The organism is Rothia sp. LK2492, from assembly GCF_040946345.1.
Classification (GTDB): domain Bacteria; phylum Actinomycetota; class Actinomycetes; order Actinomycetales; family Micrococcaceae; genus Rothia; species Rothia endophytica.
This window is the reverse complement of sequence record NZ_JAYWLX010000012.1, coordinates 1-55519: the sequence shown is the minus strand read 5'-3', so window position 1 is coordinate 55519 and position 55519 is coordinate 1. Positions and strand designations below refer to the sequence as shown.

Genomic DNA, 55519 nt, shown 5'->3' with positions numbered 1-55519 from the left:
GCTCTTATAGGCTGCTTAAAAGCGAGAGGTTCTAGAGTGAAAACTCTAGAACCTCTCGCTTTTTTTGTATCCATTTAAGTGTTCTTGGACTAGAAACCGGGAAGGTAAGCTGAAATCATGGACCTCTTCTCACATCAACCTAAGGCAGAGACGGCGCCGCTACCTGCTACAGAACACCAAACCCATGCTGTGTTTGCCGAACTATCCTTACCTTTTGAAGAGATTTGGCAGGGCTTTACTGCTTACACTCACCTGTGGTGGCCTCAGCAGCTGCGTCAAGAATCTACTAGCCACATAGAAATAAGCTCAGAGTATCTGCTGGAACAGAATGAGGATGGCGAGAGTACCCTATTAGGGCAGACAGTGCACTATGTACCGGGTGATGTAGTATCCTTGCGATTCCACGAAGAGACTGCACCTGATCTCCATGCTGCTTTCCCTAATGGGCTCAGTTTCACCTTCGATATTGGTGACGCTACACTACCCTCCATCGTTGAGGTAAGTACGGGCATCCTTGCTCCCAGAGAGATATCAGCAGATGCTGAACTTGGTCTTGCGGGAGAACCTGCAAGAGGTCTTGCTGAGCATATACTTTCTGCTTTCGCCCGTTTTATGGGAAAAACGCAAGCAGTGAAGGTAGAGGAGCTTTGAGGTTAGAGAAGCGCCGGGTTTAAGGTGAGTTTTAGCATAAACTTGGTGGCATTGAAGCGATACTGGGGGAGCAGCTCGGGGCCACAGCTATTGGAGCCGATACCGTTCTGCTGGTAGTCCAGGGATAGCACGGTTGCCTCAGCTGGGCACAGATCCACGTTACGCACTGCACGAGTTAGCTCTTCAGCGCTAAAAGGGGAGGCGTTAAAAGAAAAACCCTCGCTCTGCCCGACCCGCTCACCGGTCACGGTCAGAGCAAGCCCACCACCGCTGATCTCCAAGAAACGGGTATCGGAGTGAGCCCCGTTTTCCTGTGGCATGACGTAGTCCTCGTGCAAACCCTCCACAGTGTTCTCGAACAGCCCGTGCCAGGTGCTCTGACGCTTATCAATGTAGTTTTCGTGTGGCCCTAGCCCAAAGTAACGCACTGCCTCCATAGTTTGGGGCAAAAAGAGCCTTAAGCCAAAACGGGGGAGTGATGGGAACTCTGGGTCCTTGACTACTGCTAGCTCTACCTCAACCTGCCCATCTGTACTTACCTTCCAGATGGCGTCCACAGTCAGAATACGCTGAACGGTGCAGGCGACTAGACCCAGGTGAGCAGTAATGAGTACCCCACCTTCTTCTACCTGCTGCCAGCTTGACGAATAGGTACGAGTATAGGCCTGATCCAGATGGGCCCGCTGCCACTCAGCACGGATGTACATATCATTGTCTGTGGGGGCGCGCCAGATCTGTAAGTCCATAGGCTTCTTTAACAAGTTTAGCCCTCCAAAGACCATGGAGCTAAAGGTACCGGTAAAACGGTCGAACACGTAGGTAAAGCTACTTCCGCTCAGGGTTAGAGCGGTTTCTGTCTCAGCTACCGTAATTCCCCTGCCACCGGTGGGATTGGTCGCTGGCAGGGTGAAAGTGCCGGTACCCCAGTTGCCCTCATCAAAGCCCAGTAAATACCCGGCGGGTAAAAGCACCTCACCGGCTGGGGCGAAGTCAGCGGTGAGCTCGGTGCTTACCCGTACATAGACAGCCCCGGACTCAACTTGTACCGCCGGCGTGAAGGGCAGGATTGCACTCTGCCCGGGTGCTAGGGGCGGCAAGGGTAGGGTGCCTGTTTCTGTTTCGCTGCCGTTGACCTCCACGGTGTAGCGCAAAGTAAACCGATCGGAGGCATCGCTAAAGTTCAGATTATTGAGTACGGTGATTTCGCCGCGTTCGGGGCTGTGGGTAATCCGCAGAGGACGGAATACTTGCTTAGCTTCCAGCAAGCCTGTGTGGGGTGTGCGGTCAGGGTAGACCAGACCATCCATACAGAAATTCCCGTCGTGGATACCCTCACTGTGGTCCCCGCCGTAGAAGAAAATTTTGCGTCCAGCGGCGTCTGCACCCTTATAGATAGCGTGGTCAGCCCACTCCCAGATGAAACCGCCCATCATGCGCGGGTTCTCGTCAATGATCTGCTGGTAGTCCGCGAGATCTCCTGGGCCGTTGCCCATAGCGTGGCAGTACTCCATGAGCAGGTAGGGCTTGCCCAAAAGCCCTGCGCCTTCCTGACCGCCGGTGGCTGTAGTTGCCGCTAACTCTCCTGCAAGATAGCCGCGGATATGCTCAAGGGAGGGGTACATGCGCCCGTAGATATCGAGGGGGGAGAAGTCATAGATGCGGCAGCTACCGGCATTAAATGCACCTTCGTAGTGGGTCAGACGAGTTGGGTCAAAGCTCTTGACCCAGTGCAGAGCCGTCTCAAAAGTAACCCCGTAGCTCCCCTCATTACCTGCTGACCAGAAGAGGATGGAGGGGCGGTTCTTCTCGCGCTGAACGCATAGCTGCATACGGTCCAAAGTAGCGGTAACAAAAGCGGGGTTGTCCGAGACCAACTCATTCCAGTGTTCAACCTTGTGAGTGTAGGCCTCATCGCGTAGGTATTTAAGTTCGTGCCCGTGGCTTTCGTTATCAGCCTCAGCCATGACCATCAGGCCCATCTCGTCTGCCAGCTGGTAGAGGTAAGGGGAACCGGGGTAGTGGCTGGTACGCACAGCATTGACGTTGTGCGCCAGCATCATCTCAAAATCACGTTTGACCTGCTGAATGTTAACAGCAGGGCCTGTATAGGGGTCTGAATCGTGGCGATTTACCCCACGGATCTTAAAGGGAAGATCATTGAGTTTAACCACCGAGTCCTCCAGGCTCACCTGGCGCAGACCAACTCGATCGGCAATTCTTTCGTGCTCGGTGTCTAGCGTTAGCTCATAGAGATAGGGGGTTTCTGGTGTCCACAGGTGAGGTTCAGAAACCTCGAGTTCCACCGAGTGGGTGTAGCCCTCCCTCGCTGACCCAGCGGTTAGCTGACCGCTGGCAAGAACCTGCCCTGCGGCATCCTGTAGTCTCACGCTGGTGGACACTTCGCCGCTCAGTACGGCATCAATGTGCACGGTAGCACCCTCAGCCTGCCCCGCCTGAAGGCCGGTTAGTTCCGAGGTAATAAAGAAGTCCTGCAGTGCTTTCTCGGGGCAATGCAGAAGGTAGACGTCGCGGAAAATCCCGGAGGTGCGGAACTTATCCTGATCCTCTAGGTAGCTCCCATCGCACCATTTAAGCACCAGCACAGCCAAACGGTTGCTACCCTCTACCAGATGCTCGGTGATATCAAACTCAGCGGTTGCGTGTGAAACCTGACTGTAGCCCACATAGGTGCCGTTTACCCAGACATAAAAACAGGAGTCCACACCCTCAAAATTGAGGTGGGCCCGGGGTGCTTCTGCCACAGGGGTGTAGATAAAATCTCGGATGTAGGCACCGGCCGGGTTAGCATGCGGCACGAAGGGCGGGTCAATGGGGAAGGGATAACGAATATTAGTGTACTGGTGGCTATCAAACCCGTGATTCTGCCAGACGCTGGGTACCGGTAAGTCGGTAAAACCCTCCAAGAGGTAGTCCCCCGCGAAAAATCCCTCGGGAACCTCGTAAGGGCTATCAAAAAGCTGGAAAGCCCAGGTGCCGTTCAGGCAGGTAAACCTGTCTGAACGCTCGCGGTTGTACACCAGGTCGCGGGCACTGAGTTGAGCGTTCGCGGATGCTGGTATGTAGTAAGCGTGGGGTGCTAGGGTGCCCTCGTGGAGGACCTCCAGATTTTCAAAATGACGAGGGATGAACACGAGTTTGCCTTTCGGAGCCGAGGCGGTGTCTAGCGGTCCTGAGCTGCTGAGGCTGCGGGGCTTGCCAGCAGGAATTCGGGGTGGTTAAAGCCTGCGCGTTCGTAGGCGGATGCTACAGCTTCTGCGACGGTGGGTACCAGCTCTTGAGATACCAGGGCGATAGCTGACCCACCAAAGCCACCGCCTGTCATACGTGCCCCCAGGGCTCCAGCAGCTCGGGCGGCGTTGACAGCCAGGTCTAGCTCATCGCAGGAAACCCGGTAGTCATCGCGCAAAGAATCGTGCGAAGCATTGAGCAGATCTCCTAGCTGTGCCCAGGTCTGCTCGGTGGTTTCTGCTGTGCTAAAGAGCGCCAGACACTCCTCAACCCGGGCAATTTCGGTCAAGGCATGCCGTAGGGCAGCTCGGGCGGTCGGCAGATCGGTCTGGGGTGGTAGGTCAACCATGCCCGCTGTAACCTGTTCTTCCCAGCGAGCTACCAGCTGATGCGCTTCAGCCAAGGTAGGGGTGCTTTCAAAGTAGTCACGCAGGGTGGTAAGCCCCAGTGTATCTGCGGTGAAATCGCAGGCTGCTCGTCGTTTAGCATACTGGCCGTCTGACAGATTGTGGTGGGCGCGGGTGTCCATAACCAACAGGGCAAGACCGGCGCGGTCAACGTCTACCGTGAGCGGGCGTGTTGAAAAATCGCGGCAGTCAATGGCAAGAACTGACCCCTGATGAGCGCGCAGAGAGATGGACTGATCCATCCCACCGGTGTTAGCTCCGGCTATTTCGTTTTCCGCCCGAATGCAGGCGATAGCAAGCTGTGTCCTGCCTGTATCACTCGCAGACAGAGGTTCCCTGCCAGTATTAGCTGCCGCAAAAGCGTCAAAGGCTAGGGCGGTAGAGCACTCCAGTGCAGCAGACGAGGATAGCCCAGCCCCCAGCGGTACTGAGGAATCAATGGCAATATCGGCTCCAGGCAGCTCATCGCGGCTTACCAGCCCCTCTTGAGCCATTGCCCAAGGAACTCCTGCGACGTAGGCAAGCCAACCTTCAACTGCACCCGGAGCTATCGCACCCAGTTCTATTTCACGGGGGGAAGAGGATGCTGAAGCCCCAGCGTCGCCCTGTGCTGTTACAGCACGCAAGAGCCTATCCTGGCGGGGAGTAACAGCTAGATAGGTTCTCTGGGGTAAGGCAAAGGGCAACACAGTACCACCGGAATAGTCGATATGCTCGCCCAGTAGGTTCACACGTCCTGGCGCGGAATAGACCGCCGTCGGCTCGTAGCCAAATGCCAGCCTGAAAGCCTGGGTTACCCTGTCGATTAGCTCGGTGGGCTTAGGGGTTTTCTTCCAGACGGGGGTCATGCTCCCAGCTCCTTAAAACGTGCAGCAATACGTTCGGGGGTGGTGTCATTAATCCATGCACCCATAGCGGACTCGGCTCCGGCGAGGTACTTTAACTTTCCTGGCGCGCGGAGCAACGAGAAGACGTGGAGGAACATCCGCGAGATATTCTGACCATCAATCAGGGGCTTCTGCACCCAGGCAGCAATGTAGGGAGTCTTCTCGACTCCTTCAAAGAAACGGTCGAGGCGAGTAAGCATGTCGAGATACACTTCGGTCAAATCATTTTTCTCGGCGGAGGTAAGGGCCGCGAAATCGGCGGCTGCCCGGCGCGGCATCACCATAAACTCCACCGGCCACTTAGCCGCAAAGGGTACATAAACTACCCAGTGCTCGGTCTCGCGCACAATGCGCACGCCTGCCTCTAGCTCGGAGGCCAGTACTGACTCCAGCAGGTCAGTGCCCTGCTCTATTGCCCAATCATCCGCTCGTCGTACCAGGGCAGCGGTGTAAGGCGGCAGGTAGGAGAAAGCGTAAATCTGACCGTGGGGGTGGTGCAGGGTTACCCCAATTTCTTCACCCCTATTTTCAAAGGGTACTACCTGCTTTACACCGTCCAACTCTGAAAGCTCAGCGGTGCGGTGCGCCCATGCCTCCACTACAGTGCGGGCCCGTTTAAAGCCCAGAGTGCCGAAGGAACCCTCATGATCCTGAGTGAAGCTAACAACCTCACAGCGACCGGCAGGAGTGGTCTCAAAATTGAGAGGGTCACCGTTGACCAGGGCAAGAGGGCCCTGCAGGGAGGGGAAGCGGTTTTCAAAGACCACCACATCGTACTCGGTCTCGGGAATTTCACCGGGTACGCTGCCTACACCAGCTGGAGCAAGAGGATCTTCATCTGCCGGGGGCAGGAAGGTACGGTTCATGCGGTGAGCAGCCAGCGTCACAAAGTCCCCGGTTAGAGGATCGATGCGGATTGATGCTGACTCCTGAGGGGGCAGAGTGCGCTCATCCAGTGGACGCAGGTCTTTGGCGTCGCGCTGTTTAGCACCAGAGAGGTAGGGTTCAGAGTCGTCAAAAAAGATGATTTCACGACCGTCCGCTAGGGTGCTGCGAGAAATTTTTACTTGTACCTCGCCCATAACTAAGCGACCACCAGCCTTTCAACGGATTCGGTGAGAAGTGTGTGTGTCTCCGGTGAGATACCGGAGGAAGTAATGGCGATATCGATGTCGGACCAGTTGGCAAAGCGTGCTAGGCCGGGGGTGCCCCACTTACTGTGGTCAAAAACCGCGACCACGGTATCTGCGCTCTTCATGAAGGTCTCGTTGGTACGTGCCTCGTTAAGGTTGGGGGAGGTCAATCCCTTAGTGCTTCCGCCATGAGCGCCCATAAAGAGCAAGTCAAGACTGAGCTTTTCAAGGGTGGCATCGGCAACCGCGCCTACCAGTGCATCCGAGGGGGTATGCTCGCCTCCAGTAAGAACCACCCGGTGCCCGTGCGCTCCGGTATCTGCCGTGCGGTAGAACTCATGAGCTACAGACAGAGAATTGGTCACGATGGTGAGGTTTCGGAACGTGCCACTGGCGGCTATTTCTTGGGCTATGCGGGTACAGGTGGTCCCGGCAGTGAAGCCCAGGGATTGACCATCCTGCACAAACTGCAGGGCACTGAGTGCTATAGCAGTTTTTGCATCCGCATGTAGGGTCATTTTTTCTGCAAAGGTTGGCTCTAGGGAGGACGGAGTGGGTATAGCACCGCCGTGTGTTCGGGAGAGTAAACCCTGGTCTTCTAGTTCTGCTAGGTCACGGCGCACGGTCATGGATGAAACGCCGAGGGCTTCTGCCAGTTCCTGTACTTGGGCGCTACCTCGCTGCTGAACTTCGCGCAGTATGTGCTTCTTGCGTTGCTGGGGGAGCACCTGTCACCTCCGGTTTCTTATATCTTCTACCTCACCACCCATTATGCACAGAATATAACATTTATGAACAGTGGTTGAGATTTTTTGTTTGCTTTCCAGCCGGGTAGAGACGGTGTAGACATTTACGGCACCCATAATTCATTTGTATTCTTACTTGTCAAAACAATATAAAATAAAAAATAAGGAAGAGATAGTGACGTAGAACAAAAATCTCGGTAGACTTTCACAAAATAAATACAAATGAACATTAAACGGTTTTGCCGAAGTGTTTCAGTCCCAACTAGCAGGAGCATCCCATGACACCCACCCCCCTCCAGCTCGACCCCGCACACCTGAGTCAGCTCCACCTGCGAGCTGCTGGGGTATCCCTGCTACTCGATATCACCGAAGGCGAGCTACCTGCCGTTATCCACTGGGGTGCAGATTTGGGTCCCACCTCCGCAGATGAAGCCACTACTCTAGCGCTTGGCCACATCCAGCACATCGCAATTAACGACCAGGAGCGACCCACCCGAATGAACCTGCTCGCCACGCATGAGGCAGGCTGGCACGGCCGCCCCGCCATCGACGGTGGGCGCGTGAACGGAGCCGGATGGACCACCAAACTCAAAATTACCGGCATTACCGCCACCCTAGAGGGTGCCGAGCAGACCGAAAACCTACTCAGCGGCGGTGCTGGAACCCTAGAATTTACCACCGTGGACACCGATGCCGGGGTGAGCGTAACCATCATCTTGGAACTGTTCCCCAGCGGCCTCATCCGCTCCCGTGCCACTCTCACTAACATTGGCCAGGGCGCCTACGAGGTGCGCGAACTGGGCATTGTTTACCCTCTTCCCTCGAACGCTCGTGAACTCTTTGATCTTGCCGGTCACTGGGGCAAGGAACGCGTTCCCCAGCGCATGCCCTTGACCGTGGGCGCTCACCTGCGTGAATCTCGCAAGGGGCGCACCGGTGCGGATGCCGCTACCCTGCTTACTGCTGGCGTTCCTGGTTTTGGTTTTGAGAGCGGAGAAGTTTGGGGCGTTCACACCGCTTTCTCTGGCAATCACCGTTCCTGGGCAGAACGCGCCTACACCGGAGTTGCTGTGATCGGTGGATCTGAGGTTCTTCTCCCCGGCGAAGCGGTGCTAGAGGAAGGTGAAAGTTATACCGGTGTCTGGGTTTATGCCGCCTACGGTGACGGGCAGGATGCCCAAGCCGCGCGTATCCACCGCTGGTTGCGCTCGCGTGAGATCCACCCCCAGCGTCAGCGCCCCGTGACCCTCAATGTCTGGGAAGCTGTCTACTTTGATCACAATCTTGACCGCCTCAAAGACCTTGCTGATAAGGCTGCGGAGCTAGGCATTGAACGTTACGTGCTGGATGATGGCTGGTTTGGTTCCCGCCGCGACGACACATCCGGACTAGGCGACTGGACTGTTTCACCCGATATGTGGCCCAACGGTCTGACCCCCATCATTGAGCACGTGGAAAATCTCGGTATGGAGTTTGGGCTTTGGTTTGAACCCGAAATGGTGAACCCTGATTCTGACGTTGCCCGCGACCACCCTGAATGGATTATGGCACCTGCCGGTCGCCAGCCTGTGACCATCCGTAGCCAGCAGGTCATGAACCTGACCATCCCCGACGCCTACGCCCATGTGCGGGACCAGATGGTTGCCGTTCTCACCGAAAACCCTGGCATCAAATACATCAAGTGGGACCACAACCGTCACCTGGTAGAGGCAGGTAACCCCGCAACCGGCGCCCCCGGTGTTCACGCCCAGACTCTTGCCGCCTATCATCTGATGGAAGAGATCAAAGAAAACTTCCCCGGTCTAGAAATTGAAGCCTGCGCATCGGGTGGTGCCCGTGTGGACCTTGAAGTTCTGCAGCGTACCGATCGGGTATGGACCAGTGATTGTATCGACCCACTAGAGCGTCAGCAGATGCACCGATATACACAGCAGCTCATCGTACCCGAGCTTATGGGCTCTCACATCGCCTCGGGTAGCTCTCACACAACTGGTCGCACGCACACTCTTCACTTCCGTGCTGCTACAGCATTCTGGGGGCACTTGGGTGTGGAATGGGACCTCACCGAAGCTTCTTCTGAAGAATTTGCCGAACTTGCTGAATGGATTGCCTTCCATAAGAAGCACCGCGCCCTGTTGCACAGCGGTGACATCGTGCGTATGGACCTCTTTGATAAGGCAGTTGGTGTTCACGGCGTGGTTTCTGCAGATCGTCGTGAGGCCCTCTTTGGGATTAACCAGCTGGACTTCGCAGAGACCAACCCCGTGGGCAAGTTCCGTCTGGGTGGCCTTGATCCCGAGACCATCTATGAAATCAGGGACGTAACCCCCGGGCATGCGGACGCCCACACCGGCTTCCGTCCCTCACCTGTCTGGCCCACCGGACAGCCCATCCGTGTTAGCGGTAGGGCACTTGCCTCAGCAGGTCTCTTCCTGCCCGGTCTTTGGCCCGAAACGTCCCGGATCCTGCACCTCGCAGCTCTCTAAAACTCCTCAATCAACACATACACCCTTAGAGGTATACCATGAGTACATCGGCCACCGGCCACCGATCCGCGAGCCCTGCAAAGCGGCGTCGCGTCAAAGCACAGCAGCCCTGGCTGCCCTGGCTCTTCCTTGCTCCTGCCGCATTCGGATATGTGGTCTTCTACCTGTGGCCCACGTTGCGCGGTATCTGGCTGAGCTTTACCGAATACAACCTGCTGACTCCCGCCAAGTTTGTGGGGCTCTCCAACTACGAGCGCATGTTCCAGGATCCTATCTTCTGGGGATCCATGAAGGTCACCGTGCTCTACGTGGTGCTCAACATCGGTATTCAGACCATCATGGCGCTCTTGATCGCTGTGCTCATGCACCGCCTCACTAAATCAACTTTCGTGCGGTCGGTAGTGCTCTCTCCTTACCTGGTCTCCAACGTAGTCGCCGCAATCGTTTGGCTCTGGGTGTTGGATGCCCAGTTCGGTGTCTTCAACCAGTTCCTTGAATGGGTTGGCATTGGAAAAATTGGCTTCCTCACGGACGAATTCTGGGCTATTCCCACCATCGCCATGATTAACGTCTGGCGCCACATGGGCTACACCGCCCTATTAATCTTCGCTGGTCTGCAGACCCTGCCTGAATCCGTCTACGAAGCAGCTCGCATGGACGGTGCGAGTGAAACCCGCATCTTCTTCTCCATCACCATGCCCCTGCTCCGCCCCATCCTGGCGTTGGTGCTGATTATGACCATCATCGGCTCCTTCCAGGTCTTTGACACCGTGGCAGTTACCACCGGCGGTGGTCCCGCAAACGCCACCAACGTACTGCAGATGTATATCTACGACCTCGCCTTCGGCCGCTTCCAGTTCGGTTATGCCTCGGCAATGTCGGTAGCCCTATTAATCGTCCTCGGTATTATCACCATGATTCAGTTCAAGCTCACCCGCGCCAACGACACAGATTTGGACTAAGACCATGAGCACTCAAACTACTAACCGCCCACCCGTTCAGCCCGAACCGGCACCTGCGCCTGAACCTGAGTTCCGCAAGAAGTCCCCCTGGGGCAAAATCTTTGCCTGGACTGCCATGGTCATCATCATGCTGGTTACCCTGTTGCCCTTCTACTGGATGTTGCGCACCGCGCTCTCAACCAACTCCTCCCTCTACCTAGACCCGGCAAACCCACTGCCCCCGGAGTTCTCCACTGGCGGTTTTGAACGAGTCTTTGGTATGCAGACCGCAGAAGAAGCAATCGCTGAAGGCGGCGCCGTCACCACCATGAATTTCTGGCGTTACATCATCAACTCCACCATGCTGGCTACCCTGGTCACCGCCGGGCAGCTCTTCTTCTCAGCAATGGCAGCCTACGCCTTTGCCCGCCTCAAATTCCGCGGCAGCAATATCGTCTACGTAGCCTTCCTCGCGGGTCTCATGGTGCCCTCCATCTTTACCCTGCTACCCAACTTTGTGCTCATCAAAGAGCTGGGCCTCATCGACTCCATCTTCGGTATCGCCCTGCCCACCATGTTCATGACCCCCTTCGCGGTCTTCTTCCTACGCCAGTTCTTCATGAACATCCCCCGCGAAATTGAAGAGGCTGCCCTGCTTGACGGTATCTCCCGCCTCGGAATCTTCTTCAAGGTCATCCTGCCCATGGCTCAGGCGCCCATGGCAACCCTGGGCATCCTCACCTACATTGCTGCCTGGAACGACTACTTCTGGCCGCTCATGGTGTCCTACACCGACAACTCCCGAGTGCTCACCGTCGCCCTCGGTGTCTTCCGCGCCCAGTCACCCCAGCTCGGCACCGACTGGGCAGGTCTCATGGCGGCCACCCTCATCGCCGCCCTGCCCATGATGATCCTCTTTGCCTTCTTTGCAAAGCGCATCGTCAACTCCATCGGCTTCAACGGCCTCAAGTAAGGATCGAACAATGGCTTTCAAACGATTCCCTAAATTCCGTGGAGCGCTCGCCCTCTCAGCAACCGCCATGTTGGCGCTGACCGGTTGCGCGCCGTCCGACGGTGGTGAAGGTACCACCGCTGGTGCCATCGACTACTGGCTCTGGGACACCGGGCAGATTCCCGGCTACCAGCAGTGCGCTGATATGTTCGAGGATCAGACCGGCAAGAAGGTGGTTATCACCCAGTACGGCTGGGATGACTACTGGCAGAAGCTCACCGCCGGTTTCATCGCCGATCAGGGACCGGACGTATTCACCAACCACGCCTCTAAGTACGCTCAGTACGTCAACCTTGAGGTTATTAAACCCCTCAACAAAATTGAGGCAACCGCCGCCGTCAATACCGATGATTTCCAAGAAGGTCTTGCCGAAATCTGGACCGGACCTGACGGTAACCTCTACGGGATGCCCAAGGACTGGGACACCATCGCCGCCTTCTACAACATGGAAATGATTGAGGAGGCCGGTTACACCGCCGAAGACCTGGAAAACTGGGGGTTCAATACTGCAGACGGTGGCTCCTTTGAGCAGATTATTGCTCACCTGACCATCGATGAGAACGGTGTTCGTGGCGACGAGCCCGGTTTCGATAAGAACAAGGTAGCTGTCTACGGTCTTGGTCTTTCCGAATCTGGTGGCTCCACCTTCGGCCAGGGCCAATGGTCCGGCTTTGCCGCTGCTACCGGCTGGGAAGCAACCAATAAGCCCGTCTGGGGTGACCACTACAACCTTGATGACCCTACCTTCCAGAGCACCATTGACTGGTATTTCGGGCTGGTAGACAAGGGCTACATGCCGGCTTTCGGCGTCTTCCCCCAGTCAGAAGGTGCAGCACCTCAGTTGACCTCCAGCAAGGCGGCTATCACATTCAACGGCTCCTGGATGATTACCACCTACGCCAAGGCAGGCTTTGAGGTTGGGTTAGCTGAGTTCCCTACCAACACCGACACCGGTGTTTCCAAGACCATGATGAACGGCCTAGCGGACTCCATCAACGTCAATACCAATGACCCCGAAGGTTCCGCCGAGTGGGTGGCCTTCATGGCAACTGACCAGTGCCAGAGCGTCATCGGTGAGCAAGGCGTGGTCTTTCCCTCGCGGAAGGACGCCACCCCCATCGCTACCGAGGCTTACTCCAAGCTGGGGTTGGACACCGCCGCCTTCAGCGACCCGGTAACCCGCAACGACGTGGTCTACTTCCCCATTACCGACTACGGCGCCGACATCGGAGCGCTCACCACCCCGGCATTTGAGGATATCTACGCCAACCGCAAGCCGGCATCCACCCTCTCCGCGGTGAATGACTCTATCAACATACTCTTCGAGACCTCCGCTGACTAAGGTCAGCCCCCAAAATTTAGAAAGGACGCACCATGTCAGGCGTCACCCTTGAAAATGTAACTTGCCACTACCCCGGTGCCGAGCGCGCCTCAGTATCCAACGTTAGCCTCGATATTAAAGAGGGCGAGTTCCTGGTGCTCGTCGGCCCCTCAGGCTGCGGCAAATCCACTACCCTGCGCATGATTGCCGGTCTTGAGGATGTCACCGACGGATCCATCACCATCGGCGGGAGGGACGTCACCCACATCGCCCCCAAGGACCGCGACATCGCCATGGTCTTCCAGAACTACGCGCTTTACCCACACATGACCGTGCGCGAAAACATCGCCTTCTCCCTCAAGGTCGCCAAGTACCCCAAAGACAAAATCAACCGCCGCGTAGAAGAGGCAGCTAAGCTACTTGACCTTACCCAGTACCTGGATCGCAAGCCCAAAGCGCTTTCCGGCGGTCAGCGCCAGCGCGTAGCAATGGGCCGCGCTATTGTGCGTGAGCCCCGCGCCTTCCTCATGGATGAACCGCTCTCAAACCTGGATGCAAAACTGCGCGTGCAGACCCGCACCCAGATTTCGGAACTCACCCGCCAGCTAGGTGTCACCACCGTCTACGTCACCCACGACCAGACCGAGGCGATGACCATGGGGGATCGTGTGGCCGTGCTCAAGGACGGTCTGCTACAGCAGGTGGACACCCCATCCAACCTCTACGACAAGCCCACTAACGAGTTCGTTGCCGGTTTCATTGGCTCACCCTCCATGAACCTTTTCCGTTGCAAGGTCGATGCCGCCGGTGTTCATCTGGGTAACACCGTGATTCCCCTATCTGAGGCGCAGCGTTCCCGCCTGACCGGTGACACCGTGAGCATCGGTGTGCGCCCCGAAGATTTGTCTATCGGAGCCGAAGGTGAGGGCATCGTGGTGCATGTAGACCTGGTGGAAGAGCTGGGCGCAGATGCCTATGTCTACGCTTCCCTTGGTCTCTCCTCAGAGGTCAAGCTCAATACCACCAACGACGAACGCCCTGCCCAGGTAATCCTGCGCGTGGGTGGTCGCAGCTCCATCAAGCAGTATGACCAGCTCTGGATTTCCCCCTCGGGCCGTCTGCACTTCTTTGATGCGGCAACCGGCGTAAACCTGGACGAAACGTCAACCACCGACCAGCAAGATACCCCCTGGGGTTAATTGGTTAGCTGCCTTTAGACGCTGCACCACTGCTCTACCTGCCCCTACCGGCTACCGAAACCGCACCACCCACAACGCTGGGTACGTGGTAGGGCAGTGGGCACCGGGAGAACCCTTTGAGGTGCTCACCGAGAGTCTGAAACTGACCAACTACCCCCTGGCTGAGGTGCTATGCCGCGGGTTTTCACCCCTATCTGCTTGCTGATGGTCAGGCTGAGACAGAGGGTGTGATTGATAGGTGGAGCCTTGAACTGCCCGCTACCCGCTACCTAGAAACTGACCACCAAATGATTCCTGTAGCGGAGCACTCGGTTGCTGGCAGCACCCTTGATTTCTGTGTGGAGCGCCCGCTTGCCGGTGTGAATCTTGACCATGGGTTTGGTGGTCTTATCGGCACAGCCGTAACCTTGCGTGGTGCCAGCGGTGGAACCCTGTTGATGATGGGGGAGGGTACTAGATGGGTGCAGGTTTATACCGATGGAACAGCCCGCCGTGGGGTTGCTGTTGAACCAATGAGTGCTCCTGCAAATGCCTTTGTGACCGGTAAAGATCTGGAGCTGCTAAATCCGGGGCAGTGGCATACGATGAGCTGGTCTCTGGCGGCACTGTAAAACTATCGGCACTTCCAGGTGTCACCAGTATGCTTACATGAGGCCAATAAACTGTTATTTATGTCTTCACGAGGTGATACGCATTGGGCTCACCCGTGGCTCGGACCAGCTTGGATTCTAAATACAGCGATGAATTCTTATATGACCATCATTAAAGAGGTACGGCAGCCGGTCATCCTAGGGAATATCTACCTAACTGCTGAACATGATTTTGTAGGCCAGGAAGAACATGAGTGCGGCAATACCGGCGTCCAGAACACGCCAGGCGCGGGGATTGGCGAAGATGGGGCGCAAGAAGCGGCTGCAGCTAGCCAGCAAGCTGAACCAGAGCGTGGAACCAACTACGGTGCCAGCATAGAAAAGCCAGCGGTTCTCCCCCTGCTGATTGGCAATGCCACCCAGCAGGACGATGGTGTCCAAATAAGCATGGGGGTTAAGGTAGGTCATGGCTGCAGCAATCAGCAGTGCTTTGCCCACAGTTTTAGGCCCATCTTGGCCGGTGACTACAGTCATTGCGCTGGGCTTTAAAGCGCGTTTGGCGGCAAGTAGACCGTAGCAGATGAGAAAGAGCCCTCCACCCCAGCGCATTAGCTCTAGAACCCAAGCAGCAGAATCCACGAGTTTACCGATGCCAAAGACGCCTAACCCAATGAGCAGAGCGTCCGAAAGGATGCAGAAAATAGCAATAGGCCACACAAATTTCCCAATGATCGCCTGGCGCAGAATGTAGGCATTCTGGGCGCCAATAGCAACAATGAGGGAAAGCCCTGTGGTGGCGCCCAATAGTATGGTGGGAAGCATTTCAGTAGTCACGAGGTACCACCGTACTCGTCTAGGGCTAATAAAGCCATCTAATGAAACTTCAATAACATAAGATGTTCTTATGATGCGTTTTACTACCGACCAGTTACACACCTTTGTCACCGTGATTGAATATGGCACCTTCGATGCCGCTGCCGATCTCTTGGGAATCAGCGCGTCGGCGGTATCCCAGCGTATTAAGGCAATGGAGCAACTAGCTGGCAGGGTGCTCCTCAAGCGCACTAACCCTGTTGCCCCCACGGAATCGGGCCAGAGTGTGCTACGCATTGCCCGGCAAAGCGAGTTCTTGCACGGCGAGATGGAGCGGGAGCTGGGTGGCGGCGGCGCTGTCCAGAGTGTAGCTGTGGCGGTCAATGCTGACTCTCTAGCGACCTGGTTCCTCACTGCAGTAGGTGAGCTCGCCGCGCAGGATAAAATTTTTTGCGACGTCCGCCGCGAGGGAGAATTCCATTCATCAGCTCTACTGCGTTCGGGTGAGGTTATGGCAGCGTTGACTTCTCGCCCCGAATCAATCCCGGGGTGCTCGGTAGAGAAGCTGGGGGAGATGCGCTACCACGTGGTTGCGTCGGGCCAGTATGTGCGCACTTACTTTCCCCACTACCCCAAAGTAACTGCTGATGAACTGGCACTAGCTCCTGTGGTTGAGTTCGACCGTAAAGACTTTGGGTTATCCTCTGCCCGTGATTTGTTAGCGCAACGTTTTAGTGTTGAGTTAAGCGCCCTAGGTGTACCACCAAGAATTTACATTCCTAGCTCCCCCGATTATGCTCGCGCAGTTTTGGCTGGAATCGCCTGGGGAATTGTGCCGGAAGCTCAGTGTTTAGATGCTCTAGAGTCTGATGATTTGGTTGAACTAACGGAAGAACCCATTGACGTTCCACTCTATTGGCAGCACTGGAATATTAGCTCCCCGGTCCTGCAGCGCCTGAGTGAGAAGGTATATAACGCGGCCCAGCGCGGGGGAGGGCTCAGGTAAGGAAAATTTTTTCACTGGGGCTTGCGGGGAGTAAACTTTACAAGTAAAGTATTTTTTGTTGAAGCAACCACCTTACGAAAGGTAAAGAACATGGCAGAGCTAACCCCAGGCACCTGGAATTTTGATCCCGCGCACTCGGAGATCGGTTTCACCGTACGCCACGCAGGAATCACCAAGGTACACGGCACCTTTGAAGAGGCAACCGCGAACCTAACCATCGCAGAGAACATCTCAGAATCAAGCGTCACAGCAACCGTGCAGACCACCTCTATCAACACCGGTAACGCAGACCGCGATGGCCATCTCAAGAGCGGTGACTTCTTCGGCGCCGAAGAAAATTCAGAGATGACCTTCACATCCACCTCCTTTGAACTGGACGGTGAAGACCTCACCCTGACAGGTGACCTCACCATCAAGGACGTAACCCGCCCCATCACCTTCTCTGGCGAATTCGCTGGCGCTGTTGTTGACGCTTTCGGTGTTACCCGCGCAGGTGCGTCAGTTACCGCAACCATCTCCCGTAAGGACTTCGGCATGACCTGGAATGCCGCCATCGAAGCCGGTGGTGTCCTGGTCTCAGATAAGGTCGCCATCAACCTCGATGTAGCCTTTACCGCCCCCCAGAACTAACCTCCCAGCGTTCACATAACGCTGAAGGTAGCAGCAACCGCTGCGCAACCTTAGCCCCTTCCCGCTTTCCTCAAGCGGTGAGGGGCTAAGCTGTATGCTGGGCTAGAAATATCACGAAAAGGGGCTCTGCATGGCAAATTTTCTAGAAAATCACCAGGTAGCACTCTACCTACTTGCCTTGGTTGCCGGTGGTGCGGCGTCCTTTATGCAGAGCGCAGCGGTGCTGGCTGAACCTCTGGTCAGCCCCGCCCTTGCTGCACTGCTCTTGGCTACCTTTCTCTGTATCCCGTTGAGGCAGGCTGCTACGGAGAAACCTCCGCGCGGCTTTGTATCCGGTCTGCTGGTGCTCAACTTTCTACTGGTTCCTGCGGTTCTTGCCCTTCTTTTGGCCGTAACCCCGGCACCCGATGCCCTACTCTTTACGGCTGCCCTGGTGCTGCTGGCACCCTGTATTGATTATGTGGTGGTCTTTTGCGGTCTTGCGGGTGGGTCTTCCCGCCGCCTACTAGCAGCAACCCCGTTACTCCTTGGTGCCCAGCTACTAGCTGTGCCGCTGTGGCTCTTTCTGCTGGGACACGTAGGGCTCTGGTCAGCTACCCCGGTGACCCCCGCTGCCCTGCGAGCCGGCGCGACCCCCGCCGTGCTGGCCCTAGCAGTGGTGCTGGTGCCCCTGCTGCTCGCCTGGGTACTACAGGGCTTCCAGACGACGTCGCACCGGGCACAAGAGTATGCTGAGGCAGGTATGGTGCCACTCATGCTGGTGGTCCTGTTTCTGACCGCCGCCGCCCATACCCACAGCCTTGCCGGTGAGTGGGCCTCCCTTGCACCGCTGATCCCCGTTTACGCGGTCTTTGCCCTGCTCACCGGCGTCCTTGCCTGGTGGGGCTCACGACACCTGCTGCGTCCTGCCGCGCACCCAGACCGTCTCGCTCTTACCTTCTCCGCAGTCACCCGCAATGCCCTGATAGTACTTCCCCTTGTGCTGGGGCTCAGTGCCCTAGCCCAGAGTGCCGGCACACCGGGCGCTACCCTCATGCCCATCGCCGTAGTTACCCAGACCCTGGTCGAACTACTGGTCATGACCGGCATGGTTACACTCTTTCGAGCAAGAAAAAACCGGGCACCTGCCCCCAAATAAGGGAGGTGCCCGGCTTGCCGCTTCTAGCTGGCAAAAGACTGCCACACAAAGTAGATAGCAATTGCCGCGATGACTCCGAGCAGAGCCCAGCGTCGCAGCCTGGTCTCAAACTTGGCTGCCTTGATGTCCTTACGGTCAGCAAACTTCTCGGTAGGGTCCACAGGCGCCAAATTAGCTGGATTAGTAGTCTCTGGTTTATCTTCAGACACGGTCAGACCCTAGCGCCAACGGGTGGTCATCATCAGCCCCACCATAATTAGTCCAACACCGATACCAATGTTCCAGTTACCCGCAGCGGCTACCGGCAGAGTGCTCTGAGAAATGTAAAAAGTGACAATCCACAGCACGCCAAGAATCATAAGAGTAAACATGATCACGCGGTACCAAAGAGGCGTGGGGGAAGGGAACTCATCGTCACTGTACATCGACTCAGCAACTCGGCGGAGCTCAGCCTCACTTAAGTCCTCATCGCGAATCGATTTTGAATCAGCCACTATTCCTCCAGCTGGGGCATATCACCCCGAATATTTATGTAGACGTACAGACTCGATTTTAACGTCTAGAGCTGAGAAAGTTCTACCATTGGACAGTAACCCGCCTAACGTCACTGAAAGTTCCCTCTATGGCCACCCATCGCCCCACCGCCTCCAGGGTATCTCTGACCCCTCTGCAGTGGGCTGTGCAAATTTTCGGTGAACTGCTCATTACCCTGGGTTGCGTCCTCATCCTCTTCGTCGCCTGGCAACTCTGGTGGACCAACATCGCCGCTAACAGCGCTCAAAAAGATGCAGTTCAGTCTCTAGTGCAAGAGTTTGATGCAACGCCAGAAGCTGATGCGGTAGAAGAAACTCATCAAGCACAAGGGGCAGAAAATGCCCCTTCCTCTGAAACTTACGACCCCCTCACACCCCCCATCACCCAGGCACCGGCTTACGGGGAAGTCTACGGAGTGGTCTACATACCCCGCCTAGGCGAAGGCTACGCTCGCCCTCTCGCTGAAGGAGTGGGCGCCGATGTACTCGACACGCTCGGCCTCGGCAGATACCCAGGCACCCAGCTCCCCGGCGAATACGGCAACCTGGCGCTCGCAGGCCACCGCCAAACGAATGGGGCTGTACTAGACCATATTGATGAGTTGCAGACCGGTGACGCTATCTATGTAAGGACGGCCCAGGGGTACTACACCTACAGGGTGTATGAATCTACCATCGTGCTACCGCACCAGGTGGAGGTCATTGCCCCCAACCCCGATGCTCCTCACGCCCCGGTGTCCGAAGCTCATCGGCGACTTCTGACCCTCACCAGCTGCCACCCTCGCTATGGAGATACTGAGAGGTACATCGTGCACGCTGAATTTGTGGGTTGGCAGCCCAATCAGGCAGGTGCTCCCGAAGAGATTGCCCATATCTCCCTCTAAAAAAATCGCTCGATAAAGAACGTGCCACAACAGTCACTCACCCCTGGAGTTTTCTTATGTACGGATGGATCTTCCGCCACCTACCCGGCCCTCTGTGGCTCCGCATCATCACAGCCATCGCGCTTCTCCTGGTGGTCATTTACGCCCTCATGGAATACGCCTTCCCCCATTTTGAGCAGTACAGCCCCTTCAATACGGACGTCACCATCGACCAGGAGCACTAGACTCAGCATCTGAGGCCCTTCCTAAGCACAGGTGCAGTACAGCATGCGATAAAATCGGGTCAGAACGAAAGGGCCACACCCATGACCAAAATTCTTGTCATCGATAACTACGACAGCTTCGTTTTCACCCTGGTGGGCTACCTGCAGCAACTAGGTGCTGAAACCACGGTCATCCGTAACGATGAACTCGATCTCAAGGAGACCATCGCACTCGCAAAGACCCATGACGGTGTACTTGTTTCCCCAGGGCCGGGCAACCCCGCTGAAGCCGGGGTCATCATCGATGTCATTCGCTGGGCTGAAAGCTCTCAGAAGCCCCTTTTGGGTGTCTGCCTGGGCCACCAGGCGATCGCAGAAGCTTTTGGTGGTGTAGTAGCCCACGCTCCCGAGTTGATGCACGGCAAAACCTCACAGGTGACGCACGAGGAGGCGTCCGTCTTCAAAGATTTGCACAGCCCCTTTACCGCCACCCGCTACCACTCCCTCGCGGTGGAACCAGCCACCCTCCCCGCAGAACTTTCAGTGACCGCTCAAACAGAGAACGGGATTATTATGGGCCTACGCCATAAAACCGCCCCCCTGCACGGGGTGCAATTCCACCCCGAATCTGTGCTCACCGAAGGCGGCTACCTGATGCTGGGCAACTGGCTAGAAGGGGTGGGGCTAGAAGGAGCGGCAGGCCGTGGAGCTCAGCTCTCACCGCTCATTACCTCCTAACTATTACCTCAGCCTCTTCGACCAAGCGCACGCTTTACCAAAAAATAAGGCCCGCCCTCATGCACGAGGGCGGGCCTTTATATGCTGTTGGCCAGTTGTCGGGGTCCCTTATTGGTCACCGGCATCAGAAGACTTAGAGGAGGGCTGCTCAGCCTCCTCTTGAGGCTCTTCAGACTGGCTACTGGGCGCCGGGGTAGCCGATGTTGTAGGCTGCGTGCTGGCGGAGGGCGTTGACGTCGCCGCGGAGGGTGCAACCGTGGGAGCCGGAGCGACTGCCACACGGATGGTTACCGTAGATCCCTGTTCAATGAGAGTTCCTGCAGCCGCACTTTGGGAGATGACGGTTCCAGCAGGTTGAGAAGCGGTAGTGACATTCTCAATGTTGGTGCTCAGCAGGGTGTCAGGGCCGGTGAGGGTTGCAATTGCCTGATCACGAGTGAGGCCCACAAGGCCGGGAACTACAACCTTGCCGTTCGACAGAATGATATCAACGGTTGACTCGGCAGGAGCCATCTCATCAGACGCCGGATCAACCCCCACCACCATGCCATTGGGCACCGTGGCGCTATTGACCGTGGTAGTACGTCCAGCCACAAAACCAGCCTCAGCCAGAGCCTCACGGACATACTGCTCGCTCTGCCCCTCAAGGTTGCTGGGCACGGTGAGCATGGCCGGACCGGATGAAACGGTCACGGTGATTTCGGTACCCTCTTCAGCCTCTAGACCGGTCACGGGCGAGGTCTTGATAACCCTGCCCTTTTCAATCTCGTCCGAATGTTCCTCTTCAAACTTCAAAGTGTAATTCAGGTTGCGCAGGGTGGTCTCTGCCTCAGCCTGAGTCATCCCCTGCACCGCAGGAATCATGTGCTTCTCAACCTCGTTGAGCTTGGCGTTGTAATAAAGCACTGAGCCGATACCGAAAGCTGCAAGCAGAAGAATTAGCATGGTGGTCAGAGCCTTACCCCAGGCATTGCGGCGGCGCTTCTTGCGGGCGGTTTCGGGGTCTTGCCCATAACCGTACCCGTAGAGCTCCTCGTCGGTGTACTCTGCCTGTGCCGAATCGAAGAAACTACCAAGACCGGCTTCTTCAGTTTCACGATTGCGATCGGTGGCGGTGGCACCAGCAGCCACAGCGCCCAGGCCAGCAGCTGCGAATGCTGTGGTTGCTTCGGTGGGATCATCATTTACCCTACCTGCAGATATTCCTGAAGCGGCATTCTTAAGATCGGCGCTAAACTGTGCGGCGCTTTGATACCGGTCGGAGGTCTTCTTGCTAAGACCCCTTAAAACCACGCGATCTAGAGCGGGTATTAGATTATCAGCAAAGGCGCTCGGGGGCTGAGGAATTTCACTCAGGTGTTTACCCGCCAGTTCTACATTGGTGGGGGCATCAAACGGCGAACGGCCAGCCAGCATCTCATAGATAACGCAAGCAGCAGAATACACATCACTGCGGGCATCTACCGTCTCACCGCGCGCCTGCTCAGGGGAGATGTAACGTGCGGTCCCCATCACAGTATTTGCCTTGGTGAGCGTCTCACCTGCCTCCTCGGCAGCTCGCGCGATACCGAAGTCCATGACTTTCACCTGACCCGGATCACCGAGGGAAACATCCTCAGGCGTCTGGGGGAGCACCATAACGTTAGCCGGTTTAATATCGCGGTGGATGATGCCTGCCCCGTGACTGTATTCCAAAGCTTCTAGAATCTGGACGCCGTAGCTAATGGCATCAGACTGAGTGATAGCTCCCTGCGCCAAAAGCTCCCGTAGTGTTGTTCCTTGCACCAGTTCCATCACCATGAAGGGTACGGAGATAGTAGAGCTACCAGCCGTGGCCTCAAACGCCCCGGTATCGTACACACCCACAATGGAGTGATGGTTCAGAGCAGCCACAGCCTCAGCTTCTCGCTGGAAACGAGCGCGGAAAATCGTGTCCTGAGCGTGCTCAGCGCGCAAAACCTTCAGCGCAACCTTACGACCCAGCCGAGTATCAACTGCCTCATAGACAGTTGCCATCGCGCCCGAGCCAATGACAGAGCCAACTTCATAGCGCTCATCGATTGTTGTGGGAACCTGCTGGTCCATGTATTCACCCATCTTCGGTGGACTTAGTTACCGGTCTCTGCATTGCTCGGTGTAGAGCTAGGCGTTGATCCGCTATCTGCTGTGGAGGCGTCTTCTGTTGCTGGCTGCGATGACGCACTGGGCTCAGAGGTCGGTGCCTGAGCGACGTAAATATTGACGCTACTGCCCACCTCAACTCGAGACCCGGACGTGGGGGAGGTACGCAAGACGGTACCCTCAGTAGCACTCGTGGTTTCCTCAAAATGAAGCTGAACATTTACACCAAGGGCAGTGATCGCCGTGGCAGCCTCATCAGAAGTCATACCCTCCAGGTTACTCGGTAGTGTCACAGACTGTGGCCCCGCAGAGTACTGGATAGTGATGGTTTCCCCCACTTGCACGCTGCCGGTCGGTGAAACTGAGAGAACGGTATCAACAGGTTTGTCGGAGGTAACACCGGTGGTACGGGTAGAGAATCCCATAGTGGTGAGTTCGCTGACCACAGCATCAAGCGGTCTTCCCTCAAAGTAGGCGTTGTCGATATCAACCCGCTGCTTCTCAGTCTCCGTGCTTTCAGCTGTAGGTGTCGGCGAGGCATTGACCGTTGAAATTGTGCCAGATGCGGTGGGCGGAGTTTCTGTGGTGCCGGTGGAATTTGAAGCGTTGAAAAGGACGAACCAAACAATTGCCGCTACCAGCAGTAGGGCGAGCACCAAAGATACCCAACTCCAGGGGCTTTTTTTCTTTGGAGGTTCACTCCTGTAACTCTGAACGGGCCGGGACGCAGGAACACGCGCAGTTGTGGGCTCAGGCTCAAACTGCGCACCTGTGCCAAACTGTGCCGCGGTAGGGGAGACAGTCGTAGGGGCAGTAATGACCGCCGTGGCGTCCCCATCTGCGCCCTGGGGGAGGAACTTGCTCAAAGAAGGGACAGCCTTAAGTGCTGCAGGCATATCGCGGCGGCGAATCGCATCGATAGCTGAAGCGAGAGCGGTTGCCGTTTCCGGGCGCTCGGCGGGATCCTTGGACAGCAGACACATAATGAGAGCCGCTGCTGGCGCGGGGACGTCCTTAGGCAGGGCAGGGGGCGGATCATTGACCTGCGCTAGCGCAATAGCAATCTGTGACTCACCGGTGAAGGGTCGTTTACCTGCCAAGCACTCGTAGCCGATAATACCCAAAGAGTACATGTCAGAAGACGCCGTTGCCTGCTGTCCTGTTGCCTGCTCCGGTGCAAGATACTGGGCGGTACCCATGACCTGACCGGTAGCGGTGAGAGGTACCTGGTCCGCCAAACGCGCGATACCGAAGTCGGTGACCTTAACGCGCTCATCCGGAGTGACAATCAGGTTGCCGGGTTTGACGTCGCGGTGCACGAGCCCCTGAGCGTGGGCTGCAGCAAGCGCGCGGGCGCTCTGAGCCATGATGTTGAGGATGCGGTCGGCGGGAAGCTTCTTATCCCTCTCAATGATGGTAGAAAGAGGGTCTCCGGGTACCAGCTCCATCACCAGATAAGCTGAACCGTCTTCTTCGCCATAGTCAAAGACATTAGCCACTCCGGGGTGGTTAAGAAGGGCCGTATGGCGCGCCTCAGCGCGGAAACGTTCGAGGAAGCCGGGATCCCCCGTATATTCCTCTTTCAGAATTTTTACGGCGACGATGCGGCCTAGCACCTTATCGCGAGCCTTCCACACCTCACCCATACCGCCAATCGCGATACGTTCGGTCAGAGTGTAGCGACCGCCCAAAGTCATATCTACTGAAGGCCTCACTGGTTCAACACCGCCTCAAAAATTTGCTGGGACGCACTCGTCGAAAGCTGCGATCCAGTTGTAGTATCTACATCTTCATACACTACCGCGATTGCCACCTGCGGGTCATTCGCGGGAGCAAAACCTGTAAACCAGGAGTTAACCGTGTCGGTACCTGTCTCAGCTGTTCCGGTTTTACCGCCGACAGAGACCCCGTCAACACCGGCTCCCGCAGCAATCCCCTGATCCACCGAATTAACCATCCAATCTCTCACCTGATGAGCTACCTCAGCGGAAGTGGAGCGGCGCAACTGCTCAGCTGAGAAATCGTAGAGCGAACTCAGATTATGCGACTTGACCGAACGAATCAGGTTGGGTTTCATTTGCACCCCTTCATTGGCAATAGCTGCACTGGTCATCGCCACCTGCAGGGGGGTTGTTTTTACATCGTACTGACCGATAGAAGCGAGTGCTAACTGGCTATCTTCCATGTTAGTGGGGAAGACGGATTGAGAGACGGTAAGAGGAATCGAAAGATCCTGCCCGTACCCAAAATTCTGGGCGGTCTGCGCAATTTGCTCTTGCCCCACCTTCATCGCAATTTGTGCAAAGGGCGTGTTGCAGGATTGCGCGAAAGCCCACTCAATCGTTGCCTCACTACGAGCTGTGCAATTACCGCCCAGGTAGTTAGGCAAAGTGACATCGGTGTTGGGCAGGCTAAGGTTCTGGGGGTTGGGGATAACCGAATCAGCCGTGTACTCACCGGACTCAAGGGCGGCCACCGCGTCAATAATTTTGAAGGTGGATGCCGGTGCGTAGGTGTCGCCCGCAATGGCACGGTTGTAGAGGGGACGGGCGGGGTCTTCATTCAGTGCTGCGTACTCTGCAATAACCAGCTCTGCATTGTGTGAGGCCAGCACATTAGGGTCATAGGAAGGACTCGATACCATAGCCAAAATCTCACCGGTCTGGGGGTTCAGAGCAACAATAGAGCCCTTATGCCCCTGTAAGAGGTTATAAGACAGTTGCTGAAGCTCCCCATCAATCGTGAGCTCAACGCTCGCGCCAGCAGCGGTATTACCTGTGAACATTTGAGCTATGCGGTCATAGAACTGAGCATCAGAGTTACCCGAGAGCTGCTCGTCCATGGCAGACTCCAGGCCGGTAGCACCGTAAATCGATGAAAAATACCCCGTCAAGCCCGCGTAAATATCAGCCTGTGGATAGGTGCGCTGGAAAGCATACCCATCATTTGACTCAACAGAGACGGCAACTTCAACCCCGTCCACCACAATTGAGCCGCGCTGAGAACCGTAGCTCTCATAAAGGGTGCGGGAGTTCCATGCGTTAGCTTGCAAATCCTTGGAGTCAAAGAACTGAACATAGGTAAGCGTTCCTAGCAGTAAAACAAAGATGCAAGCCGACGCGATCCAGGCTCTGCGGATTGCTGTATTCATCCTCTACCTCCGTGTGGTGTGGTGGAGTCGGTGATACGGGAGATAACCGAGGTTGCTCCCTCTGTTTCGTTGCCGCTGTAGTCAACGCTGTCAGCGTTATCAAAGGCTTCTACCACGTGAGGTGCACGCGCTGCGTGGGATATAGCGAGCAGGATGGCTACGATAATCCAGTTAGAGAGCAAGGATGAGCCACCCGCTGACATGAAGGGGGTGGTGAGACCGGTGAGGGGAATCAGGCGGGTTACACCTCCAATGACCACAAAAAGCTGGATGACCATCAACGCCGAGAAACCTGCAGCAAGGAGCTTACCGAAGGCATCGCGGGTGCCAAGAGCTGCGCGGAACCCCCGCGTTATCAAGAGCAGAAAAAGCATGAGAATTGCACCCAAGCCCAGGAGACCCAGTTCTTCACCCAGGGCAGTAATAATCATGTCTGAGTTGGAATATGAGACCAGGTCCGGGCGTCCGTTGCCCCAGCCGCGCCCAAAGAGACCTCCCGAAGCTAGCCCGAAGAGGCCCTGCACAATCTGCCCCGAACCACCCAGGGGCTGGTTATAAATTTCCGGCTCAAAGGCATGCGTCCAAGCGTTGATGCGGTAGTGCACATGGGAGATGTAGTTGTAGGCCAGGAGACCTCCCGCCACTACGAAGAGCAAGCCCAGAGCTACCCAGGTCAGACGGCCGGTCGCCAGGTAGAGCATCACCAGGAAGATGCCAAAGAAGAGAATGGCGGAGCCTAAATCGCGCTGGAAAACCAGTACCGCTAGGCTGATGAGCCAGGCGACCACCATGGGTGCCATATCCCTGAAGCGGGGTAAGCGTACCGGGCCAATTTTTTTACCCGCTAGAAGAATAAGATCTCGATGCGTTGATAGATAGCCAGCAAAGAATATAGCCAAAGTTATTTTGGCTAGTTCGCCGGGCTGGAAAGTTCTGCCACCCACAGAAATCCAAATTCTTGCACCATTAATCTCAAGACCCAGGAAGGGCATGAGAGGCAAGATCAGCAAGAGTACTGACGCTAGAAGGGAAATGTAGGTGACCTTCAAGAGGATTTTATGATCCCGCAAAAAGAAGAGCACAACGGCTGAGACCACCATCGCCAGGCCCGTCCACATCAGCTGCATGGCACCCGCGTTGGCCGGGGTAGTGAGGTCAATACGGTAAATCATTGCCAGCCCCAGACCGTTAAGAGCCACAGCAAGAGGCAGGATAAAAGGATCGGCGTAACGAGCACGCAGGTACATCACCGCATGCAAGATAAGCGCACCCACCCCCTGCACCAGCAGAGCCTGCAACCACATCCGGTTCTCAACTGCACGATCAGGGTCAATGAGGTACATAGAAATGGGGCACAGAGCTATTGCGCACAGCGTTAGAAGTAGCTCGGTAAGCCGGCGGGAGCGCGGTGTATCCACGCGTGAAACTGTCGATGCTTTATTCACCGCTACCTCCTTCAGTGGCGCTGGGCTGAGGCGTTGGGGTTGCGGTTGTCACGGTGCCGGGGGTAACCCGAGCAGGTAATTGTTCCCGTAAATTCTCCACCACTTGTTGCGCCTCTTCTTGGCTACTGACCGTGATGGTGCCGTTAAGGAGGGACTGAGAAAACTCCGGTAGGTCGCTGACCTGTACGTCAGTTTCTTCAACCACACTGTGCAGAGTAAAGGGCCCTAAGTTCTGATTAATCCCGTTAAAGATAGCTACCTGCTCACCTTGAACACCCACGTAGTACTGGTCCTTGGTCCAAGAGAAGAAGATAGAGGCCGAAGCGGCTACAACAGCCAGGGTTAATGCCGCCACAAAAAGGCGCATAGGCCAGCGGTGGGGCGCCGGGTGCTCATCCTTGAGAGCGGCCCTAAACTCTTCCGGCAGTTCGGCCGGCTCAAGCCCGGCATCCCCCTGATGAGAGAGGGTAGCGAGATTTTCTGCGGTGCGCGCTGTCACCGCAGGGATCATGCCCGTCTGAGTAGCATTAGCAGCAGCACCCACCAACTCATGGGGGCGCTCGGCAAGCTCCCTGCGCAAGACGGACGCCGGGGTAGGCTCGGACTCCTGGCTATCGGGGTGTTCCATGATCGCGTCCTCGGGCTTATCAACGCCAGCCCGAACGGTCATGGCATTAAAAACGCCATCCGAGAAGGACTCACCACGCCACTTGCCGTGCCGTAGAGCATTGCGTGCCTTTGCGTGCTGGGGGAGGCGGCGGCGCCAGGGGGTGCGGTGAAGGTCATCTGAACCCTCATCCTCAGAAGATGCTTCCCAACCGGCGTCCACGGTTTCATCAGTGCTCTCGGCAAGGCTGCTTTCTGCCTCTTGCTCGACCGTGGGGTGCACACCCACTAGCTGGCCGTCCGTGCCGTACTTACGCACGGGAATAATGGGCTGAGGTGCGGTCACCGCTGTAGAAAGAGATTCCTCTTCAATAACCGAAAGAGCGATGACCGTGACGTTATCGGGTGCCCCCCGCTCCAGCGTCATATCAACCAGGAGGTCGGTCATCTGCCCCAGGTCATCGGTGGAGCGCATCACTGTCTCAATTTCTTCTACCGAGACCACTGCGTTCAGACCATCAGAGCTAAGAACCCACTTTTCGCCCACTTGGGCATCTAAGGTGCGCAACTCAAGCTCGGGGGAGGCATCTACGTCGCCCAGAACCCGCATAATGACGTTCTTATGCGGGTGCAGAGCTGCATCTTCAGGCGAGATACGCCCCTCCTGAAGGAGGCGCTGTACAAAAGTGTGATCGGTAGTGACCTGTTCAAAAATCCCGCCCCGCAAACGGTAGGCGCGCGAGTCACCAATGTGCGCCATCTCGATATGGTCCCCATCAATGAGAAGGGCGGTGCAGGTGGTCCCCATGCCTGCCAGGCGCGGGTTGAGATCAACCAGCTCATTCATGATGATATTGGCGTTCACAATTTCATCGGCCAGGTAAACTCCAGCGTTGCCGTCGAAACCTGCGTGGTCAAGGGGAGCTAGATCAAGCACGGTGGTGGCCGAGGCGACGTCGCCGCCCACGTGCCCGCCCATGCCATCAGCAACTACCGCAAGGTAGTGGCCTGCGTAGCCTGAATCGTCATTTTTAGAGCGCACCCTACCCACATCGGAGCGGGCGGCAAAGCGGAAAGCGATGCCCATATTTAGGCTTTCAACTGCATGGTAGTGCGACCTACACGGAAATTCTGCCCTACTTCGATGGGGGTGGCACGCGTCAGGCGCTGTTCACCCACGAAAGTGCCATTGGTAGATCCCAAATCCTCAAGGAACCAGCGGGAGCCTTGCGGGAAAAGGCGGGCATGGTGGCCTGAGGCGTAGTCATCTTCTAAAGACACCTCAATATCTGATGAGCGACCCATAGTGACGGGCTGATCATCAAGGCGCATGACAACCCCCGCCTGGGACCCGTCAATGATAGTGAGCTGGGTGGCGCGAGGCCGAGGCGCGGGGGCGACGCTCGGGTGCGTTGGGGAGGCAGGTGTCATGGTGTCTGCTGAAGCCTTGGCGGTGCGCACATTGCGGCCTACGCCTAAGTCACGCCGCGAAGCAGCTAGAACCATGAACACGAAGAGCCACAGCAAAATCAAGAATGCAAAACGCAGAACTGTCACGGTAATTTCTGACGCCATGAGCTACCCCCTGCGAATCATGAGACGAAAAACAATGCGGGCCCGGCCCATCTCAATCACCGATCCGTTGGTGATTTCGGCGCGACCCATCAGGCGCTGTCCGTTGATGTAGGAGCCGTTGGTGGAGCCCAAATCGACCGCCAGGTAGGCGCCGTCCTGCTCCACAATTTCTAGGTGCCGGCGCGATACCCCGGTGTCTTCAACGGTGATATCAGCACTAGAACCTCGGCCTAGAGTAACCGGCAGGGCACGAACCGCTATGCGTTCACCATTAACCTCCAGGACTACCTGCGGCTTGGGAGCTACAGACCCCGGGCGCTGCCGGGGAAGGTCAGTCGCGGGCACTGGCTGAGTGCGAGCCTGCTGGGCAGGGCGCGTAATGCGGTTCGGTAAAGAAGGAGGGGCAGAGGCCGGGTATGAACCTGAGTCAGCGCGCTGATGCCTAGTTGTTTTACTGGGTGGGGCTGCGTCGGGAGCGGGTGTAGCTACCTGCTGCTGCATGCCAGTAACGGTGAAGTCATCGGACTCCAGCTCATCACCCACAGCAAAAGTAACGCGTACCGCGCCGCGCAGGGAATAACCCTGAGTGCGGGCGTGCCGAATCGCTACGTCGCAGAGCTCCTCAGCGAGAGGGACCCCCCACTGCTGGGCGCGGGAAAAATCCTGGCTGGAGAACTCAACGGTAAAAACGTTAGGTGCAATGGTCCGGCCGGACGCGATCGCATAGGCCTTCTTGTCCATTTCGGTGCGTAGACGGTTAGCGATATCAACGGGTTCGAAAGCTCCACCTTTGCTGAAGGTGCCGCGGACAGCCTTTTCTAGGCCCTGTTCGATTCTGTCAATGAATCCCATGCTTGCCTCCTTCAACAAACGTATGTGGTGAGCTCCGCCGGGCGGGCGGTTGCGGACTGTAGACCATAGTAGGGCACAGCCTAAAACACCAGTCTAGTAGATAACCGTAAAAACACCCTTGAAAACCATGGGCGCTCGCCGGTAGAAAGGTATGTTCCATTGAATTCAGGCGCTTCAGGGCAGTGAGTTGGTGTGACTTATTGCATGGAGTCCGGATAGTTTTTGGTTGGACACCCTCACCGGGCCTTGTGTATAGTTATCTTCGTTGCTCATTCGGCAACTCAAAAATGAATAATGCGCAAGTGGCGGAATTGGCAGACGCGCTGGCTTCAGGTGCCAGTGATCGCAAGATCGTGGGGGTTCAAGTCCCCCCTTGCGCACCACGATAGAAAAACCCGTTTCCTTTTGAAGGAAGCGGGTTTTTGTTGCCTTATACATCTATTTAGGTTTTTCAGGAGAGGCTACTACAGGGTGAGTCGCGTCAGATGGTTCCATGGCGCACGTTTCACTTTCAGAACCTAGCGAGGAGATTGCAGACGCCAACAACTCCGCACCCTTGCGAATTGATTTATCCCAATTGTCGCCTTCGAGTGAAGTATCGATACCAGTATGAATAATTCGTCTCATTCGTTGTAGAGAGGTATCTCCAAATTTTTCTGCATGGATAACCCAGTCTGTATTTCTGGCCTCGGTTAGCGTAGCCGCATGCTTAACTAATGTATGGACTAGGTCGCCGGCGAGTTGATCGATAAGAAGTGCTGATTTTAGGGCAGCACTAGTCTCAAGCTCATCCTTACTTGGTTCAGTACCAGGTTCGAAAACATTAAAATAACCCCAAGGGCGTCGGTTAGGTTCTAACTTCGCAAGTGTGGCTTCGATGTCATCTACTTCAGCGAGTGGGTATGTATCACCGGGGAAGTCTCTTCGGTGGGACCAAAGGTGGAGAATAAGACCGGCTACTTCAGCTTCATCCCTATGTCGATTAGAACCAGTCTTTTGTTCAAGATTCAACATCCGATCTGCCAGATGGTGCGCCATCCAACGTCCGAGCGTGTCAGTTCTCCCCAGGTGGGACGACAACTGATTCCCTAACGCTAATATTTCCTCTAATGTCGCTCCAACCTGATTCGGGTCGGTAGGAGAATATTCTGAAGTTTCTTCCATAGTTTTCACTTTCTTCTTCGCTGTTAGACCCGGAACTGCCTGCGAAGTCGTATTCTTTGCGGTGTATTCGCACTTCTACAATGAGTGCTAAATCTAGACTATTTAACAACCGATCCAATGTTTCGGTTGTTATTCGAAGTCGCCTTCCTTCCGGACCAATTGGAGGATGGCTATCGATAATCCAAGACCAAGCATCAGAGGCTAACAAGATATCCTCGGTGTCATTTATCCAGTGCATTCCACCGTCAGAAGACTTGATACCAAGTGTATTTATAACGTCAGTGGAGGGACGAGGAAGCTCCGGAGGGAGCTCTTTTGCAAAAGAATCGAGCCGATCAACGCCACTGTCAGAATAGGGTTCCGATATCCAGCCTTTTAGGAGGAAAGGAGAGGATAGAAACTGAAATTCTTCATCTTGAGTGTCAGCTGATGGGATACGGAAATCCCAGTAGGTATCGGTCGATTGAAGAGCGCGTACAAGCGCAGGAGCAGTTTCTGCGTTAACTAGAGCTGATCTGACATCGACAGATAAAGACCGGTCACCTGAATCAGTAGCATGAGCTGATTGCCATACTGTTAGCCAGTTATCAGCAGGGTGAAGTGCATCAATAAACTCACTCTCCTTAGTGGACCCATCTCCCGATGATTTGGTGTTAGCCAGTGAGTTCGGAACTAGATTGCGCTGATCCGTAATCCACCGTCCGTCTTTACGTGCAATATCGAATTGGGAGAGCCAGTATAGAATTTCGGGTTGTTCTGAATCGGGGTCTTGATAGGGGCTAGCAGTTCTCATGAGTCTACCGGCTACAGTTAGTGCTGCATGACGTTCTAGATAGTAGCTTAGGTCTTCAGCTTTGGGAACATCCGATTTATATGCATAGGTTTCATCATCTTCATAAATAGAGGCTATCCCCCTGGAATCTTCTATATATTTCTTATCAGGTTCCCATTCCTGGCGGTAACGCCATCCCCATTCATCCAGAATGACTTTACTAGTAGCATCCAGTACTTCCTGATGATCAATGTCGACTGATTTAGTTAGCTCCCCAAGGATATGTTCATCAAAATCAAAGTGAAATGAGTATTCGGCTTGGGGCGCTCCTTCCATCATTGGATTGGGGTGGTCAGCCCAGCGCCATCTATCTGAGATTATAGGTTTCTTGAGTTGCGCTACCCAGTCTGTTCCCACGAGATCATTCTTTTCATCAGCAGCTCTCACCGTCCGTGCTATCGATGAGCAATGCTGTTGAATCGTAGCGTGGTCTGGGTATTGCTCGCTAAGGTACTTAACTGCTGGCATAACCGTAGAAAGATTGGGTGAATCTTCACCGGCTACTCGTTTCACAGCAATTAGGAACCACTCTGCCGCATTCATTCTGTAGAAATGGAACCGTGAATCACCGTACCCGCGAATATCGTCTTGTTGGATAGTCGAAACCAGCGCATTAACTACATCATTCACTCCGATTTCAATGGCTGTACGCACCGCATGCGCAGCTTGCCAACGAATTGCTGAACGTGGGTCACCAAGTGCTGTCCATAGGAAATTAGCTACGGCAGTGTCAATGGAGTCAGTGACGGCTATCTGCTCGGTAGGCTTAGTAGGAGGAAGCCCAAGTTTTTCTTCTAGGCTGGTAACAGCATCATTAAGTACGCGCGCAGCTTCTTCAGACTGGAGAACTGCTGAAGCACCAGCGGTGAGCATGTAACACCGTTCAGCATCAATCAATACTTCCTCTAGGTTAAGATGCTCTAGAGCATACTTGAGAACATCAATCGTACTTACTTTCAAAAGTTCAGCCGCACCATCCATATCAAACCCCATCCAATTGTGCTGGATCAACTGGGTGCCATACCGTTCAATGTATGCAGTAACTGCCTTTTTCAGTGAATCAACATAAAAATGCGAATGTCGTCGCTGTCTTAGGGCTTCGTTCAAGAGACTAGCGAGGCTGAAAGCGTTGAGGTGGCTTGCTTCCATCGCTGCCTCTAATACCTTTCCCCACTGGAGCTCAGAGTGAGAGAACACCACTTCAGCAAAGATATCCTCATGGTTAGTCTTCTGAAGCTGAATAGCTGCGTTTATATTCTCAGATTGTGTTAGATCAAGATTAGAAATTTGTGCTCTGAGTTTCTCCCTTTTGACAGTTTTTTCTACTAGTTGTTCAGATGTGAGATTAGATCCGATGCTCGTAAACTCAGTTGGAGAACTGCCCCAAGGAATGTCAGGTATACATAATTGAGCGGTTTGAGGACTTATAGGGTACCCGATACGAAGCGCAAGGTTGTGAACGGCAAATTTAGTATCTGCATTGACACTACTAGTCGCCTCCAGCCTTTCTAACGCCTGGTCTAGATCGAAACCGTTAGAGAACGGTAACAGAAGAATGGCTATATCTGGTCGGCTTCCCAATAATGAGCTATATTTTTCAGTTACCCCTACAAGCTGCGAATCGAGTGAACCGAATCTGCGATCCCTCCACTGCGAAAGAAATCGGAATACATTCGTACCCGAAAGCAACGTGAGCGTGGAAACAAGTTCAGACTGATTAATTCCCCCATCGATAACTTGGCTAATCGATTCACCTAGCCTGACGATGCGTTGAGCAAGAGAAATAACATCAACAGAATCGGCGTCTTTAGAGGTATGTGCTAGGGCAATAAGGGCGTTCCAGCGTCTATGGGTCTCATAGCCTAGACCAGATGCGGTGGTAACAGCTTGGTCAAAGTAGCTTTTAGCTTCGTCTTCGCTAAAGGGATGGAGCCCTCGTGTAATGCGAATCAGCGTCTCAGCTTTTTCATCAGCAACATCGTTACTGCTGGTAAGGGACCCCCTAGCGGCGTTAGCAAGTTGGATAGCCACTGATGCAAAACGGGAGTCTCCTTTTAAGCCTGGCAGTAGAATGGTAGCTCCAGCTATTGGGGCATCTTTGGTGATTTTTTGAATTATTTTTCCACAAGCATCACTTACGGAATTATCTTCGAAAGCTGTGCCAAGTAAAGGCAAAACCTGGTATTTAATTCGTGAAGCTGTCGACCATACTTCACCGTAGGGATGGTATCCTCCGTAGCTTTCGATGGCTTTGATCGCTTCTTTAGGTTTGAGGTGTCCACAAGCATACTCGGCCCATGCATTAAGCCAGATAAGCGCAGACTCCAAACCTCGACGGAGTTCTTCATCGTTGTGTCGAACGCGGCGGGAGTCGAGAGGCTCTTTGAGTTCGGTAGGACGGAAATGCTCTATGCTAAGCGTTTCACCTATAAGTTTCGCCTGAAGAGCTATAGCGAAGAGAATCCCTTGCCCTGCTACTCTGTAATCGCTTCCAAGACCAAACGGAGGTGAAGCTGGTAAACATTTGCTGAGCCGTTCCGCAACTACACAGAAATCATCGACGGAATAGCGTATTGCTAGTGCGCATATCCATGAAACGCCACGAAATGCAAGGTTCTCAGCATCGCTCATATCGTAGGTTCTTGCCGCAAGAGCGCAACTATACCGTTTTAATTTTACCCATGTCTCTTCAGTTAACTCTGGTCCTACGTCTATACCGATACTTTGCAGCTCACCAAAAATCCCAAGTAGCAATGCAGGGTGAGTGGATTTAGCAACCAAACATGAAATATCTTCATTACTAGCTGATGTAATTAGTATTCGAGTGAGAGCGGCCCCTGCCCTGAGGACTAGCCATGACGGACGCCAAGAGGATATATATCGAGCAGCTTCAACATATCCGTCTGTTTTTAGGAATGCTAGCGCAATATATGCAATCTGGTCTGGTGTAATCTCCTCATCACGGGAGTATTGTTCTCTCTTTGCCTGCGTTGCTGCCCGTATCGCGGACATTGCTTGCCGCGTCCTGCTTCTGGCAGCGCTTAACTTTGAGGGGTTATGGGTTAGTAGAACAGCTTCGGCACCAAGCGTCGATCCCGGCCAAGAATGAGGAAGTTCTCGGGTAGCAATTAGGTTGCTGAGCGCCTTAGACGACATATATAGCCCTGCTAAATCAGGATTATCTCTAATAATCGTGTACTGTCTGCTCTTTCCTGCGTATGCATCACCTGCTTGTAGTGCAAGCTGGACTATTAAGTCATTGCGTTTTAACTGGACAGCAGCACGAAGGCCGAATTCAATACGTAAATTCTTGACTTGTATGCGCTCAATATTTGAATTTTTTGGTAAAGCTCTGTCGGTAGTAACCAGATCGAGGAGTTGATCGTAAAGTTTGGCAGTCCAGAGAACTTCCGGAAGGGATAAAGAAGCGTATATGGAGTCACCGCTTAGATTTTTTAAACGTGAAGCTACTTTTTCTGTCTGCTTAGATTGCGGGAAGTAGGTTTTACGAAAGTAGGTTTCAGTTGGCTCATCGAGAAACTGAACATTCTCTCCCTCTATGACAAGCCCCGGACCAAAATCAGCTATGAAACTGCGGATAGTAGAGATATCGGTTCTAGCAAGTTGTTCAATTATATCTAGAGGGATACTGGGGCGCAGTAGTGCAAGGAGTCGCGCAATACGCTCTAGCTTTTTTCGGAATCTTCCTGAATTTTCAAAGGCCTTCCTAATTCGGGCTTCCATGAGACTATCAAGTGGAATAGAGTCGAAGTTTAGATTGGAAAGACGCCCCATAGCCTCCGGAAGCGATTTAGTTTCAGAAAGCAGCATTGATATGACACGTGGGTTGCCAGAGGTCCTATCATGAATTTCGTTAGCCTCTAAGTCTCTGACCAGCGGATACTGAGTTAAAATAAATTTTCTTGTTTCATCTAGAGTGAATGCAGATAAATTGAATTGAGGTATTTCTTTTTTAACTTCCAGTAAAGAAAGGCGCTCAGGTCTGCATGTGAGCACAATATGAATATTCGGGGGAATTTCCTCCTCGAGCCTCAGTAAATCACGGACAAATGCCTTTGAATCTGCGTTCTCTTGAGCTGCAATCGCAGCGTTATCTGCAGCATCCACTATGATAACTAAATGGTGTTCATTATCCCTACTTGCGAGAAAATCCCCTGCTTGTCTGAGTCGACGAACAAAAGCTTTGTTATATTCTTCAGGCGCCGTCCCGTCAGTAGGAATAATTGGTAAAGCGATCCCTTTACCCGCAATTTCAGTAGTAATTTGGACAAGACCATCTCTATGCCTATGTCTAGGATGTGATGGGTTACGATAGTTGCCTTTGCCGAAACAGTCGTAGATTACAACATCTGCACGATCTGCTAGCAAATCAGGCAATGCCCGAGCGAAAGAACTTTTGCCGACTCCTCCTTCGGCAGTTACGACCATTGCTCCTTTTGTTTGCAAAATATGATTTGCAAGGTCATGGTATATGCCTCTGTCAATCAAAGGTGAATTTTCAAGTAAGCAAGGAGCGGGTGAGAGATCTTCTCTTCGGCAACCAAGAGCACTTAAGACAGTATCTTTTGATATCGCGCCGTTGGATTGGGTGCTTGCTCGAGAGGAAACCACCTCAATCAGTGAAGCTAAAGCTCGCCTATCAGTATCAGCGAGGAGCTCAATAACCTCTTGGTTTAGTGTCCTGCGGAGGGGGGCAAGACCCAGCTCACAATCTTCAAGCTCAAGTCGAGAGCATAAATCTGCGATCGCTGAGTCACTCAAACCTGTTTCTTGCCTCAGTCTGGCAGTGTGAGACTCTGCTGGAGCTTGCCCCTCCGTCTTTAATGTTTCTACAGCTGTTTTTGCGCCTTGCGATATGGGCCTATTGGTAACAATTGAGTAATTAATTGTGGCGTCAGGGTATTTCTTGATTAGTCCAGAATCAAGCCGAGCAAATTTTCCAACGATCTTAAGTACATCACCTGGTGGGAGGCTGTTGTTAGGGTGCAATGTCGAGTGCTTCAGCTGACTGACTTTGACGTGTGTTATTTCTTCCGCGGAAGGGCCATAAAATTCAGCAATGTCAACTATTTCTGACCCCTCTAATTCACCTTCTGAATAGGGTTCTCCCATTCCCTCTATAGTCATATACTGAAGCTGGGATGTGGGACTTAGGAGGCGTAATAGTTGGCGCGCAGCCCAGGTGTAGTGGAAGCTATCCCCATCGCGTGAAGCCCGCACGCGGTCTGACCCACCGAAACTTTGCGCCGTGGTAACCAATTTAACGCCCCCTTAGAAGTTAAGCAGTAGTAATCCAAAGCTTAATCTTATTCGATGTATCTATATCAAGTGGTAGCACTTTGGAAGATTTCCGCAGGCGAACAGTGAGTAAAACTGCAGTTATTCGCCTGGTGTCTTAGCATTTTTTCACTGCAATATTTAGATGAGCTGAGGTGGCGTGTAATCACTAAGTGGTTGGATTTTCACTGTGGAAAACAGGGGTTGTTTGTTTGGTGCAGAAATTGTGATTTGGAATGTCTTGAATAATAAGTGCGCTAAATGAACGAGTCTCTCTAATGTGCGAATGTTGCCACTGTAATGCACCCCGTTTCCTTTTGAAGGAAGCGGGTTTTTTGTTGCCTGCGGTTTCTTACGCCCTCTGGAGATGCCTGCCCTGCCCTTCGTGCGCTGGTGGCGCCACGGCGTCCCGCGCGACTCAATAAATAGAATACACATACTAATAAATATAGAATATGTGTACTAGTATGTGGGTATGAAAGCAGTCCTTATAGCCAAGATCCGCGCACTGCAGCCGCTACATCTGCCTCTGCCGCCCACGCTGATACCCGCCGGCTTCCCCTCGCCAGCGCAGGACTACCAGGCCACCAGCATTGACCTCAATGAACTTCTCATTAGGGACAAAACCTCCACCTACATCTTCCGCATCACTGGCTCGTCCATGGTGGATGCGGGCATAGCGGATGGTGATGAAATTGTGGTGGATCGCTCCATCACCCCGGTGCCCGGTGACGTTGTGGTCGCCAGCCTAGACGGTGAATTCACCGTTAAACGCTTCACCATCGACCGGCAGGGCCAGGGTTGGCTCACCCCCGAAAACCCTCAGTACCCCGCACTGCGCATAGAAGCTCTCTCAGACTTCACGATCTTCGGGGTGGTGACCAGGAGCATCCACCATGTGCGCTGATACCCCAAGAACCTTCATCTTTCACGTCGACATCAACTCCTGCTACACCTCCTGCGAAAAGCTACTGGACCCCTCCATCGGTAACCGCCCGGTGCTCGTCCTCTCTAATAACGACGGGTGCATTATTTCACTAGACGCCGCCGCGAAGGCTCTGGGCTTCACCATGGGCCAACCCTGGTTCACCGTGCAAGAGAAAGCAAAAGAGTTGGGGGTAGTAGTACGGTCATCGAATTACGAGCTTTATGGGGACATTAGCCACCGAGTCATGCTGCTGCTGGAGAGCTACGCCCAGGAATTTGAGCAGTACAGCATCGACGAAGCCTTTCTCACCATCACCGCCAGCCTGCCCCAAGCACAGACCCTGGCCCGTCGCATCAAGGATGATCTGGCGCGCAGAGTTGGCGTGCCGGTGTGTGTGGGGGTGGGGGAGTCCAAGACCTTAGCTAAGCTGGCCAATAGAACAGCGAAGAAAATACCTGCTCTCAGGGGCGTCTGTGTGTGGGACGCCCTGCCACCCCAGCGGGTGGATGCCCTGTTAAGCACCCTCCCTGCAGAAGAAATATGGGGTGTGGGGAGTAGGGTTGCTCAAAAACTGGCGGGTATGGGAATTCTCAGCGTTCAAGACCTGAAAGAGGCCCCGCTGGGGCTGGTGCGCAAAAGGTTCTCGGTAGTAATCATGCGCACGGTGCTTGAACTGCGCGGGGTAAGAGCTATCGAGCTTGAGCCTGAGCGGGTCTTTAAAGATCAGATGATGTATTCCCGCTCTTTTTCTGACCCGGTGACCAGCGAAGATACTATGCGCCAGGTTCTGAGTATCTACGCCCAGCGTGCCTCTGGGCGCCTGGTCAAGAGCGGGCAGGTTGCTGGGCTGGTCAGTGCTTTCTGCTCCACCTCGCGTTACGCCACAGGAGGTTTTGTGCGCGCTGACGTGCAGGTGAAACTGCCTGCGCCTACCGCTGACCCTATTATTCTCACTCAGGCCTGCGCCCAACTGCTGGAGCGTGCCACCTTTGGGATGGTCAGATACGCAAAGGCAGGGGTGGTGGTCAGTGACCTGACGCCGGCTGGCGCTACTGCTCTGCTAGACCCCTTTGCCCTCAGCCACGAAACCCGTGATATCGCTGGTTTGGTGCAAAGCATCAAAGAAAAATGTGGCCCGCGCTCCCTGGGTGTTGGGTACGGGGGATTGGCCCAATCACCCACCTGGGAAATGAAACGCGAGATGCTTTCCCGGCGCGGCACGACCCACTGGGCAGAACTCCCGGTCGCTGTCATCAAGTAATTCACGGCGCGGGCGCGCCACCTGCATATAGCTATAGCCCATGCTGGTCTAATAGAACTTAGATTTTAGGTGAAACTAATAGACCGCTCACGAGGCGGACGCTGATAGGCAAGGAGGGCGGTCTATGCCGGCATCCAGGGGGCAGGAGCTGCCTTTAATCGTGCAGAAGGGTGCCGGGGCGTCCTTGCCTGCTCAAATCGTGGAGCAAATACGCCCGCTTATCGAGACGGGAGTGCTCAAAGCTGGTGACCTGCTGCCCTCAAGTCGAGATTTAGCCCGCCAACTGGGTGTCTCCCGCGGCACGGTGGTTTTCGCTTATGAGCAGCTCATCGGTGAGGGCTACCTGCAAGCCGGTCACGGGGGCACCAGGGTGGACGCTCACCTGCGGCACCGGCACTCAAGCCCACAAAACTTCGGCCAGAGAAATTCGGTTCTTGACCCTGAATCGGGTAAAAACGTATCTGCTGCTACCGCTGTACCCGCCGGTATGCCAGCTACCGCACCCGGTCAATCTGCCGTAACCCCCGAAGAGAACCCCGCGCCTCTTCGGCACGGCGTCATTAGCCTCTTGCCTGGCGCTCCTGACACCACCCTTCTTGCGACCACCGAGTGGCGTGCCGCCTGGCGTCGGGCGGCCGCCAACCCTGCCGATGGCTACCCCGCAGCAGGATCCACCCAGCTGCGCACCCATATCACCGAGCATCTGCGCCTCACCCGCTCAGTTCTGCGCTCGCCTGACGACGTGCTGGTCACTGCCGGAGCCCGCGAAGGCTTCCGTCTCTTGCTCACCCTCTTACGCCGCCGTGTGCGCAACCGCCCCTTGCGCATCGCGGTGGAAAACCCCGGCTACCCCTCCCTGCACCGCATTCCACAAGCCTTCGGTCACACCATTATTCCCATCCCCGTGGACGAGCAGGGGCTTGACCCGCAACATCTACCGACTGGTGCCCAGCTACCGGACATCGTCCTAGTGGCCCCCAGCCACCAGTACCCACTAGGGGCCTCGATGCCCGCTGCCCGCCGCCTCGAACTGCTGGAATGGGCCCGCACCCACCAGGTGCTTATCGTGGAGGACGACTACGACTCCGAGCTGCGCTACACCGGCGACCCCCTACCCGCCTTGGCTGCCATGGACCGCCCCGCTCACCACACCCACCCCGCAGGTGGTGGGGACCGTGTTATCACGCTGGGCTCCTTCGCCAAAGTGCTCACCCCGGGCCTTAACCTAGGATTTTTAGTGATGCCCAGACACCTGCGCGATGACCTACTCCACCTCCGCGCTGACCTGGGTAACCCGGTGCCAGCCCTGGTTCAGGACGCCGCTGCTGATCTGCTAGCAACCGGTGGGGTGCGCCGCCACATTGCCCGCATGCGCAAGGTCTACCGCGCTCGCCGAGCCCTGGTGGTTGAACAGCTAGGTGATCTGCCCGGTGCAGACATCCTGCCCATGGACGGCGGTTTGCACGCGGTCTTACACCTACACTCCACTACTGGTGGGGAGGCTGATTTAGTGGGACGGGCTGAAGGTGCAGGGGTGCTGGTTGCGCCCCTGGGCTCCTACTGGTCGGCCCCTGCCGGGGTAGAGGTCTCAGAGGTAAGCGAGTCGAAAGGTGGTGAGCTTACCACCGCCCCGTTACCCCTGAAAGGGGTCGTCATAGGTTTTGGTGGAATGAATGACCGGAAACTAGCAGAAGGGCTACAGCGCTTGCGCCGCGTCCTCTAATGCCCCTGTACAAGCTGATGCCCTTAGCGCCACCGGCGCGCCCTTAGAGTGCACTCAATATATGCCTCACACCGCCCAAACGTGAGAGGCCACCCGGGTTCGCTACACTGGAACGGTGACTCACGAAACTGATGCCCCCACCCCCGTGCCAGACCGCCGCTTAGCTGCTGCCCTGGCAGTTCCCACCGCCACCCACGCTCTGGTTTTTCTCATCTTTGGGCTGGTAACGGTCTTCTGGCAGGAACCCACCCTCACCGTTATCACCGTGATGCTTACTGCCTACCTGCTGGCTTACGGCGCGGCGTCCTTTTTTACCTCCCGCGCTCTCTTGCGTGAGGGGGATGACCAGAACAGTCAGGTCTTCACCTCTATCGCAGGCATTCAGGCAGGTGCCGGTGTGCTGGTGCTTCTGCTGCCGCGCGGGGAGTTCTGGCTGACTCTGGTGGTGTGTGTGGCTCTGGGCCTCACCGGCCTGTTGAAAATGCTGGCTGGTATGCGCACCAAAGGCTACAACCCGGCAGCCCGTGACTGGCAACTTGAAGGTGCCATCATCACCATATTTGCTGCCGCTCTGCCGGTAGTGTCAGAAATCGGGGACAAGGCCATTATGGGCACCGCCGGTGCTGGTGCACTTATTGCCGGTGTCTTTGTCATGATTGGTGCTTTTACCCTGCGCTCCGCAGGTAAAGGCGTCTAGGTTACCTCTGTAACCTGCCCCCGCGGTCAGACAAAAAACAGTTTGACCCCGTAGACTGGTCTGAGCACATTTTCAGGAGGAATTAGACGTGACTCAAAAGCCTGGCTCAGAAGAGCGCGGTTTCAAAGCCCAGGTGCGCGGGCCCCTTATCATCGCCTTTGTTCTGGCGATAGTGGCCTTTTTGTGCACCTTCATTTTTGCGACCGGCGGCACCGATAACGCACCTCAGCTGGTGCTGGCTCTGACGGTTGCCGGCGCAGTTTTTGTGGTCACTCTGGTCATGTGTGCCACTCTCATTCTGGTGGAGAAGCCCAATGATTCCTCACTGGGTGAGGGTACCGGTGTGAACCGGTCCTCCGCTAAGCTCTACGCCGAGGCGCGCGCCCGCCGCGAAGCTGAAACTAAGCGTCGTGAGGCCGAAGAAAAAGAGCGTCTGGCCCGCAAAATTGACGAAGCGAACGCCGCCAAGGCCGCCCAGCAGGGCGTGTCCAAACCCGGCCAGTAGGAACCTGCGTTTAGCTGTTGTTCCACCGGGACATGCGGCGCTTAGCTGTTGAAGTTTCTTTGCCGATAGGCTCAACTCCTAGAGCTTTACCGAGGCCAAAGTTAGGCATATTGAGGTAAACGCTTTCGCGAGCTGGCGCAGAAACCTGATAGGTTTCATGCCATAGGCCTACATGATGGTTGGCTTTCTGGGTGAAGTTTCGCCAGGCCTGGACGTGGGGTGCTTCTGTGAGTGAAGCGAAATCCTGCAAGGCTTCGGGGCTTTCCCAGTACTGTACCGCTAGGATGGTGCGTTTCACCCAGAGCTCCTGACCAAGGAAACCGGTTTCAGGGTGTTGTTCTAGGTATTTCACCATCTTCTGATAAGCCCTCATGACAGGGATGTAAGCGTCCGGCCGCAGAGGTGAGTTAATGCGCACGCCTAGCATGAAGACAGTGACATCTTGCGATGCTGATGAGGTAAAACGTCCGAGATTAAGACCTTGCACGATATTCTCCTTGTGCTTCATCAGTGTTTAAATAACACTGTTATTAAATAGCCTAGTGATACTCTTATGGGGTGTCAAGACCAACTATGTATGGAGCTGAGTACCACCAAAAAATCGTCGTGGCAGCAGCGCAAATTATTGCCGATGAAGGCTTGAGCCACCTTTCTTTAAGGACGGTTGCTCGCAAGGTGGGAGTTTCTACGACAGTTATCTACTCACTGATTGGAAACCGAGAAGACTTGATTGAAGCAGTCTCTCGCGAGGCCAGAGGCTCATTTGTGCGCGAACAGCGAGCGGTAGGTTGTACCGAGAATGTTCTGGTAGACCTCAAGAATCTAGGGCGCGCTTACCGCCGGTGGTCTCTTGAAAACCCAGCTCTCTACAGTGTGATGTTTGGAGGCTACTTTGGCCCCCAGGAGATTGACCGGGAGCCAATAGCCCCCTTGGCGGATGCGGTTCACCGCATTCATGCTCAGGGTAGGTTAAAAATAGAGGACCCCTGGCAGGCCGTCTGGGCTTTCTGGTCGGCAGTCCACGGGGCAACGACTCTCGAAATTGCAGGTGGCTGTGTGATGGTTGGGGGGCAAAGTGAAGAGAGCTTTGAAGTCATCCTTGAGGGCATGGTGCGGGGGTTGGTGAGCGCCTAGCGCCTGCAGATGCGGATTGCTGATCCCCCAAACCTTGAGGTGGGCGAAGCGGTGCGCGTCATAAGTTGGGGCGTGCTTCAGGGAGGATTAGAGTGGAGATAAGGAAACCGCGCAAGGTTGCGCATCCACCGCAAAGGAGCACCCCGTGAGCAAGAAGGACGAGAAACCCCAGGCTAAGAAAGAGGATGCCCAGAAGACTCTGGTAAAGACCCCCAAGAGCGTTCGGCGTTCCTCTGGCAAGGTGCAAGAAATCTTTGCCCAGGCAACTAAAAAGCACCTCGCCCAGCACGGGGATGAAAAGAAAGCCAAGAAAGCGGGCAAGGAGGCCCTGAAAAAGAAGGGCTACCAGAAGACCGACGGCATGTGGGGCAAGTCTGCTGCTGAAGAGAATGCCAAGAAGTCTGACAAGAGCCTCGAGAGGGGCGCTGCAAAGAAGTCTGATAAAAAAGCAGAAAAGCTTAAGGGCGAGAAGAAATCTGACCAGGATACTAAGAAGGCTAAGGACACTAAGAGTGCCGCGAAGCTAACAGACCAGAAGCCTGGCAAGAAAACCGACAAAAAAGGCGCTGAACAAGCTGCCGAACAGCAGCTAGAGCCTAAACCCTCTAAAAAGGCTAAGAAAGCTAAGAAGAAGAAAAAGAAGATTCAGCGTGAGAACCAAGGGCCCCTGAAGGACGCCACTGACTCTCTGGATATTGAGACCCTCCTGGGTGAGGATATCCCCGATGAGAACATGTACAGCTCCGCAGATGTAGAGGTTGAACCAGAGGTAGACCTAGAGGAAATGGAAGACCTGGTGGATGCTGAAGATCCCGTCGAACCGCTGGATGAGCTAGCGCTCGCAGAGTTCGACCGGGAGTTTGCTGAGGAAGCCGCTCACCTGGAAGAAGTTGAACACCCCGGTGACCCCTTGAGCGCCGAGGCCCCCGCTCAGCGTCGCCCCATTGAGGTTTTTACCCGTCAAGAACTCTACGAAGAGGCTAAAGAGCTGGGCATCCCGGGCAGGTCAAGAATGACCAAGCAGCAACTCTTTGATGCTATCGAAGAGGCAACCGCCTAGCACCATTGCCCAACAATGAAAGGAGCCGGGGCTCGCAGTGATCTGCGGGCCCCGGCTCTTTAGGGGGAGGGCTGCGGTGCTTAGATAAAGACCCTATCGAAGTAGTCCGCGATACCTTCAAAATCGGCGAGAGGCAGTACAGTGCCAACGTACTGGTCGGGGCGCACAATCACCACGGCACCCTCGCGGCTGATACCGCGCTGTTCAAAGATATCCTCGCCGGGCAGGGCGCAGTAGATGTTCTCCCAGTACTCCACCTGGAGGCTGCCAACCCGCGGGCGGAAGGACTCCGGGGCGTCGGTGGTTTCGAACTCGGTGTGTAGCTGCTGGTAGGTGATCAGGGGCTCGATACGGGTATCAAGATCGGAACCCTCTGGGCGGTGCTTGATGAAGGGAGAGCGGTCGTCCTGGGTCAGGAAGTCACTCAGCGCCTTCACCTTTGACTCGTCGGACGCCGGGTGGGCGGCATCGGCAAAAACGTAGAGGCGGTAGCGACCATCGGCAGCAGCGTCGTGGCCCAAGAAGCGGGGGTAGGCGTTCTCGCGGCGATTGACGCGTGCGGCACGGAAGCGCTTGCCCACGGTGTACCCGGTTGCCAGACTCTGGTGCCAGGTGCTTCCGGTAATCATCGAGGGCTTGTACTCGGTCATGAAGCCAGCAGGGAACTCGGCAGTTTTGACGTAGAACTCCTCTAGGTATTCGGGGCTGGGTAGTTCCTCTGCCGGGGTTGCCATGAGAGTTGACCACTCTTTATCGAAGTCAATGAGGTTCTTGGCGATTTCCTGGCGCTCTCCGGAGTAGGTGTCCAGCAGAGTTTCGGGGGCGCGTCCGCTGAGTACATGCCCTAGTTTCCAAGAGATATTGAAGCCGTCCTGCATGGAGACGTTCATACCTTGGCCTGCCTTAGCGGAGTGGGTATGGCAGGCGTCCCCGGTAATAAAGACGCGGGGAGTGCGGGTGCCGCGCTCCTCGGTGTCTACATCGTCAAAGTGGTCAGTGAGGCGGTGACCAACTTCGTAGACTGAGTGCCAGGCAACGTCTTTCACGTCAATACTGTAGGGGTGGTAAATGGCGTTGGCGCGGTTGATGATTTCTTCGATGGGGGTGTTGCGCACCGCGTGGTTGCCGTTCAAGGGAACTTCTCCCAGGTCAACGTAGATACGGGCCAGGTGGCCGCCCTCGCGGGGGATGTGCAGAATAGAGCCGTTCTTGGAGCTAATCGCACACTTCATGCGCCAGTCGGGGAAGTCGGTGTTGGCAACAACGTCCATAACACCCCAAGCGTGGTTGGAGGCATCCCCGGCCAGGGTGCGGCCAATGGCCTTGCGGACGCCGGAGCGGGCGCCGTCGCACCCAATGACGTACTTAGCGCGCACAGTGTGCTCTTCACCTTCGCGTTCACCGGCGGTGTGGCGCAGGGTGACCTTGATGGGGTACTCCTCACCCTGTTCAACGGTGAGGGTGATGAATTCGATGCCGTAGTCGGGGGTGATGCGGCCGGGGGAGCGCAGGGCGAAGTCGGCAAAGTAATCCAGTATGCGCGCCTGGTTGACAATGAGGTGAGGGAATTCGCTGATGTCGTGCGGGTCGTCGCTGGGCCGAGCAGTGCGCATGATGTTCTCGGGATGCGTGGGGTCTGGCTTCCAGAAGCTCATTTCGGTGATGTGGTAGGCCTCGCGGATGATTTCTTCGGCGAAGCGGAAAGCCTGGAAGGTTTCAACGGAGCGCGCCTGGATGCCGTCTGCCTGACCTAGTTCTAGCCGGCCGTTGCGGCGCTCGATGAGGCGGGTGTTAATCTCGGGGAATTGTGAGAGCTGGGCGGCAGCGATCATGCCGGCGGGCCCTGAGCCGACGATGAGAACGTCCATGGTCTCGGGGAGTTCGGTGGCACGGTCGATGCCGTAACCGGCGGCGTCGTGGATGCGTGGATCGCGCGAGACGTAGCCGTTGTGGTGGAAATGCATGGTGCTCCTAGAAGGGCGGGGTGCGACACTGCACCCGGCGAGTATGTGATGGGTAACACTTGATTTGAATCATATACGATGTCCAAAATCGTGACAAGGGTCGGTCGCATTTGTTTTTGCACACTAAAGCGTGCACCGGCAGGGCAGGGGGTACCTCCCCCATGCCCAGCAAGAGATGACCGGATTTTTCCCATCGGACCGCATGTTTTCTGGTCAGATGAGAGAAATTTGGTCACCGTGATAAAACCTGGTCACTCTGGTGGGATGGGTACTTCTTAGATACCTCGCCCCGGGGTCAGAATGCCTGCTGGGTCCAGGGCTGCTTTGATAGCGCGTCCGGCGGCAAGGGTTGCCGGGGTTAGTTGCTCTTCCAGGGCGTGCAGTTTTGCCGAACCGATGCCATGTTCGCCGGTCACCGTGCCACCTAGTTCCAGGGTGGCGGCAGAAATCTGTGCCAGCACCGCTTCAGCTGCTTCAGTTTCCTCTCCGTGAGCCCCCGCGTAGACGCTGGGGTGCAGATTGCCGTCCCCGGCGTGGGCGGTAATGAGCACGGGTCTGCTGGTAGCTTTGGAAATCTCCTGAATGCGCCGTATAAAGTGCGGCAGTTGAGGCACCGGGACGCCAGCGTCCCCCAATACCGTGAAACCTTCGGGGTAGATGGAGCTAAAGACCAGCCTGCGGGCTTCCATGAGCGTGAGACCTTCTGTTGTCTCGGTGGAACTAGCTCCCTGTTTGGCGCACATGCTTGCTGCCCGTGCGGCGTCTGTCTGAGCACTGGTTCCGGTGCAGAGACCCATCAACAGCCCGGCGCCCGGTGCGGTGAGCCCCGCCCCGTGGTGCTTATTAATGAGTTGCACGATGGTGCGATCGATCAACTCCAGGCTCTCTAAATTCAGCCCACTGTTGGTGAGAGCCAGCACCGCCGCACCGGCATCCTCAAGCGAATCATAGTAGGCGGCAAAAGTGTAGGGGGTGCCCTCTGGGAGGGGTTTGAGGCGCACGGTGGCGCGGGTGATGACACCCAAGGTGCCCTCGGATCCCACAAAAAGCGGGGTCAGATTCAGCCCGGCAACGTTCTTGATGGTCCGCGCACCTGTCTGAATGACCTCCCCACTGGCCAGCACCACCTCAAGGGCAGCCACCGAATCCGCGGTCACCCCATGAGCCAGGCAGCGTAGCCCACCGGCGTTGGTGGCAATATTTCCACCCACGGTTGAGGTTGCTGCACTGGCGGGGTCTGGGGCAAAGAAGAGCCCTTGTGCCTGGGCAGCGGCATCTAGGGTGGCGGTCAGGACGCCGGGCTGGACGTCGGCAAGCCGGGCGTCGGCGTCGATACTCAGTTCGGTCATGGCTTCGGTGCTAATAACCAGCCCGCCTTCGTAGGCGGCAGCGCCCCCGGCTAGGCCGGTGCCTGCCCCGCGCACCGAAACCGGTAGCTGGTGAGTGCTGGCAAAGCGCAGAATCGTTGAAACATCAGCGGTGGTGCGGGGGAGAAAAACCGCCAGCGGGTGCCCGGAGGCCGCCTGGGAAGCGTCTGTCAGATAGGGGGCTATGTCATCATCGCTGGTCAGCGCGGGGCACCTAAGGTGTTTGATGAGGGTGGTGATATCACTGGTCATGGGTGCCTTCTCAAGATTTTTCCGTGCGCTCTATTGCTGTGATGTGAGTTACTTTGCTAGTGTAAGAAAATGATATACGATTTGGAATCAGATTCAAGAGCTTAATGAGGAGCTTTCATGACTGAAGTACCCAAGGCAATCGGCAAAGATGCCGCAGCCGTCCCGGTTACCCCCGGCAAAATCATTGCGGTTCACGTTGCCTACGAATCGCGTGCAGCCCAGCGCGGGCGCCGCCCCTCCCAACCTTCCTATTTCCTGAAGCCCACCAGCTCCCTGGCGGGTTCCGGTGCCACTGTTGAACGCCCTGCAGGCACCGAACTGCTGGCCTTCGAAGGTGAAATCGCCCTGATTATTGGCAAGCCCGCCCGCCGCGTCAGCGCAGAAACAGCCTGGGATCACGTCGCCGCCGTCACCGCCTCCAACGATCTGGGCATCTATGACTACCGCCCGGCAGACAAAGGCTCCAACGTGCGCTCCAAGGGGCGCGACGGCTACACCCCCCTGGGCCCCGGCCTCATTGACGCCCGCACCATCACCGAAGACCAGTTACGCGTACGCACCTGGGTCAACGGTCAGCTAGTGCAAGAAGACGTCACCGAACCGGCGAACATGATTTTCCCCCTCTCCCAGTTCGTCGCTGACCTCTCCCAGCACATGACCCTGGAAACCGGCGACGTCATCCTCACCGGAACCCCGGCGGGCTCCTCCGTCATCGCCCCCGGCGACACCGTAGAAGTTGAAGTGGACGCCCCAGCAGCACCGGGTGCACCCACCTCTGGCCGTCTGATCACCCACGTCATCGAAGGCCTCGGCGACTTCGACCCCGCCCTGGGAACCCTGCCCGCCACCGACGAAAAGCAGACCGAAGAAGCTTGGGGATCCCGCGAAGCCGCCGGCCTGCCCCCGGTCGCAGAAGAAGAACCCACCCTCACCGACCGCCTGCGCCGCCTGCTCACCGCCGTGCCCACCGCAGGGCTCTCAGCTCAGCTACGCGCTCGCGGTTTGAACAACGTGGTCATTGAGGGTGTCTACCCTCAGACCCCCGGCACCACTATGGTCGGCACCGCCAAAACCCTACGCTTCGTGCCCAACCGTGAAGACCTCTTCACACACCACGGCGGCGGCTACAACGCCCAGAAACGCTGCTTTGATGCAGTGGGCGAAGGCGAAGTCATTGTGATTGAAGCCCGCGGTGAAAGCGGCTCCGGCACCCTGGGTGACATCCTTGCCCTACGCGCCAAGGGCCGCGGCGCTGCCGGCGTGGTGACTGACGGCGGTGTACGCGACTACGCGGCGGTCAAAGAAATTGGCCTACCTGTCTTCACGCAGGGTGCCCACCCCGCCGTCCTGGGCCGTAAGCACGTGCCCTGGGAATATGATGTGGCAGTCGCCTGCGGCAACGCCACCGTGCTACCCGGTGACATCATTGTGGGCGACGATGATGGCGTTATCGTGATCCCCGCGCACCTGGCGCTTGAAGTTGCCGAGGCCGCCTACGCCAAGGAACACGAGGACGCGTGGGTGGCCGAGCGTGTGGCAGAGGGCAACCCTGTGGACGGGCTCTTCCCACCCACCGGCCCCTGGAAGGAAAGATTTACTACCTGGCTGGCTGATAACCCACCCGCTGATCTCTAACCCACCCCACCCTTACCTCCTCAACCACAAGGAAGCTCATGAGCACCTCAGTAGCCTCACCCTCCGCCGCTCCAGGTGGAGAGAGTTTGTCTAAAGCCCAAATCGCCTACACCTGGGTGCGCGAACACATCGTCTCAGGGGACTACGCCCCCGGCTACCGTCTGGTGCTCTCAACCCTGGCAGCAGAGCTGGATATGTCGGTGGTGCCCGTGCGTGAGGCCATCCGGCAGCTAGAAGCTGAGGGGCTTGCCAATTTTGAACGCAACGTGGGCGCACGCGTCGCCATGATTGACGAGGCCCGCTACGTGGAGAGCATGGAGGCGCTCGGCATCCTAGAAGGTGCTGCCACCGCCATGGCGCTGAGCAGTATCAGCGAGGAAGACCTAGCCCAGGCGCAGGATCTCAATGATCAGCTGCGCGTTACCCTAGAGGACTTTGACCCCAAAACCTTCACTGAACTCAACCACCGCTTTCATAACGTGCTGACCTGCCGCTGCCCCAACGAGCGCCTCATTGAACTGGTCAACGCAGAATGGGAAAAGCTGGGGCACCTGCGAGAATCAACCTTCTCTTTTGTGCCCGGCAGAGCGGCGGAATCGGTAGCCGAACACCAGCGCATCCTGGACCTCATCGAGAACCGAGCAACCTCAGCCCAGGTGGAAGCCGCAGTGCGAGAACACCGTGCCGCCACCCTCGCTAGCTATCTTGCAGCACACCCTAACCACCCCTAAACCCCACAACTTAGCCCCAGCCCACTTGAACAAAGGAGTTACCCGTGAGCGACTACACCAATGAAACCGGCAAGCCAACAGGTCTGCCTGAGAAAATTCAGCACTACATCAACGGCACGTTCGTTGACTCCATCGACGGCGATACCTTTGAGGTGCTCAACCCCGTCACCAACCAGCCCTACATCACCGCAGCAAGTGGCAAGAGGGAAGACATCGAAGCAGCCGTTGCAGCAGCTAACGACGCCTTCAAGAACGGCCCCTGGCCCGGCATGCTACCCCGCGAACGTGCGCGCGTCCTGACAAAAATCGCAGACATTGTAGAATCCCGCGAGCAGCAGCTAGCAGAAATGGAATCCTACGACTCCGGCCTGCCCATCACCCAGGCAAAGGGCCAGGCACGTCGCGCCGCAGAGAACTTCCGCTTCTTCGCAGATCTGATCGTCGCCCAGTCTGATGACACCTTCAAGGTGCCCGGCCGCCAGGTGAACTACGTCAATCGCAAGCCCATCGGTGTAGCCGGTCTGATTACCCCCTGGAACACCCCCTTCATGCTGGAATCCTGGAAGCTGGCACCCGCCCTGGCCACTGGCAACACCGTGGTGCTCAAGCCCGCAGAATTTACCCCCCTCTCAGCCTCCCTGTGGGCAGGAATCTTTGAAGAAGCAGGTCTGCCCGCAGGTGTCTTCAACCTGGTTAACGGCTTTGGCGAAACCGCAGGTGACGCCCTGGTCAAGCACCCCGACGTCCCCCTGATCTCCTTCACCGGTGAATCCAAAACCGGTCAGATCATCTTCGCTAACTCCGCCCCCTTCCTTAAGGGCCTTTCCATGGAACTGGGTGGCAAGTCACCCGCCGTTGTCTTTGACGACGCAGATCTGGAGACCGCCATCAACGCCACCATCTTCGGTGTCTTTTCCCTCAACGGTGAACGTTGCACCGCAGGCTCCCGCATCCTGGTTCAGCGCAGCATCTATGACGAGTTCGTGGAGCGCTACGCAGCCCAGGCCAAGCGCGTCAAGGTTGGCCTTCCCTCAGACCCCGCCACCGAAGTCGGCGCCCTGGTGCACCCCGAACACTTCGAAAAGGTCATGTCCTACGTCGAAATCGGCAAGACCGAAGGCCGCCTGGTCGCCGGCGGCGGCCGCCCCGAAGGCTTTGAAGAAGGCAACTTTGTGCAGCCTACCGTCTTTGCCGACGTCGCCCCCGACGCCCGCATCTTCCAGGAAGAAATCTTCGGCCCCGTCGTCGCTATCACCCCCTTCGACACCGATGAAGAAGCCCTGGAACTCGCCAATAACACCAAGTACGGCCTGGCCGCCTACATCTGGACCTCCAACCTGCAGCGCGCCCACAACTTCTCACACGCAGTCGAAGCGGGCATGGTCTGGCTCAACTCCAACAATGTGCGCGACCTGCGCACCCCCTTCGGCGGTGTCAAGGCATCCGGTCTGGGCCACGAAGGCGGCTACCGCTCCATCGACTTCTACACCGACCAGCAGGCAGTGCACATCAACCTGGGCGAAGTGCACAACCCTGTCTTCGGCAAAGTCGACTAAAACACACCACCCCTGCCCGGTGCGCCGCAACGTAGCGCCGCACCGGGCACCCACAGAAAGCGAAACCACATGTCACCCACCTTTGTTGACTACCCCGTCGTCGAACCCGACGCCGACGCTCCGGACGTGCTGCGCTGCGCCTCCATGGAACTCGTGGTCACCGACCTCGAACGCTCCCGCAACTTCTACGTTGATGTGCTCGGTCTGGTCGTCACCGAAGAAGACGAGAACACCATCTACCTGCGCTCCATCGAAGAGTTCATTCACCACAACCTGATTCTGCGCAAGGGCGAGACCGCCGCCGTTGCAGCTTTCTCTTATCGCGTGCGCACCCCCGAAGACCTCGACAAGGCAGAGAAGTTCTACTCCGCCCGCGGCTGCCAGGTACGCCGCAACAAGGACGGCTTCGTCAAGGGCCTGGGCGACTCCGTGCGTGTCCAAGACCCCCTCGGCTTCCCCTACGAATTCTTCTACGACGTCGAACACGTAGAACGCCTAGCTTGGCGCTACGACCTGCACACCCCCGGCGCCCTCGTCCGCCTGGACCACTTCAACCAGGTCACCCCCGACGTCCCCACCGCCGTCAAGTACATGGAAGACCTCGGCTTCCGCGTCACCGAAGACATCCAGGACGAAGCTGGCACCGCCTACGCCGCCTGGATGCGCCGCAAGCCCACCGTCCATGACACCGCCATGACCGGCGGCGACGGCCCCCGCATGCACCACGTTGCCTTCGCAACCCACGAAAAGCACAACATCCTCGCCATCTGCGACAAGCTCGGTGCCCTGCGCATGTCCGACTCCATCGAACGCGGCCCCGGCCGCCACGGCGTCTCCAACGCCTTCTACCTCTACCTGCGCGACCCCGACGGCCACCGCGTCGAAATCTACACCCAGGACTACTACACCGGCGACCCCGATAACCCCCGCGTCACCTGGGACGTCCACGACAACCAGCGCCGCGACTGGTGGGGCACCCCCGTCGTACCCTCCTGGTACACCGACGCCTCCCGCGTGCTGGACCTCGACGGCAACCTGGTACCCCTGGTAGAACGCACCGATGACTGCGAAATGGCACAGACTATCGGCGCTGACGGCTTCTCCTACACCCGCGCCGAAGACGGCGACGAGTCCATGCCCGACTGGAAGAAGGGCGAATTCAAGCTGGGGCACCAGCTGTAACCTCGTCTCACCAGGGACATAGAGGCGGGACGCGGGGATATGCTTTTGCCGGCTGACCCTCTCACGGGTTCGCTAGCGCTCACGCGTGATTCACGCCAGCCCCGAGCCAGCCGGCTGCAAGCATATCCCCGCATCCCTCCCGCTGGTTGCCGGGCCTGTAGGTGAATGGGCGCGCTGTACGTCAGCTGGCTGGGTCTGGCATGAATCACGGCGAGCCCCCCAGGGCGAGACGTGAGAGGGTCAGCTGACGGAAGCGCGTCCATTCACAGTTCAAGAACTGTGTACCCTCGCCCACCCGCCGTCCTAACAGAAGGAAACCTTATGCTCACTGAAGAAGAACTCACTAAAATCGCTGATGACCTGGCTGAGGCCGAGGCTAATCGCACCATGATTCCGCGGCTGACCGCCATCTACCCTGAGATGACCGTGGAAGACTCTTACGCGGTGCAAAACACCTGGCGTGCTCGCGGTGAAGCTGCGGGGCGCCGGTTGGCGGGGCGCAAGATTGGTCTGACCTCCAAGGTGATGCAGGAGGCTACCGGTATCACTGAGCCTGACTACGGTGCGATTTTTGCTGACCAGATATACGAGAACGGGTCGGTCATTGAGCACAGCCAGTATTCCAATGTTCGTATTGAGGTGGAACTGGCCTTCGTTCTCAAAGAGGACTTAGCAGGCCCCAACGTCACCATTTTTGATGTGCTGCGAGCAACCGAATATGTGGTCCCGGCACTTGAAATTCTCTCCTCACGGATTGAGATGGAGGGGCGTACCATCGTGGATACCATCAGCGACAACGCTGCTCTGGGCGCCATGGTGGTGGGCGGTAACCCGGTTGACCCGGCATCCGTCGACCTGCGCTGGGTTTCTGCCCTGCTCTACCGCAACGAGACCATCGAGGACACCGGCGTGGCAGCTGCCGTGCTCAACCACCCCGCCAGCGGCGTGGTCTGGTTGGCGAATAAGCTGGCGGCGCACGGTGACAGTCTAAAGGCTGGCGAGATTATTCTGGCGGGCTCCTTCACCAAGCCCATGTGGGTTCACCCCGGCGATACCGTGCACGCAGATTACGGTGATTTGGGAGCCATCACGTGTCGCTTCGTCTAAACCCTCCCTTCGCCCACACCCTCCAGACGCTAGGACGCCCGGCGGTGGGCATGTGGGTCTGTTCAGGCTCGCATGTGGCGGCTGAGATTTGTGCCGGTTCTGGCTTTGACTGGTTGCTGATTGATGGTGAGCACGGTGTTCTCAGTTTGGAAACCACCCAGCAGCTTTTGCAGGTCACGGCGGCCTACCCGGTGCACACCATGGTGCGCCTACCCCAGCTCGATACTGCCACCATCAAGCAGTTTTTGGATGCCGGTGCCCAGAACATTTTGATTCCCATGGTGGACGATGCCCGGATGGCGCAGGACGCCGTTGCGGCCACCCGCTACCCTCCTGCGGGGGTGCGCGGTGTGGGCTCTGCCCTCTCCCGCTCTGCCCGCTGGGGTGGCGTCGCCGGTTATCTGACCGATGCTGAGCAGTACATTTCGCTCTTTGTGCAGATTGAATCTGCCGTGGCAGTGGCCAATGCCCGGGAGATTTGTGCCGTCAAAGGGCTGGCGGGCGTCTTTGTGGGACCCTCAGATTTGGCGGCGTCCATGGGCCTGCTGGGCCAGCAGAACCACCCGGACGTAGTGGAGGCGGTTAAGAGCGTCATCAAGGTGGCGCACGAAGCTGGTATCAAGGTGGGTCTCAACGCTTTTGACCCCGTAGCAGCGGCTGACTATCTGGCAGCTGGCGCGGACTTCATGCTGGTTGCCGCCGATGTGCAGCTGCTAGCCCTGGAGTCCAAGAAGCTGGCCGCTCAGTTCATTGATTCAGCGTCAGGTGGCTCGGCGGACGTGGGCTACTAGTCCGGCTAGTACTAC

General features: G+C 56.2%; 45 protein-coding genes and 1 tRNA gene. 27 read left to right on the top strand and 19 right to left on the bottom strand.

The annotated features are described in order from the left end of the window. Window positions 1–117: 117 nt before the first annotated feature. A complete protein-coding gene (locus VVR27_RS11115) occupies window positions 118–651 on the top strand; it encodes a hypothetical protein (RefSeq protein ID WP_368548412.1) in 534 nt (177 codons plus the stop codon). 2 nt (window positions 652–653) lie between these two features. On the opposite strand, the gene VVR27_RS11110 is transcribed toward VVR27_RS11115, so the two are convergent. Genes VVR27_RS11110 through VVR27_RS11095 form a run of 4 tightly spaced genes read right to left on the bottom strand, consistent with a single transcriptional unit; the run spans window position 654 to window position 7055 of the window. Next, window positions 654–3803: a glycoside hydrolase family 2 TIM barrel-domain containing protein gene (locus tag VVR27_RS11110; protein ID WP_368548411.1), complete on the bottom strand. Its 3150-nt coding sequence runs from the start codon at window positions 3801–3803 to the stop codon at window positions 654–656. 29 nt (window positions 3804–3832) lie between these two features. Then, on the bottom strand, window positions 3833–5155 hold the full coding sequence (galK, locus tag VVR27_RS11105; protein WP_237203094.1) for a galactokinase: 1323 nt from the start codon (window positions 5153–5155) through the stop codon (window positions 3833–3835). Then, the gene (gene galT, locus VVR27_RS11100; protein WP_368548410.1) at window positions 5152–6276 is read right to left on the bottom strand and encodes a galactose-1-phosphate uridylyltransferase; all 1125 of its coding nucleotides are present in this window, start codon (window positions 6274–6276) and stop codon (window positions 5152–5154) included. Before galT ends, galK begins: the two co-directional genes overlap by 4 nt. Before the next feature lie 2 nt (window positions 6277–6278). After that, the gene (locus tag VVR27_RS11095) at window positions 6279–7055 is read right to left on the bottom strand and encodes a DeoR/GlpR family DNA-binding transcription regulator (protein WP_345443112.1); all 777 of its coding nucleotides are present in this window, start codon (window positions 7053–7055) and stop codon (window positions 6279–6281) included. Between the two features lie 296 nt (window positions 7056–7351). On the opposite strand from VVR27_RS11095, the gene VVR27_RS11090 reads away from it, so the two are divergent. The 6 genes from VVR27_RS11090 (at window position 7352) to VVR27_RS11065 (ending at window position 14643) form a co-directional block, all read left to right on the top strand. After that, complete coding sequence (locus VVR27_RS11090) at window positions 7352–9559, top strand: alpha-galactosidase (RefSeq protein WP_368548409.1); 2208 nt, start codon at window positions 7352–7354, stop codon at window positions 9557–9559. 38 nt (window positions 9560–9597) lie between these two features. Continuing rightward, entirely contained in the window at window positions 9598–10521 is a 924-nt protein-coding gene (locus VVR27_RS11085) for a carbohydrate ABC transporter permease (protein WP_368548408.1), read from the top strand. A 4-nt stretch (window positions 10522–10525) separates the two neighbouring features. Continuing rightward, window positions 10526–11473 (top strand): carbohydrate ABC transporter permease, encoded by a 948-nt coding sequence (locus VVR27_RS11080; protein ID WP_251379661.1) that lies wholly within the window; start codon window positions 10526–10528, stop codon window positions 11471–11473. Between the two features lie 10 nt (window positions 11474–11483). After that, window positions 11484–12854: an extracellular solute-binding protein gene (locus VVR27_RS11075; protein ID WP_345443123.1), complete on the top strand. Its 1371-nt coding sequence runs from the start codon at window positions 11484–11486 to the stop codon at window positions 12852–12854. Between the two features lie 32 nt (window positions 12855–12886). Next, window positions 12887–14032 (top strand): ABC transporter ATP-binding protein, encoded by a 1146-nt coding sequence (locus VVR27_RS11070; RefSeq protein ID WP_251379659.1) that lies wholly within the window; start codon window positions 12887–12889, stop codon window positions 14030–14032. A 161-nt stretch (window positions 14033–14193) separates the two neighbouring features. Next, window positions 14194–14643 carry a hypothetical protein gene (locus VVR27_RS11065; protein ID WP_368548413.1) on the top strand — a complete coding sequence of 150 codons (450 nt, stop codon included), beginning with the start codon at window positions 14194–14196 and terminating at the stop codon, window positions 14641–14643. Window positions 14644–14835: 192 nt separating this feature from the next. Here the strand turns inward: VVR27_RS11065 and VVR27_RS11060 are convergent, their stop codons facing one another. Beyond that, window positions 14836–15456 (bottom strand): LysE/ArgO family amino acid transporter, encoded by a 621-nt coding sequence (locus VVR27_RS11060; protein ID WP_251379656.1) that lies wholly within the window; start codon window positions 15454–15456, stop codon window positions 14836–14838. Between the two features lie 70 nt (window positions 15457–15526). On the opposite strand from VVR27_RS11060, the gene VVR27_RS11055 reads away from it, so the two are divergent. The 3 genes from VVR27_RS11055 to VVR27_RS11045 all read left to right on the top strand — a co-directional run bounded on the left by VVR27_RS11055 (window position 15527) and on the right by VVR27_RS11045 (window position 18209). Beyond that, entirely contained in the window at window positions 15527–16441 is a 915-nt protein-coding gene (locus VVR27_RS11055; protein ID WP_346924494.1) for a LysR family transcriptional regulator ArgP, read from the top strand. A 90-nt stretch (window positions 16442–16531) separates the two neighbouring features. Then, a complete protein-coding gene (locus VVR27_RS11050; RefSeq protein WP_368548407.1) occupies window positions 16532–17071 on the top strand; it encodes a YceI family protein in 540 nt (179 codons plus the stop codon). Window positions 17072–17201: 130 nt separating this feature from the next. Continuing rightward, window positions 17202–18209 (top strand): arsenic resistance protein, encoded by a 1008-nt coding sequence (locus VVR27_RS11045; RefSeq protein WP_368548406.1) that lies wholly within the window; start codon window positions 17202–17204, stop codon window positions 18207–18209. Between the two features lie 23 nt (window positions 18210–18232). On the opposite strand, the gene VVR27_RS11040 is transcribed toward VVR27_RS11045, so the two are convergent. Both VVR27_RS11040 and VVR27_RS11035 read right to left on the bottom strand, forming a co-directional pair. Further along, window positions 18233–18418: a hypothetical protein gene (locus VVR27_RS11040; RefSeq protein WP_251379652.1), complete on the bottom strand. Its 186-nt coding sequence runs from the start codon at window positions 18416–18418 to the stop codon at window positions 18233–18235. A 9-nt stretch (window positions 18419–18427) separates the two neighbouring features. Then, window positions 18428–18703 (bottom strand): cell division protein CrgA, encoded by a 276-nt coding sequence (locus tag VVR27_RS11035; protein ID WP_346871775.1) that lies wholly within the window; start codon window positions 18701–18703, stop codon window positions 18428–18430. A gap of 128 nt (window positions 18704–18831) precedes the next feature. On the opposite strand from VVR27_RS11035, the gene VVR27_RS11030 reads away from it, so the two are divergent. The 3 genes from VVR27_RS11030 (at window position 18832) to VVR27_RS11020 (ending at window position 20567) form a co-directional block, all read left to right on the top strand. Beyond that, complete coding sequence (locus tag VVR27_RS11030; RefSeq protein ID WP_368548405.1) at window positions 18832–19626, top strand: class E sortase; 795 nt, start codon at window positions 18832–18834, stop codon at window positions 19624–19626. Between the two features lie 56 nt (window positions 19627–19682). Further along, entirely contained in the window at window positions 19683–19850 is a 168-nt protein-coding gene (locus VVR27_RS11025) for a hypothetical protein (protein ID WP_346871777.1), read from the top strand. Between the two features lie 81 nt (window positions 19851–19931). Next, window positions 19932–20567, top strand: a complete 636-nt coding sequence (locus tag VVR27_RS11020; RefSeq protein ID WP_368548404.1) for an aminodeoxychorismate/anthranilate synthase component II — start codon at window positions 19932–19934, stop codon at window positions 20565–20567. Window positions 20568–20675: 108 nt separating this feature from the next. Here the strand turns inward: VVR27_RS11020 and pknB are convergent, their stop codons facing one another. The 7 genes from pknB to VVR27_RS10985 are packed head-to-tail and all read right to left on the bottom strand — an operon-like array spanning window position 20676 to window position 30317. Beyond that, window positions 20676–22652 (bottom strand): Stk1 family PASTA domain-containing Ser/Thr kinase, encoded by a 1977-nt coding sequence (pknB, locus tag VVR27_RS11015; protein ID WP_368548403.1) that lies wholly within the window; start codon window positions 22650–22652, stop codon window positions 20676–20678. A 23-nt stretch (window positions 22653–22675) separates the two neighbouring features. Beyond that, complete coding sequence (locus VVR27_RS11010) at window positions 22676–24403, bottom strand: protein kinase domain-containing protein (protein ID WP_368548402.1); 1728 nt, start codon at window positions 24401–24403, stop codon at window positions 22676–22678. Then, window positions 24400–25839, bottom strand: a complete 1440-nt coding sequence (locus VVR27_RS11005; RefSeq protein ID WP_368548401.1) for a peptidoglycan D,D-transpeptidase FtsI family protein — start codon at window positions 25837–25839, stop codon at window positions 24400–24402. The genes VVR27_RS11010 and VVR27_RS11005 overlap by 4 nt, the downstream gene beginning before the upstream one ends. After that, a complete protein-coding gene (locus tag VVR27_RS11000) occupies window positions 25836–27284 on the bottom strand; it encodes an FtsW/RodA/SpoVE family cell cycle protein (protein WP_368548400.1) in 1449 nt (482 codons plus the stop codon). The genes VVR27_RS11005 and VVR27_RS11000 overlap by 4 nt, the downstream gene beginning before the upstream one ends. After that, a complete protein-coding gene (locus VVR27_RS10995; RefSeq protein ID WP_368548399.1) occupies window positions 27277–28977 on the bottom strand; it encodes a PP2C family serine/threonine-protein phosphatase in 1701 nt (566 codons plus the stop codon). The genes VVR27_RS11000 and VVR27_RS10995 overlap by 8 nt, the downstream gene beginning before the upstream one ends. A gap of 2 nt (window positions 28978–28979) precedes the next feature. Further along, a complete protein-coding gene (locus VVR27_RS10990) occupies window positions 28980–29465 on the bottom strand; it encodes an FHA domain-containing protein (RefSeq protein ID WP_368548398.1) in 486 nt (161 codons plus the stop codon). A gap of 3 nt (window positions 29466–29468) precedes the next feature. Beyond that, on the bottom strand, window positions 29469–30317 hold the full coding sequence (locus VVR27_RS10985; RefSeq protein WP_368548397.1) for an FhaA domain-containing protein: 849 nt from the start codon (window positions 30315–30317) through the stop codon (window positions 29469–29471). Window positions 30318–30613: 296 nt separating this feature from the next. Here VVR27_RS10985 and VVR27_RS10980 point away from each other — a divergent pair. After that, window positions 30614–30700 (top strand) — tRNA-Leu (locus VVR27_RS10980). Between the two features lie 55 nt (window positions 30701–30755). Here VVR27_RS10980 and VVR27_RS10975 read toward each other — a convergent pair. Further along, window positions 30756–31355: a hypothetical protein gene (locus VVR27_RS10975; RefSeq protein ID WP_368548396.1), complete on the bottom strand. Its 600-nt coding sequence runs from the start codon at window positions 31353–31355 to the stop codon at window positions 30756–30758. A gap of 16 nt (window positions 31356–31371) precedes the next feature. Then, window positions 31372–37461 (bottom strand): hypothetical protein, encoded by a 6090-nt coding sequence (locus VVR27_RS10970; RefSeq protein WP_368548395.1) that lies wholly within the window; start codon window positions 37459–37461, stop codon window positions 31372–31374. 625 nt (window positions 37462–38086) lie between these two features. Here VVR27_RS10970 and VVR27_RS10965 point away from each other — a divergent pair. The 5 genes from VVR27_RS10965 (at window position 38087) to VVR27_RS10945 (ending at window position 42725) form a co-directional block, all read left to right on the top strand. Continuing rightward, window positions 38087–38518, top strand: a complete 432-nt coding sequence (locus tag VVR27_RS10965; protein WP_346871788.1) for a translesion error-prone DNA polymerase V autoproteolytic subunit — start codon at window positions 38087–38089, stop codon at window positions 38516–38518. Then, window positions 38508–39800, top strand: coding sequence for a Y-family DNA polymerase (locus tag VVR27_RS10960; protein WP_368548394.1), 1293 nt, complete (start codon window positions 38508–38510; stop codon window positions 39798–39800). Before VVR27_RS10965 ends, VVR27_RS10960 begins: the two co-directional genes overlap by 11 nt. A gap of 124 nt (window positions 39801–39924) precedes the next feature. Beyond that, window positions 39925–41523 (top strand): PLP-dependent aminotransferase family protein, encoded by a 1599-nt coding sequence (locus tag VVR27_RS10955; RefSeq protein WP_368548393.1) that lies wholly within the window; start codon window positions 39925–39927, stop codon window positions 41521–41523. A 115-nt stretch (window positions 41524–41638) separates the two neighbouring features. Further along, window positions 41639–42220, top strand: a complete 582-nt coding sequence (locus VVR27_RS10950) for a DUF308 domain-containing protein (protein WP_368548392.1) — start codon at window positions 41639–41641, stop codon at window positions 42218–42220. An 88-nt stretch (window positions 42221–42308) separates the two neighbouring features. Then, a complete protein-coding gene (locus VVR27_RS10945; protein ID WP_368548391.1) occupies window positions 42309–42725 on the top strand; it encodes a hypothetical protein in 417 nt (138 codons plus the stop codon). Between the two features lie 10 nt (window positions 42726–42735). Here VVR27_RS10945 and VVR27_RS10940 read toward each other — a convergent pair whose 3' ends face one another. After that, window positions 42736–43212 (bottom strand): DUF4188 domain-containing protein, encoded by a 477-nt coding sequence (locus tag VVR27_RS10940; protein WP_368548390.1) that lies wholly within the window; start codon window positions 43210–43212, stop codon window positions 42736–42738. A gap of 71 nt (window positions 43213–43283) precedes the next feature. Here VVR27_RS10940 and VVR27_RS10935 point away from each other — a divergent pair, with 71 nt between their 5' ends. Continuing rightward, window positions 43284–43859, top strand: coding sequence for a TetR/AcrR family transcriptional regulator (locus tag VVR27_RS10935; RefSeq protein ID WP_251379633.1), 576 nt, complete (start codon window positions 43284–43286; stop codon window positions 43857–43859). A 145-nt stretch (window positions 43860–44004) separates the two neighbouring features. Further along, complete coding sequence (locus VVR27_RS10930) at window positions 44005–44919, top strand: Rho termination factor N-terminal domain-containing protein (RefSeq protein WP_368548389.1); 915 nt, start codon at window positions 44005–44007, stop codon at window positions 44917–44919. Between the two features lie 80 nt (window positions 44920–44999). Here the strand turns inward: VVR27_RS10930 and VVR27_RS10925 are convergent, their stop codons facing one another. Beyond that, on the bottom strand, window positions 45000–46883 hold the full coding sequence (locus tag VVR27_RS10925) for an FAD-binding monooxygenase (protein WP_368548388.1): 1884 nt from the start codon (window positions 46881–46883) through the stop codon (window positions 45000–45002). Between the two features lie 275 nt (window positions 46884–47158). After that, a complete protein-coding gene (locus tag VVR27_RS10920) occupies window positions 47159–48502 on the bottom strand; it encodes an FAD-binding oxidoreductase (protein WP_368548387.1) in 1344 nt (447 codons plus the stop codon). Window positions 48503–48619: 117 nt separating this feature from the next. On the opposite strand from VVR27_RS10920, the gene VVR27_RS10915 reads away from it, so the two are divergent. From VVR27_RS10915 to VVR27_RS10890, 6 genes are all read left to right on the top strand, one after another. Then, a complete protein-coding gene (locus VVR27_RS10915; protein ID WP_368548386.1) occupies window positions 48620–50137 on the top strand; it encodes a fumarylacetoacetate hydrolase family protein in 1518 nt (505 codons plus the stop codon). A 38-nt stretch (window positions 50138–50175) separates the two neighbouring features. After that, window positions 50176–50868: a GntR family transcriptional regulator gene (locus VVR27_RS10910; protein ID WP_368548385.1), complete on the top strand. Its 693-nt coding sequence runs from the start codon at window positions 50176–50178 to the stop codon at window positions 50866–50868. A 44-nt stretch (window positions 50869–50912) separates the two neighbouring features. Continuing rightward, window positions 50913–52424 (top strand): 5-carboxymethyl-2-hydroxymuconate semialdehyde dehydrogenase, encoded by a 1512-nt coding sequence (gene hpaE, locus VVR27_RS10905; RefSeq protein WP_368548384.1) that lies wholly within the window; start codon window positions 50913–50915, stop codon window positions 52422–52424. Between the two features lie 69 nt (window positions 52425–52493). Next, on the top strand, window positions 52494–53606 hold the full coding sequence (gene hpaD / locus VVR27_RS10900; RefSeq protein ID WP_368548383.1) for a 3,4-dihydroxyphenylacetate 2,3-dioxygenase: 1113 nt from the start codon (window positions 52494–52496) through the stop codon (window positions 53604–53606). A 321-nt stretch (window positions 53607–53927) separates the two neighbouring features. Next, window positions 53928–54713 (top strand): 2-oxo-hept-4-ene-1,7-dioate hydratase, encoded by a 786-nt coding sequence (gene hpaH / locus VVR27_RS10895; RefSeq protein ID WP_368548382.1) that lies wholly within the window; start codon window positions 53928–53930, stop codon window positions 54711–54713. After that, entirely contained in the window at window positions 54698–55504 is an 807-nt protein-coding gene (locus VVR27_RS10890) for an HpcH/HpaI aldolase/citrate lyase family protein (protein ID WP_368548381.1), read from the top strand. Before hpaH ends, VVR27_RS10890 begins: the two co-directional genes overlap by 16 nt. The last annotated feature ends 15 nt before the right edge of the window (window positions 55505–55519 follow it).

What these genes read in the sequence shown, in the direction of transcription:
- VVR27_RS10975 (WP_368548396.1), bottom strand. Translation starts at nt 31,355, where the DNA reads ATGGCGCACCATCTGGCAGATCGGATGTTGAATCTTGAACAAAAGACT.
- VVR27_RS10985 (WP_368548397.1), bottom strand. Translation starts at nt 30,317, where the DNA reads ATGGGATTCATTGACAGAATCGAACAGGGCCTAGAAAAGGCTGTCCGC.
- VVR27_RS11055 (WP_346924494.1), top strand. Translation starts at nt 15,527, where the DNA reads ATGATGCGTTTTACTACCGACCAGTTACACACCTTTGTCACCGTGATT.
- VVR27_RS11050 (WP_368548407.1), top strand. Translation starts at nt 16,532, where the DNA reads ATGGCAGAGCTAACCCCAGGCACCTGGAATTTTGATCCCGCGCACTCG.
- VVR27_RS11045 (WP_368548406.1), top strand. Translation starts at nt 17,202, where the DNA reads ATGGCAAATTTTCTAGAAAATCACCAGGTAGCACTCTACCTACTTGCC.
- VVR27_RS11070 (WP_251379659.1), top strand. Translation starts at nt 12,887, where the DNA reads ATGTCAGGCGTCACCCTTGAAAATGTAACTTGCCACTACCCCGGTGCC.
- hpaD (WP_368548383.1), top strand. Translation starts at nt 52,494, where the DNA reads ATGTCACCCACCTTTGTTGACTACCCCGTCGTCGAACCCGACGCCGAC.
- VVR27_RS10955 (WP_368548393.1), top strand. Translation starts at nt 39,925, where the DNA reads ATGCCGGCATCCAGGGGGCAGGAGCTGCCTTTAATCGTGCAGAAGGGT.
- VVR27_RS11075 (WP_345443123.1), top strand. Translation starts at nt 11,484, where the DNA reads ATGGCTTTCAAACGATTCCCTAAATTCCGTGGAGCGCTCGCCCTCTCA.
- VVR27_RS11005 (WP_368548401.1), bottom strand. Translation starts at nt 25,839, where the DNA reads ATGAATACAGCAATCCGCAGAGCCTGGATCGCGTCGGCTTGCATCTTT.
- VVR27_RS11030 (WP_368548405.1), top strand. Translation starts at nt 18,832, where the DNA reads ATGGCCACCCATCGCCCCACCGCCTCCAGGGTATCTCTGACCCCTCTG.
- VVR27_RS10990 (WP_368548398.1), bottom strand. Translation starts at nt 29,465, where the DNA reads ATGGCGTCAGAAATTACCGTGACAGTTCTGCGTTTTGCATTCTTGATT.
- pknB (WP_368548403.1), bottom strand. Translation starts at nt 22,652, where the DNA reads ATGGACCAGCAGGTTCCCACAACAATCGATGAGCGCTATGAAGTTGGC.
- galT (WP_368548410.1), bottom strand. Translation starts at nt 6,276, where the DNA reads ATGGGCGAGGTACAAGTAAAAATTTCTCGCAGCACCCTAGCGGACGGT.
- VVR27_RS11085 (WP_368548408.1), top strand. Translation starts at nt 9,598, where the DNA reads ATGAGTACATCGGCCACCGGCCACCGATCCGCGAGCCCTGCAAAGCGG.
- VVR27_RS10910 (WP_368548385.1), top strand. Translation starts at nt 50,176, where the DNA reads ATGAGCACCTCAGTAGCCTCACCCTCCGCCGCTCCAGGTGGAGAGAGT.
- VVR27_RS11080 (WP_251379661.1), top strand. Translation starts at nt 10,526, where the DNA reads ATGAGCACTCAAACTACTAACCGCCCACCCGTTCAGCCCGAACCGGCA.
- VVR27_RS11025 (WP_346871777.1), top strand. Translation starts at nt 19,683, where the DNA reads ATGTACGGATGGATCTTCCGCCACCTACCCGGCCCTCTGTGGCTCCGC.
- VVR27_RS10965 (WP_346871788.1), top strand. Translation starts at nt 38,087, where the DNA reads ATGAAAGCAGTCCTTATAGCCAAGATCCGCGCACTGCAGCCGCTACAT.
- galK (WP_237203094.1), bottom strand. Translation starts at nt 5,155, where the DNA reads ATGACCCCCGTCTGGAAGAAAACCCCTAAGCCCACCGAGCTAATCGAC.
- VVR27_RS11020 (WP_368548404.1), top strand. Translation starts at nt 19,932, where the DNA reads ATGACCAAAATTCTTGTCATCGATAACTACGACAGCTTCGTTTTCACC.
- VVR27_RS10925 (WP_368548388.1), bottom strand. Translation starts at nt 46,883, where the DNA reads ATGCATTTCCACCACAACGGCTACGTCTCGCGCGATCCACGCATCCAC.
- VVR27_RS10960 (WP_368548394.1), top strand. Translation starts at nt 38,508, where the DNA reads ATGTGCGCTGATACCCCAAGAACCTTCATCTTTCACGTCGACATCAAC.
- VVR27_RS10995 (WP_368548399.1), bottom strand. Translation starts at nt 28,977, where the DNA reads ATGGGCATCGCTTTCCGCTTTGCCGCCCGCTCCGATGTGGGTAGGGTG.
- VVR27_RS10915 (WP_368548386.1), top strand. Translation starts at nt 48,620, where the DNA reads ATGACTGAAGTACCCAAGGCAATCGGCAAAGATGCCGCAGCCGTCCCG.
- VVR27_RS10970 (WP_368548395.1), bottom strand. Translation starts at nt 37,461, where the DNA reads ATGACTATAGAGGGAATGGGAGAACCCTATTCAGAAGGTGAATTAGAG.
- VVR27_RS10920 (WP_368548387.1), bottom strand. Translation starts at nt 48,502, where the DNA reads ATGACCAGTGATATCACCACCCTCATCAAACACCTTAGGTGCCCCGCG.
- hpaH (WP_368548382.1), top strand. Translation starts at nt 53,928, where the DNA reads ATGCTCACTGAAGAAGAACTCACTAAAATCGCTGATGACCTGGCTGAG.
- VVR27_RS11090 (WP_368548409.1), top strand. Translation starts at nt 7,352, where the DNA reads ATGACACCCACCCCCCTCCAGCTCGACCCCGCACACCTGAGTCAGCTC.
- VVR27_RS11115 (WP_368548412.1), top strand. Translation starts at nt 118, where the DNA reads ATGGACCTCTTCTCACATCAACCTAAGGCAGAGACGGCGCCGCTACCT.